The organism is Bacillus sp. CR71 (genome assembly GCF_003429245.1).
GTDB classification, from domain to species: Bacteria; Bacillota; Bacilli; order Bacillales; family Bacillaceae_G; genus Bacillus_A; species Bacillus_A thuringiensis_S.
Genome location: NZ_CP031748.1, coordinates 382,945 through 440,615, shown reverse-complemented (window position 1 = coordinate 440,615; position 57,671 = coordinate 382,945). Strand labels below are relative to the sequence as shown.

Genomic DNA, 57,671 nt, shown 5'->3' with positions numbered 1-57,671 from the left:
ACGTTTACCTTCAAAATCTTTCGGTGACGTCATATTATCTTTCTTAAGCGATGCAAACGCTGAAGTGTTATGCTGAATAATCGCTCCTACAGATACAACAGGAATTCCTTCCACACGAGCTAATGTTACATTTTCTTGTGCGCTTATTGCGAAGTCTGCTTTTCCTGATGCTATCATTTGCTCTGCTGTTACATTGTCACCCGGTTGAATAATTTCTACATCTAATCCTTGCTTTTTGTAATAATCTTTCGTTTGTGCTACATATAAGCCAGTATGATTCGTATTTGGAAACCAATCTAATACTACTTTTACTTTTTGATCTTTACTTGCACTTTCTTCTTTCTTCGCCGGATTACATCCAGCCACACCTACCGCTAATAAGGCAGCTAACATAACTTTCAAACCTTTTTTCATTTTCTGCCGTCCTTTCTATATATCCATGGTGCTGTTATTCTTGCCATAAACTCTACGATAAAATACAGGCACAATGTCACCATAACGATGATTGCTGCAACACCAAATACTCGAGCAGTCAAAAATGATTTTGTAGCCCTCGTAAGCATAACGCCTAATCCTTCACTTGCACCGAGCCATTCTCCGATAATTGCCCCCATTACGCTATATGTAACTGCAATTTTTAAGCCTGAGAAAAAGTATGGAAGCACTGCTGGAAATTTTACTTTCTGGTAAACTTGCCATTTCGTCGCCTTCATTGTTTGTAACAGCTTCAACATGTTTTTATCTACTGTTTGAAAACCTTCTAAAATACTAAGCGCAATTGGGAAGAAACAAACGAGTATTACGACCATTACTTTCGGCAACATCCCATATCCAAACCAAATAATAAATAGTGGTGCAAGTACAACAATTGGAATTGTTTGCGAAATAACGAGCAATGGATTTATTAAAATACGAAATAACGGTATAACGTCCATAATAATTGCGATGCTCGTCCCCAATAAAATTGCAAAGAATAGTCCAATTATAACTTCCTGCAGTGTTTGCATCGTATTTGGTAATAGTAAATCTTTCATCCCAATTAATTCTTGAACAATGGCAGAAGGCTTTGGTAAAATCCACGGTTCGATTTTAAATAATGAAACAGATCCTTCCCATATCGCAATGAGAAGGATAAGCCAAATAGTTGTAATAAGTTTAGATTGCTTCTGGTTTTGCATATTCATCACGGTACTTCCAAACCTTTTCATCTATCGTTACACCAGTGCTTGGACGATAATGGATTTTAATAGAAGTAATCACTTCTTCTGCTCCAGCATCGACGCAAGCTTGTTGTGCACGTTTAACGACATCAAGAAGTACATCTAATTCTCCTTCCAAAGTTGTTTCCATTGCCCCTACTTCATAACGAACTCCCGATTGTTGCACAACTTCAATTGCTTTATCGACAACAGAATATACATCTTTCGTTTTCGCTTGTGGTACTACTGAAAATGACATTGTAACTTGTTGTGACATAATAAAATCCCCCTTATAAAATTAAATTTCAAAAATAAGAAAAGGCTTTCCTACTGCGTAGGAAAGCCTTGTATGCAAGTTATTATAGAATAACATATGCTACATCACTTTAAGTAACTCCCTACGCTGGCATTATCCAGATCAGGTTGAGGGTCGATGTTTACTTACATCCTCTCAGCCAATTGGCTCCCCGGTCCTTAATTCGTTTTCATTGTAGCATGATTTATTTTATTGAACAAACAAAAGCATGCATAATCATTTCATTATTTTTGGAAAATAACCAACTTTTTCACCATGAGCTAATAACTGCTGTATAAATTCTTTATTAATTGCTGGTACTTTCAATTCTTTTTTCTTAATCCATTCATTCGTTCTACGCGTACCCATTACAATTTCAGATTGCTGCGCTCCATCTCCTGCAACTTGAGAAGCAATTAACTCTGCTATTACTTCATTTCCCTTTGCTAATTCAAGTCCGGCATTTTCATATTCTGAAAGTGTAACCAGTTCAAGATTGTATCCACACTCTCCAATTAGCTGTATAAATTGTTCAAACTCAATTTGATGTGGATGACAGATGTGCAATGTTTCTCCATCTATTTGTGAATCTTGTACATACGTTACAATTGATTTACTAGCAAAATCAATTGGTGTGAAATCAACTTTCCACTTCACATTTGGTGCTTTTCCAATTAATAGCATTGTTTTAATAAGACGATAAAATGCGTTTCCTTCAATATTTTGTTGGAACGAACCTGTTTCTGAATGACATGCTAAATTACCTGCACGATAAATATTTCCACGCAAACCATTTTTCATTGCTTCACGAACAATGTTTTCCGCTTGTAGTTTACTATTTGAATATACATTCTCTAAGTCTACACTGTAATTAAAATCACCAGTTTTCATGTATGTATCCCATTGATCTACTGCTAATTCTAACGGGATACCAATCGTAGAAATAAAATGGAATGTAGCATCTTTTTCCACTAATGCTAGCATACGGCTAGTTCCTTGGACATTTATATTTTCAAATTGTTTTACATCTCCAAAATGTCTTACATCTGCACCGCAATGAATTATCGTATCCATCTTAGAACTGATGAACATAAATTCTTCTTCGCTCATCCCAAGATACTCTTCTCCCAGATCACCAGCTACGGCCTGTATACGCTGTAACCATTCTTCACATATATCATTAAAGTAAGCTGTTAATGTATCTATAATTCTTTGCTGCACATCTTTGGTTGGTCTTACTAAACAATAAATAGTAGCAGATGTATCTCTCAGCAATTCATATAATATGTGTGATCCTAAATAACCAGTAGCTCCTGTTAAAAAGACATTTGAAATCTGGGTTTCTTCCAAAACGTTTGCATACGTAATAGTATCCGGTTCGTGAATCACTTTATATTCACGAAATACTTCTTCTTTCTCTACTTTTACTTCTCGCTCAATTCGAGCTAATCCATATATCGTTCTTTCTTTAAAGAAATCTTGAATTGTTAAATGTGAGAAATCTTCTTTTAACAATGTTAAGACTCGTAATACTTTCAATGAATGTCCACCAATTGTAAAGAAATCATCATGCACTCCAACTTTTGAAATTCCTAATACTTCCGCCCAAGCGCGCGCTATTTGTTTTTCTGCTTTATTAGAAGGTGCAACATATTCTTGTAGACGAACCGGTTCATACTTTTCTTCTAACTGAGCTAACTTCTTAACATCAATCTTTTTATTAGGTGTAAGTGGTAATTCATTAATATAAATTAGTTTAGATGGCACCATATAATCTGGTAATTGCTCTTGTAACTGATAAACTAATTCTGGTATTTCTTTTTTATTTAAAGTTGTATAGAACGCGATTAAATATTGGCTACCTTCCTTACTCTTCTTAGCAAAAACAGCATTTTCTTTTATATTATGATTTTGAGAAATTTTACTTTGGATTTCTCCTAGTTCAATACGATGTCCTCTAATTTTTACTTGATCATCTTTCCGATGTAAAAACTCTATATTTCCATCCTCTAGCAACTTAACAATATCACCTGTTTTATATATATTAACTATAGGATTAAAAGGGTTCGGAATAAAAGCTTCAATTGTTTTATTAGGTTTATTAAAATACCCTTTTGCTAATCCTACTGAATCTATATATAATTCACCAGGTACACCAATTGGACAAAGATTCATATTCTCATCCAAAATCATAACTTGATAATTAGAACATGGTTTACCAATGGGAATACTCGCAACATCCTCATTTAACTGACTAGGTATTTTATAAGTTGTCGTCACTACTGTACATTCTGTCGGTCCGTATACATTATGAATTTCAACATTTGTACCTATTCTTTCTCTCCACAATTTAATAACCTCTACAGGCAACATTTCACCGCCAATCGCAATTCTTTTTAGGGAAGCTAGCTTATATATATCTTCTTCTGCTAAATAAGTTGCTACTTGTCGAACAAAAATTGTTGCTAATGCCAAGATCGAAGTTGCTTTCACTTTATAGATTGCATGTGCAAATGCTTCTACAGACAATCGCTCTTCCTCTAATAATACATACAAGTTTCCTCCACAGAATAAAGAAGCAAATGACTCCCATACAGAAGCATCGAAACTAAAGGAAGGAAATTGGGCAAATACATCCTCTTCTGTCAATTCATATTGCTTTTGCATCCAAATGTACAGATTAACAACGCCTCTATGTGCTAACATCGTTCCCTTTGGATTCCCTGTTGAACCAGATGTATAAATCATATAAGCTACATCATCACAATGAATAGACAACTTTACATCTATATCTTCACAAGTTTCACTATCATACATTGAAACTGTTTGAACCCCATCACATGTTATAGGCGTCTCTTTCATCAATATAACTTTCGCTTGGCTATCTTGAATAATGTACTGTATTCTACTTTCCGGATAATCTGGATCAATCGGAACATACGCTGCACCAGCTTTTAATATAGCTACCATACTTACTACTGTGTCTATGCTACGTTTCATAAATATTCCAACATAGTCTCCTAATTGGACGCCGTTTTTAATTAACATATGAGCTATTTGATTACTTTTTTTATTTAGCTCCTCATAAGTTAAAGTACCTTCCCTTGAAGATAAAGCTATACGATTTGGAAATTGAGTAACAGTATTATAGAACATATCGACGATACTTTTCTCAGGATATACTGCTGTCGTATCATTCACTTGACTATAAAGTGCCATCTCGGCCTCTGTAATAACATTAAAATCATTTATATAATTATTATTATTTTGTAATGTATTGATTAAAACACCTTTTATTTGTTGTGCATAACGAGTAATCGTTGTCTCTTTCCAATTAACACTATTAAATATTATTTCTACGCTTTGCATATTTTTACTGAATACAAATTGTAATGTATTCGTGTCTTGTAGCTCATAATATGTTTCACCAATAATAATAGGTGACATTTCATATAATGTATTACCGTTTTGAAACTCTTCTATTTCTTCCTCATTCATTTCTTTAATTTGTTCCAGTTGCTCTTCAATCTGTAAATTCAAACTTTCATAGGAGAGAAAATTAGAAATTTCAATAGTAATCGGAAATAAACTTCCTCTTACATGATAAAGCACGACAATATGTTTTTCTTTAGAAATATGATATAACCACGTTGCAGTCGCTCCTATTAAATCTACAATGTGAGTCAAATTTGGAAATAGTTCAGTTTTTCTTTTTACCCCAAATTCTGTTCCTTGAACATCTTTAGGTATTTTAATACTTCCTTCTACTTTTCCTAAAAATTCTTTTACCATCTCATTATAAGAAATTGCTAATTTCATATTTATGTAAATTCCTCTCTCAAATATAATAAAGGTGTGAAAATTCACACCTTTTTCATCCCTTATTAACGGGCAAATTAGTTCAATTCATAATCAAAGGGGGATCCCCCTTCGATTAGAATTGATCTTTCTTCTTATTCACTTTTAAACTCACCAATTAGCTCTTGTAATTCCTGAGAAAGCCAACTTAAAGAAGTCGCTAATTCTGCAATATCTTGTACTGATATTTCTTGCTCTTTCATGCTTTCTTCAACATTACTACTGCTGTTGGCATAAGTATTTGCAATATGTGATAATTCATTTACGACTTGAACAATATTCTGGCTATTTTGTAAAATGTCACTCGAATTACCAGAGACAGCTTTTACTTGATCTGTAACAGATTGCGCTGATTTTGAAATTTTTTCAAAGAAATCTCCACTACTTTGAACAAGTGAAATTCCAGTTTCTACTTCTTTTGAACCTTTTTGCATTGAAACTACAGCATCTTCTGTCTCAGCTTGTGTTTCACCAATTAATTTCGCTATATCTTTTGCAGACGCTTCAGTTTGTTCTGCTAATTTTCGTACTTCATCAGCAACAACTGCAAACCCTCTTCCAGCTGCTCCAGCACGTGAAGCCTCAATAGAAGCATTTAAAGCTAATAAATTTGTTTGATTTGAAATACCTGTAATTACAGTTACGATATCACTAATTTCTTTTGACCTTGTTTCTAACGAATAAATGATGGAAGATAAATCCTGTACTGCATTTTGGATTAAACTCATTTGATTAATAATTTGTCCAATCACTTCATTACCTTCAATTGAATGTTGCTCCATACCTTCAGAAGCAACCGCAACTTGTTTTGCAGCCCCAGTTATCTCTTCTACCTTATCTTCCATTCCATGTACAATTCCTAAACATTGTTGTACTGAAGTTTTTTGAGACTGTGCCCCTACTCTTAAACCTTCAATAGAACTTGCAATCTCTTGAACTGCCATACTGTTTTCCTCTGTACTCGCCGACAATTCTTGTGAAGAAGAAGAAACTTGCTCAGCAGTTTGCCTTACTTTATCTATAATCCCTTTAAATTTTTCAATCGTGTTATTGAAATAAACATTAATAATTCCAATATCATCTGGTCTTTCTTTTAATTTAATACTTAAATCACCTTCACCAATTTTACGTAATCCTTCTCGTAAATCTTTTAATGGAGCTAGCGAGTGACGCACGATAAAGAATTGAGTAATAGTCGCAATTGCTAATGAAATAATGATAAAGAGTAAGCCCTGTATCATAAACTTCTCTTTTGTAATAGGAACAATGGAAGCATCTAAGTCAGCCGCAATAATTGCAACAATATTGTTTTCTCCATCTGTAATTGGTTCTAATATTGTCACCCACGAACCTATTTCATCTTCATATACTTCTGTCATTTGGGCCTTTTTCGTATCAATGACCTTATCGTACGCCTTCATCCAATGAGCGGGTTGTTCATAATAATCTCCCGGCTTTATAGGGAATGCATTTGTTAACTCTGTAGTCAAACCAACGAGTTGTAATTCCCGCTTTTCATTCGGCTTTGCTCCTGTAACATACGTTTGTCCAACACTTTTCAATTCTTTTGACACTTCATCTAATTTCTCTGTTAACTTTTCTTTTTTCACTTTTTCGGCTGTAGGATCTTTCGCCATGTCTCTAACTAATTCTACATCCAATTTTTTCAACACTATTTCTCCTGTTTCAATAGACTGTCTTTCAAATAAAGACATCATACTATTTTGAAACATGTTGAAACTTAACGCACCCATACTTCCAACAAGTGTCAAAATAACTAATACGGTTAATAAGACGTTCTTTTGAAGGAACGATAACTTATGCCAATATTTTTTCATTAATATCCACCTTCCTTAATGATTCTAAACAAAAAAACAAAATATATGAATATTTTGTTTAAAGATGTTTCTCAATATGTTCGAGAATAAAAAAAAGCCAATGTAAAAGCATTGGCCAAGACCAACCCTATCCGTCCGGTAACTGGCTAGCATAGCCTTTCGACCTTAGCTCCTGTAGTTTTGCGTCCTCATGTTTCCATCAGTTTGCCTTTCTCGCTGAACGAGTTGAACGATATGGGAGTTCTATGAGAATCATATATTCTCTATCAAAGGTTACAACATATAAATCAAAATGTCTACTTATTTAGAGATATAAATACAAATTTTTAACGAATTGCTTTTTCGAAATAATTTCAAAAAGTACGTGAATGTTACTTTTTTTGTGTTATATAATAAAAAATGTATAAATAACAAGGATTTCTTCGGGTATTTATTTAATTTTCATTCAAATTAAACTATTCGAATATATCTTAACTAATGAATTTCGGAGGTAGTTTATCATGTTTTGGCTACAATTTCTTACCTTGTTACTCTGTATTTTTATTGGTGCACGCCTAGGCGGAGTTGGTTTAGGAGTAATGGGTGGAGTTGGTATGGCAATACTCGTTTTTGTCTTCCACTTACAACCAACCGCGCCTCCTATCGATGTAATGCTTATGATTTTGGCAGTAATTACAGCCGCTGGTGCTTTGCAAGCTGCTGGAGGAATGGACTATCTTGTTCATCTAGCTGAAAAAGCATTGCGAAAAAATCCAAAGCGTATTACTTTTTTTGCTCCAATTGTTACTTATTTATTCACACTATGTGCAGGTACTGGTCACGTTGCCTATTCTGTACTTCCTGTTATTGCAGAAGTCTCTCGTGAATCAGGGATTAGACCGGAACGCCCAATGTCGATTGCCGTAATCGCTTCTCAGCAAGCAATTACAGCTAGTCCAATTTCAGCTGCCACAGTTGCTCTTTTAGCAATGTTAGCTGACTATAAAATCACTTTATTAGATATTTTAAAAGTGAGTATTCCTTCTACTTTCATTGCTTGTATGTTAGCAGCATTCGTTGCTAGTAAGATGGGAAAAGAATTAAATGAAGACCCTGAATACTTGAAACGATTAAAAGAAGGAATGATTCCTAAGCTTGAAGAGAAAAAAGAATTTGTAGGTATAAAGGGCGCTAAATTATCAGTTATCCTTTTCCTAGTAGGAACCTTCCTTGTTGTACTTCTTGGTTCATTTGAAACACTTCGCCCAGGATGGATAGTTGATGGAAAGTTAGCTCGTCTTTCCATGCCGAACACAATTGAGATGGTTATGTTAACTATCGCGGCTCTTATTATTATTTTCTGTAAACCAAATGTAGAAAGCATTGTGTCTGGTAACGTCTTTAAAGCAGGAGCAACAGCAGTTGTTGCTATTTTCGGTATCGCTTGGATGGGAGATACTTTCTTTAATGGAAACTTAAATATGATTCAAGGATCTATTCAGCATTTAGTAACAAGTGCACCTTGGCTATTTGCCATCGCACTATTCATTCTATCTATTTTACTGTACAGCCAAGCAGCAACAGTACGTGCCTTAATGCCACTTGGACTATCCCTTGGTATTCCACCAGCGCTACTGATTGCGATGTTCCCTGCAGTAAATGGATATTTCTTCATTCCGAACTATGGAACAATCGTTGCTGCCATTAACTTTGACCGTACTGGTACAACAGGTATCGGTAAATACGTATTAAATCATAGCTTTATGATTCCAGGCTTAATTGCAACATTTACTTCTATCGGCATTGGAATGCTTTTAATTTCTATTATGTTTTAAAGAAAAAGCACAAACCCTTATTTAAAAAGGTTTGTGCTTTTTTAATCAAATGTTTGTTTAAATTTTTTGGGCAGTCTACTTCTCGATGTAGCACTTAAAATACTACATGTCCTTTTCTACAAACTTCTCTTTACTTCTTCAGCTAATTTTCTCGTACTTTCATACGCAGATTCAGCTAAACTAATTGCTGAAATAACTGAAACACCGTCCGCACCCGCTTCTATAACTGCCGCTGTATTTTCAATTGTAATCCCACCAATACCAACGATTGGCACTGTAATTCCTTGTTCTCTAAAATAAGCTAATCCTTTCGTTCCTTGAACCGCTTTCGTATCTTTTTTCGTACTCGTTGGAAAAATAGGTCCAACGCCTAAATAATCTGCTCCATTTTCGATTGCAAAGCGTGCTTCTTCAATTGTATGAGCAGATACGCCGATAATTTTATCTCCCATTTTTTCACGAACAGATGTAATCCCTTCATCATCTTGTCCTACATGAACACCATCTGCATCTAATTCAATGGCTAATTCTACATCATCATTTACAATGAAAGGAACACTATATTCCTTACAAAGCGTCTGCAATTCTTTTGCAAAGCGCACTCTATCTCCTCCGATTAAAGAACCTTCCCCCTTCTCGCGAAACTGAAAAAGTGTCACTCCACCATCTAACGCTTCTTTCAATACAGCTAAAGGATCCTTCGTGCAGTTATTACTTCCCATAATAAAATACACTTGCAATAACTTAGACATTTTCTTTGTTTCAATGCGCATCGTATGTTTCATCCCCCTTACTCTAACTCCTCAATCTTCCCATACTTCTCAATATCAGCTGAAGTTGTATTCGCTAATTGATTTAAAAATTCAATTTGGAAACTACCTGGCCCTTTTTCTACTGTTTTAACAGCTGCCAGTTCCGCAGCTACACCATAAAACGTTAATGCGGCTACTACTGCTTTTACATAATCTTTTTCTACTGCTACAAATGCTCCTATTACCGAAGTTAGTAAACACCCTGTTCCCGTAACCTTTGTTAAAATAGGATGACCATTTCGAATAAGAACAGTTCGCTCTCCATCTGTAACAACATCTTCTTTTCCAGTAATGACAGCAACTGTATTTAGTTCATCTGCTGCCTGCCTTGCAATACTTACAACATTGCCATTTCCAGTACCAGCGTCTACCCCTTTAATTTCCCATTTCTCATTAATAACGTTTGCTATTTCAGCCGCATTGCCGCGGATAATTGCTAAATCTATTTCGGCTGGAATATGTCTCGCAACTTCTGTTCGATACGAAGTTGCTCCTGCACCAACTGGATCAAATAGTACTGGCACATTGTTCACATTTGCTGATTTACCAGCAAGTAACATCGCTTCTACTTCCTCAGGACGAAGTGTTCCCATATTTAATACTAACGCTCCAGCAATGCTAGCCATTTCTGCTACTTCTTCTTTTGCATACGCCATTACAGGCGATGCCCCAAGTGCCAACAAACCGTTAGCAGTAAAATTTGTTACAACAACATTTGTAATATTATGAACGAGCGGATTAGATTCTCTCACCAAATCCACTACTTTACTAATTTCTTTCATATTCATCCTTTTCATCTCCTAACTATAATGATGGGAGATACACAAAAAGGCACTTCGCGCGTACGCAAAGTGCCTGAACATGTGCTTTTACACTCTCCCTACGCTGGCATTATCCAACAGGTTCAAATGGTCAATGACGGACTAGTAGCCATACTCTCAGTTTGTATCCACAAACTCCCATGTGTTTCTTATTCATCTACTTCAAAGTCTACTCTTATTCTAGTAAAATAACAAGTTCTTTACTTTTCTATATAAAGTGAAACTTTAATCAGTGAGGATTTTGTTCATTCCACTAAAAACAGCTCAAATATGAAGCGAAACTGAATCTCAAGAAGATGTATGCTATATTTAACTTATGGAAATTTGAAAGGATGTTTTTAATATGTCAAAAAGCGTTGTAATCGCTGAAAAGCCTTCCGTTGCACGAGATATTGCTCGTGTACTGAAGTGTGATAAAAAAGGAAACGGCTATCTTGAGGGTAGTAAATATATTGTAACTTGGGCTTTAGGTCATCTCGTTACATTAGCAGATCCAGAAAGCTATGATGTGAAATATAAACAGTGGAATTTAGAAGATTTACCGATGCTACCAGAGCGTTTGAAATTAACGGTTATTAAACAAACTGGTAAACAGTTTAATGCTGTAAAGAGTCAGCTACTTAGAAAAGATGTAAATGAAATTATTGTAGCAACAGACGCTGGACGTGAAGGGGAATTAGTCGCACGCTGGATCATCGATAAAGTTAAGCTAAACAAACCAATCAAACGTTTATGGATTTCTTCTGTAACCGATAAAGCAATTAAAGATGGTTTTGCAAATTTAAAACCAGGTAAAGCCTATGACAATTTATACGCTTCAGCAGTTGCACGTTCAGAAGCTGACTGGTATATCGGTCTTAATGCAACTCGCGCTTTAACGACTCGCTTTAATGCTCAGTTAAATTGCGGTCGTGTACAAACGCCTACTGTCGCTATGATTGCTAGTCGTGAAGATGAAATCAAGAACTTCAAAGCACAAACTTACTACGGCATCGAAGCTCAAACGATGGAGAAACTCAAACTTACTTGGCAAGATGCAAATGGCAATAGCCGTAGTTTTAATAAAGAAAAAATTGATGGTATTGTAAAAGGTTTAGATAAACAACATGCTACTGTTGTGGAAATTGATAAAAAACAGAAGAAGTCATTCTCTCCTGGTCTTTACGATTTAACTGAATTACAACGTGATGCAAATAAAAAGTTCGGTTACTCTGCGAAAGAAACATTAAACATTATGCAGAAGTTATATGAACAACATAAAGTGCTAACGTACCCTCGTACAGATTCACGCTACATTTCATCTGATATCGTTGAAACACTTCCAGAACGTTTAAAAGCATGTGGCGTTGGAGAGTACCGTCCTTTAGCACATAAAGTATTACAAAAGCCTATCAAGGCTAATAAATCATTTGTTGATGATAGTAAAGTAAGCGATCATCATGCGATTATTCCAACAGAAGGATACGTTAACTTCTCAGCATTCACAGATAAAGAACGTAAAATTTATGATTTAGTTGTAAAACGTTTCTTAGCTGTTTTATTCCCAGCATTCGAATACGAGCAACTAACATTACATACTAAAGTTGGTAGTGAAACGTTCATTGCACGCGGAAAAACAATTTTACATGCTGGGTGGAAGGAAGTATACGAAAATCGATTTGAAGACGATGATGTAACTGATGACGTAAAAGAGCAGCTTCTACCCCACATCGAAAAGGGCGATACATTAACTGTAAAGTTAATTATGCAAACATCAGGTCAAACGAAAGCACCTGCACGCTTTAATGAAGCAACTTTACTTTCAGCAATGGAGAATCCTACAAAATATATGGATACGCAAAATAAACAACTTGCTGATACGTTAAAATCGACTGGTGGATTAGGTACTGTAGCGACACGTGCAGATATTATCGACAAACTTTTCAACTCTTTCTTAATTGAAAAACGTGGTAAAGATATTCACATTACATCAAAAGGTCGTCAATTACTTGATTTAGTACCAGAAGAGTTAAAATCCCCTACACTAACTGGTGAATGGGAACAAAAACTTGAGGCTATCGCAAAAGGTAAGCTGAAAAAAGAAGTATTCATTTCTGAAATGAAGAACTATACGAAAGAAATTGTTTCTGAAATTAAATCGAGTGATAAAAAATATAAACATGACAACATTTCAACGAAGTCTTGTCCAGACTGCGGTAAACCAATGCTAGAAGTAAACGGCAAAAAGGGAAAAATGCTCGTATGCCAAGATCGTGAATGTGGTCATCGTAAAAATGTATCCCGTACAACAAACGCTCGCTGTCCGCAATGTAAGAAGAAACTAGAATTACGTGGTGAAGGTGCAGGTCAAATCTTTGCATGTAAATGTGGCTATCGCGAGAAATTATCAACATTCCAAGAGCGACGTAAAAAAGAATCTGGAAACAAAGCTGATAAACGTGACGTTCAAAAATATATGAAACAACAGAAAAAAGAAGAAGAACCATTAAACAACCCGTTCGCAGACGCATTAAAAAAACTAAAGTTCGATTAAACAAAAAGGTTCCTACCGCTCTCGGTAGGAACCTTTTCTTAATGAATGATTTTACTTCCTTTTGCATTCTCAACAAATTTTTCACTTGATTTGTTAATTGGTGTTTTCAGTAATAACGCAGCAACAATCATAACTACTACGAAAACACTTAACACAAGTAAATCTCGTGTTACGATATCCCAAAGCATTCCGCCAACTGTTTCACGAATTGCACTAATTGCATACGTGAACGGTAAGAACGGATAAATTGCTTGGAAGAACGCTGGTGTCATTTGAATTGGGAATGTTCCGCCCGATCCTGCTACTTGCAGTACAAGTAAAATGATCGCCATCGATTTCCCAACGTTTCCGAAAATAGAAACGAGTGAGTATACGATACAAACGAAGACTCCACCAATAAATAAACTAAATAACACAAACCAGAACTTATCGACTACGTACGTACCGAGTAAGAATATATCTCCCATCGATACGATAAACGCTTGTGAAAGACCTATCGTTAAGAATGTTAATAAACGTCCGAAGTAAATTTCATGGCTCTTATAATTCGCGCCCTCTTCGTGTACTTCTACTGTTAATAATGAAACCATTAATAATGCGCCTACCCATAATGCAAGCACTGTATAGAATGGTGACATTGCTGAACCGTAGTTCGGCATCGCAAATAATTTATTCTCTTTTAAATTTACCGGATTCGCAAAGTAATCACTTTGCTTCTCAACATCATTTTTCAATAAGCGTATGATGTCTTTTAAATCCTCTTCAGATTCAAAATCACGAATTTTATCTGCTAATTCTTTAATCTTTTTCTCAGTAGCTGGCATTTCAGCTTTAATGTCTGCTAATTTCTTTTTACCATCTACTAAACCTTTTGATGAATCTTCTAGTAATTTTTTAACATCTGGAAGCTTTTTGTCTGCCTCTTTTAAAATTTGAGATGTGTTTTTAGACATCTCTTTTGTGCGAGCAATTGCTGCATTGAAATTTGGAGTGATTTCTGAGTCATATTTAGCTAAAATGTCACCAATTTGGCCCGAAACACTTTTAGACACTTGATTAATACTTTCAATAACATCTGCTGCTGGTTTTTGACCTTTATTAATAGCGTCAATTCCTTTATCAGTTAAATCCATTCCTTTTTGCAAACCATCTTTTGCTTTATTTAACTTAGAAATTGTACCATTAAGGTTTTTATCACTATTCACATCAGCTAACACTTTATTTGTACTTTCCAGAACTGGAATCATGTCATTAACTAAATTCCAACTTGCTTTGAACTGCCCATTTAATTCATTTAAGGCTACTTTTGTAGAATCTAAGCCGTTAACACCTTTATTACTTAAATCTTCTTTTGCCTTTTCAAGACTGGTTTTTAGTTTTGCATAATCCGCTACAGCCTGATCATAGTTCTCTCTACCATTGTTTAATATCTCATTAGCCTTATTTATATCTTGATTTAAATTGCCTCTAAGCTGCTGAGCATCTTCTTTTACATTGTCAGCCTTATTTTTCAATTGCTCAGCTGTGCTTACTGCTTTTTCAAAATCTGCTACAAACGTCGCATTATAATCTGCTTCTGCTTGATTTACCAAGTTATTTATTGCATCTAACTTTTTATTAGCAGCATCTCTGACATCTTGTTTCACTTCTTGCCCTGTACCAATAATATTAGCGATATCTTTAACGCCGCCATTTGCATTTTCTATAGCTGATTTAAGATTCGTTAATTTATCTATTCGTTTTTGGAAGAAGTCTTTTCCAGAATCAGTTGGTGCAAATTCCTTAAATTTAGTAAAGACATCAATTAAATATGAAACACTATCTGCACGACCTTGAAGATTTTCAGAAACCTTATTAAGGTCTTGCTTTGCTTTTTCTGGATCAAAATTACCATTTTGCAATCCGTTTATAACGCCTTGTGCATAAGTTGTTCCGACACGTATTGAACTAAAAACATTATTTACAGTTTGATTAATATTTTTAGCAATATTTTTATATCCCTCGCCATTCACTTGCGGTAACTCTGGAAGTGTTGGTATTTGCGGGATGGTTATATTCGGTAAGTCTGGGAACTTGGATGGATCTGGAAGTGCCAGATTGAAATCCAATGATGGATTCTTTAAGAAATCCGTAATTGCCGCGGCACCATCTAAACCTTTTTGCATTACCATTAAATTATTCTTAATAGTTCCTGGAGCACGTTGCAATGTTTCATCATTTCTCGCAAAGAATTTATCTAAATTCCCTAACGCTTCTTGCCCATCATTCATAACACTCTCTACAACCGGCAACTCTTTTTGCGCCACTTTCACAATATCTTCTGCTCGAGTCGCATCATCTAACGCCTTATCCATGAGTGTATTCATTTCTGGGAACTGCGCTTCTAACTTAAATACAAGATCTTTTACTTTTTCGATACTTGGTAAGTTTGTTTCTAAATCGATTCCAAGGTCATTGAAAATTTTAAAAATCTCACCGTTTGCTGTTTTTACAAAGTTTTTACTAATTTCTTCTGTAATACCTGATGCACCTTTTGCTGTAATCTTCGGTGCAATCGCGTTTACTTTTTCATTCACATAATAATCCAGTTCTGGTTTTTTCGGATTTTCATCCAGAACAGTTGCAATTTTTTCAGAGAAGTCTTTTGGAATCGTAATACTTGCATAATAATCCCCACGCTCAACTCCGTAAATTGCTTGTTTTTCATCTACAAATTTCCAGCCAAGATTTTTGTTTTTCTTAAGGGAGTCTACAATCTCTTTCCCGATATTAATGTCTTTCCCTCTTAAATTAGAACCTGCATCTTGGTTAGAAACTGCAATGGGAACCTCTTTTGTATTTCCATACGGATCCCAAGAAGCTTTAATGTTAAACCATGCATATAACGATGGTAAAATCATTAATCCTAAAACAATAACAATTGCAGCCCAATGTTTGGCTACATTCCGTAAATCTGTCTTATAAATACGCCAAATCTGTTTCATAGAAGTTATCACCTAATTATATATTTTTCCTTCTTTAGAAAATGATACATACATTTTGCAATTATATCACTTTCTACATCGTGTATTAACCAAAAACGTACTATTTTTTCCCATTAACTTTCACTTACTTCATTATATAACGAAGTGAGTGAAAGTATGAATACAAAATGACCAAATCGGTTTTACATTCAATAATAACAAATATATATGAAATGTCATAAAAAATACAAGTATTTTCTCTTGGAAATACTTGTATTCCTAAAAAAAATCCTCACAGCTTTTATTCTCTGTGAGGATTTCTTCTATTATATATCCAATTGAACCTCTACACCGAAATGATCTGAAATTACATTTCTTTTTGTACCATTAAAAATAACTTTTGAAGAATGAACCTTTTTACTTTGGTTACACAATATTAGATCGATTCGCAAACTATGTTTATTTTCATCCCAACCAGCAATCTCGCCTTGGACAGTCGTTCCTTCATCCTTCTCTATTGCTAATTCATATGTGTCATACAACCCTTTTTGCATCATATACTCATAACCTTCGCCTTTCAATCGAGCATTGTTATTAAAATCTCCCATTAAGAAGGCGAGCTTATTGCTATCTACACGCTCCATCAAACGATCGACTTGACCTTTGAATGACTCTTCTTCATCATTCCACCAACCGAGATGGCAAGAGTAAAACGTTACATCCTTACCATTATAAGCAAGTGTTGTACTTACAATTTTACGCGTTTTCCAATACGTTGTATCCTCGTTTTCTGAAATAAAGAACGTATCTTCTTTTATAATATTATGCTTCGTTATAATCGCTAATCCTTCTTCATACACGTCATAACCAATATGAGAGAAATCCCAAGTAATATTGTAATCTTTTACATGTAGCGCTTTTAACTCTTCTAATAGTAAAAGTCCAAAATTATCTTCTTTCTTGTTACCGCATACATTTTCAGCTTGTATGGACTGACTTACTTCTTGCAATGCGATGACATCGTACTCTTCTTCTTGAATTACTTTAGCAAGGTATTGTATCTTTTCTATTTGATTCTCTTCTTGCCAAGAATGACAGTTTAAAGTTAGCAATTTCATATTATTACGCACCTAACATATCTTGAATGTCTGACTTTAATACGTCAGCTTTCGGACCATATACCGCTTGTACACCTTTATCTTTTACAATAAGCCCTAAAGCACCATTTTGTTTCCACTGTGCTTCTGGTGCAACAACATCTAAGTCTTTTACTGTTACACGTAAGCGTGTCATACAAGCATCTACGTCAGCAATATTTTCTTTTCCACCTAATAAATCGATAACTTTTGTTGCTAATGAACCGTCTTGTACATTTCCTGTTCCTTCTGATGCCTCATCTTCATTATCAATATAGTTACCTGCACGCCCTGGTGTTGGTAAATTGAATTTTTTAATTAAGAAATTAAATAGTGTAAAGTTAAGACCGAAGAACACTAATGAAACAATAACAAAGTTGATTAAGTCTCTTGTTAAACCTGCATTAACCATCATTGGTGTACGAGTAATTAACTCAATAAATCCAAATGCATGAACACGTAAGTTAATTAAATCAGCTAGCGCGAATGCAAGTCCTGTTGTAATAGCATATACAACATATAATACTGGAGCAATAAACATGAACATGAATTCAATTGGTTCTGTTACACCTGTTAAGAATACTGCTAATGCTGCTGATAAAAACATTGGTTTATATTTTGCACGCTTTTCTTTATCAACGTTACGGAACATCGCAAATGCAATCCCCATTAACGCTGCTGTTGAGCCGATAACTTGTCCAGCTTTGAAACGAGCTGGTACAACGTTATTTAATAAATCGTTATATGCCTTCGTATCTCCATTTGCTAATAAATTATTTAAATCTGTAATCCATGCAAGCCATAATGGATCTTGTCCTGCTACAACTTGTCCAACTTTTGAACCAGTTAGCATCGTATATGTTCCGCCTAGCTCTGTATAGTTCATCGGAATCGTTAACATATGGTGTAAACCAAATGGTAATAATAAACGCTCTAACGTTCCATATACAAACGGTGCAACAACTGGTGCACTATCTTTTGAAGCTGCAATCCAGCGACCAAATTCATTTAACCCACTTTGGATGAATGGCCATAGAAGTGATAATACAATCGCAGTAACTGTAGACCAAAGAATTACAACGAATGGCACAAATCGTTTTCCATTAAAGAATGCTAATGCCTGTGGCAGTTTATTATAGTTATAATATTTGTTATATAGATTAGCTCCTAAGAAACCTGTGATAATCCCCACGAAAACTCCCATGTTTAATGCTGGTGCACCAAGTACAGAAGTAAAATAATCTTTTACAAGTAAATCTCCTGCTATTACTGAAGAAACTGTCGCTTTTGAATCCGCTAACATTTGAGCGTTTACGCCAAATATAGCTCCTGTAATTCGGTTTGTTAAGACGAATGCTAATAGTGCTGCAAATGCACCGCCTGCACGATCCTTCGCCCAAGATCCCCCAATTGCTACTGCGAATAAAATGTGTAGATTTGTAATGATTGCCCAACCGATGTCTTCCATTACGCGAGCAATTGTATGAACTGCGTTAACATCCCCAGCAGACATCCCAATTAACTTACCGATGGAAATCATTAAACCGGCTGCTGGCATTACAGCTACAACAACTAATAACGCTTTCCCGAACTTTTGCCAAAAATCAAAAGACGTAATTTTCATCTGTTCTTCCTCCCCTTTATTTATAACAACATAATGATTTAAATTATAATTTCTGTTCCCTTTATGAAAACGATTCCTTATATTACTTTATTTTTATCTTTACGCAACCGTTTTCATAAATCTATTTTAATAAAAGCGTTTTCACTTTGCAATAGAAATTTATTTTTTTTCATAAAAAAAGATGCTCAAAGAGCATCCTTTTTTATTATGAAATGCGATAAACCCTTGTTTCATAAGGTTTTAAAGCAATTGTTGTTACTTCTTCATGTTCCGCAACTTCATAGTTATTTAAAAGCAAACGTTTGCGTTCTAGTGCAAATGAACCCTCATTATACACAGCTTCCTCTTTTGAGATATTACTAATTACAATGACTTTTTCATCCTGTAACGTACGTGTATATGCATAAATTTGTGGATCGTCTTCTAAAAGTAAATCGTACGTACCATAGTTCAGTACATCGTGCTCTTTTTTCAGGGCAATCATTTTCTTATAGAAATTGAAAATAGACTTTTCTTCATTTTTTTGCTTTTCAACATTAATTTCTTTGTAATTTGGATTCATGCTAAACCAAGGTGTACTTGTTGTGAAACCAGCATTCATCTCATCATTCCACTGCATAGGTGTACGTGAATTATCGCGGCAAGAAGCCCATATAATCTCCATCATATCTTGATGTGGTACGCCCTCTGCAATTTTCTCGCGATATAAATTTTTAATTGCTACATCATCGTAATCTTCAATATTTGGTAACTGAACATTTGTCATACCAATTTCTTGGCCTTGATAAATAAACGGTGTACCGTGCATAAAGAAATACATCGCCCCTAGAGCTGTTGCACTTTCACGCCAATATTGTTTGTCATCTCCCCATGTTGAAACGATACGTGGTTTATCGTGATTCTCAATATATAAAGCGTTCCATCCTTTATTTTCTAATCCTTTTTGCCATTTCGTTAATACTTTTTTCAATCCTACAACATCAAGGTCTTTCTTCTTCTCTGCATCCCATAAACTTAAATGTTCAAACTGGAATACCATATTGAACTTACCTTGCTCTTCTCCAACCCAAAGCTCAGCATCTTCAATCTTAACGCCATTTGCTTCACCAACAGTCATAATATCGTACTTAGAGAATGTATTTTCTTTTAGCTCTTCTAATAAAGGTTGAATACCTTTCACATTCATATGTTTATCAAAAGATGGCACATATTTTAACTCTTTTGGATTTGGCATATCCTTAAAGCCTTCTTCTTTTTTAATATGACTGATTGCATCAACGCGGAAACCATCAATACCTTTATCAAGCCACCAATTAACCGTATCATATAGTACTTCGCGAACTTCTTTATTCTCCCAGTTCAAATCTGGTTGTTTACGTGAGAATAGATGTAAATAATATTGTTCTGTTTCTTCATCATATTCCCATGCCGAACCATTAAAAATACTTTCCCAGTTGTTTGGCTCCGCACCATCTTTACCATCATGCCAAATATACCAATCACGCTTCGGATTATCTTTAGATGAACGTGATTCAATAAACCATGGATGTTCATCACTCGTATGATTAATAACTAAATCAATAATAAGCTTCATATCACGCTTATGAACTTCATCTAGTAAAGCATCAAAGTCTGCCATTGTACCAAACTCATCCATAATATCTTGATAATCACTAATATCATAACCATTATCATCATTAGGCGACTTATACATTGGACAAATCCAAATTACATCTATACCTAAGTCTTTTAAATAATCCAGTTTTGCAATAATACCTTGTAAATCTCCAATACCATCACCATTTGAATCCATAAAGCTTCGTGGATAAATTTGATAAGCAACTGCTTCTTTCCACCATGTCTTATTCATAGTCCTTCTCTCCTTTTGCATCCCATCAGAATTTTTATGCAAACGTTTTCGTAACACTATCATAACAAAATATGAACAGTTTGCAACTGTTTTCATTGAACTCTATGTAGATTCTTTATTCTTATGCTTTATTTATTTCTCACAAAGGTAAATCTCATTCTCCACCTCTCCTTGTCCACGCGTATTACAGACATTTTTCATATATTAATAAAAAGCTCTGATTATTTTGGAAAGGAGTAAGAAATTGAAGCAAACAAAATTAACAGGTCGTATCGTTGTTCCCACAGATCCTGACTACAATGTAGCCCGAATGAATTTAAATTTAAGTATTCCAAAACTCCCTTGTATTATTGTTTTTTGTCAAAATAACAAGGATATCTGTAACGCCTTAAAATGGGCACGTGAACGTCATATACCATTTCGGTTAAGAAGTGGACGTCATAGCTATGAAAATTTTTCTCTTTTAAATAGAGGACTTATTATTGATGTGAGTGAAATGCATCGCATTACTGTTAATACAGAGAAATTAACAGCAACAATTGAGGCTGGTGCAAATCTTGGCACTGTTTATAAAGAACTTTGGAATTACGGTGTTACAATTCCTGCTGGTACAAGTGCAAGCGTTGGAATTGTTGGATTAGCACTTGGCGGTGGTATTGGTATGCTTTCACGCTTATTTGGATTAACATGTGATCAATTAATGGAAGTGGAAATGGTACAAGCGTGTGGAAAATTTGGTGCAAAACCCATTCGTGCAAATGAACAAGAAAACTCTAACCTTTTTTGGGCATGCCGTGGTGGCGGTGGTGGAAACTTCGGAATTATCACTTCCTTAACTTTTCGAGTCCACCCCGTAAAAAATGTATCAATTTTCTCAATTACATGGGAATGGGAAGACTTTATTGCTGCATTTCAAGCGTGGCAAAACTGGGCACCTTATATAGATGAACGTCTCACTTCATCGATCGAATTATTCGCCAAGCAACGAAATAAAATCGAAGCACAAGGCGAGTTTGTCGGTTCTCCCTCTGAACTCCATTCCCTATTATCCCCTCTTCTTGAAACTGGCAGCCCCTCTCTCTTTATAGAAGAAGTTCCTTATATAAAGGCTGTCGAATTTTTTAATGGCGGTAACATCCCTGAAAATTTCAAGCGCTCTGGTTCCTATGTCTATAAACCTATTCCCCTTAAAGGCATTCAACTCATGCAATACTTTCTTTCTCATGCCCCAAATAAAGATGCTAGTATTTGGCATCAATCGCTCATAGGTGCTGTTGAAAATATTTCGCCGAATGAAACGGCTTATTTTCATCGTAAAGCAATTATTGCCCAAGAATACATTACCTCTTGGAAATGCGATGATGAAGAAAATCGAAATATACGCTGGGTTAAAGATTTACGAGAAAGCTTAGATCCTTATACACTAGGTGACTATGTGAACTGGCCCGATATCGACATTAAAAATTGGCAAACTAGTTATTATGGCTCTAACTTTCACAGATTGCGTAAAGTAAAAACTATGTATGATCCTTGTGATGTTTTTCATTTCCAACAAAGTATTCCTCCTTTTCATACGTGAAAAAGAGGATAACATAAAAAAATCATCCAATATACCGTTACCTCACAGTATGTTGGATGATTCAAGTTGATTTTCTATATCGTTTCAAATTCTTGCTCCTACTCATAAACTTTTACTTACAGATTAATTGTATTTCGTATCATTTTCATGCAATGAATGTAATTTAATATTTGGTACTTTATCTTTTTCCATACCTCTATTATAAGAAACAGGAACTTGAAATTCGAATTGCTTTGTCTCATGTTTTTGTAAATAGACTGGTTTCGGTACTGGATAGCTTTTTGAATTCTCGTTTGCATTATCATATAAAACAACTTTTAATGCTTGTGAATGATTACGATAATTTTTTAAAGTAACAATGCACTTCGGTTGGATATTATCTCCATTTTTCTCCATTCTACACTGGCTATCTTCTTTTTTATATTCTATTGCTTCTACCCCTGTTTTTCCTGCATAGTACCATGTTTTATTCAATGTCTGGAGGATTGTATTTAAAATAAACGGCATCATTACAATAAAAATACTAATGCCTACTACTTTTATCTTATTCATTTTTCTAAATGTACTAGACTCCTTTTTTCCTAGCCATTTTAAAAATAATATAAATGCAATTACATGTAGTATGAAAGAAACAATCAATATATTTGAGACTTTATAATCCATATAAACATACGTATGTATCGGAACCTTATAGACATTGAATAGTTTTTCCCCAATTAATTCATTATCATTTGGAATTTTTAATAATAACAAAACCCCTATACTGTAACAAATAGCTACTAATCGATCATACTCAATACGAATCATTCTTTCTCCCCTTCACTTTGTTTTTTATTATCGATTTTAGCTATTATTACCATACTATACAATCTTTTTATAGAGGATAACGTAAAAAAGTTCCTTATAAATATATAAAGAACCTTATTAATATACATTATGAATTAAAAAATCAATATACAATTTTCACATTGAGATTTCTTCAAAATATGTTGGATTGTGTATTGTAATTTTTTTATCTAAAATTGTAACAATGCTATCATTTTTTAATTGTTTTAATACGCTGCTAACTGTCTCTCGAGATGTTCCAGATATTTTGGATATTTCAATTGTTGTAAGTGGACATGAAATTACAATCTTTTCCCCACTCTGTTCTCCTAAATCCTGCATTAAATAATTTAACGTTTGGATAACACGATCTTGTGCATTAGGAATTGTAATATTTTGCACTCGATTTTCATTCAATTTTAATATAGATGATAATTGCTGAACAACGTACATCAATTGCGTTCTGCTGGATTTTACCATATCTTCAAAGATTACCGTTGGAATATAATATACCTCCACATCCGTCATTGCTTCTGCTGTATAGTTATATCCTCTGTCTGTAAACATACCACCATAAGGAAAAATAGAATACCGCTTTACATAGTCATCGTATAATAAGTTCCCATTTTGATTAACCCGCTCTAACTTTACAAAACCATCTAACATGAAGTAAATTCTTTCCCTTGAATCCCCTTCTAAAAATAAAAATTGACCTTTTTTATAAGTTCGCCAATAAACAAACTCTGTTAAGCCTTTCAATTTTTTTTCTGTTAAATGAGCAAATAATTCGAACTGCTTTAAGTCTTTCACTACGTTCCGTCTATTCATAAAATTCCCTCTCTCTTGCTGTATGTTGGAGCGAAAAATCAAGAAAGCGTATTCAATTTGAATTTTATCATAATTAACTTATATATTCAGATTTCATCATGAAAACTTTATGAACAATGAGTACAAAAAATATTAATAAATAAAAAGAATGAAGTTATTAACCTCATTCTTTTTTTTACTACTAAGTAGCGTACATAATAATTTAAACATACATGCATACATTCTGTTTTGAAATAATAGTACCAGCTTTTTCTTCTAGTGCTTCATATACTTTTTCTAAAGACGTAATAATTGTTTTTCTTTTTGGATTTGTATTAACAAAATTAATAGCAGCTTCAATTTTTGGAAGCATGCTTCCCGCAGTAAATTGTTGTTCTTCAATATATTCTTCTAATTGATTCACTGTGACATGCTCTAATTTTTTTTGATTCGATTGATTATAATTTACATACACATGATCAACTGCAGTTAAAATAACGAGCGTATCGGCATCTACTAATTCTGCTAATTTCTGCGCAGCGAAATCTTTATCGATAACCGCTTCAGTTCCTTTTAACCCTTCTTCGGAATCAATTACTGGAATTCCACCCCCGCCAACAGCTATCACTATGTTTCCATCTTCCACCAAAGAATTAATCACTTTATGTTCATGAATACTTACAGGCTTCGGTGATGGAACAACACGTCTCCATCCTCTACCAGCATCTTCTTTAAACACTGCTTTTGTTTCATCCATTAATCTTCTGGCCTCTTCTTCTGTATAAAAAGGACCAATTGGTTTAGTTGGATTTTTAAATGCCTCATCTTTTTTGTCCACAACAACGCGCGTTATAACCGTTGCTACATCTTTTTGTATATTCCGTTTTTTTAATGCCTTTTCAATCGCATTTTCCATCCAATATCCAATCATCCCTTGGCTCATTGCCCCACAAGTATCTAATGGCATTGCAGGTGTCTTTTCCGTTTCTGCAGCTTTTTGCTGTAATAAAATATTCCCCACTTGTGGGCCATTTCCATGCGCAATTACTATATCCACATCATTTTCCATTATTTTCACAAGTTGTTCCGCCGTTTTTTCCAACGCTTCTTGCTGCGCTCCCGCAGTAGCTTCTCCAGACTGTATCGCATTTCCCCCTAGTGCAACTACAATTTTTCTTCGTGCCATATTTCAGCCCTCCAGTTCATTTCGCTTTCACAGCGCTTTATAAAGTAATACTGCCTGTAATTAATCCATAAATCGCAAAGAATGCTAAAGCACCAATTGCTACGGATGATGCTAATTCCACTCGAGTAAATATTTGCTTCGAACTCTTTTGCTTTTGAACATTGTAAAAAATAAAAATACCTGGCGCATATAAAGTCATTGTTAATAATAAATACTCTAAACCAGCTGCATAAACTAACCACACACCATAAATACTTGCTATCAAACCAATTATTATATTTTTATTTCGATCTACTTCTTCAGATTTTAAGCTATGCTTCAGTTGATAAAATGCTGAAAAAGCATATGGAATTAAAATGGCTGAAGATGCTAAAGAGAATGCAAAGTTATACGCCTGATCAGAAACGACGAATGTTAACAAGAATATTTGAATTAAACCATTTGTTATCCATAATGAATTTACTGGAGCCTTATTTTTATTTTCTTTTGCGAACCATTTTGGAAATACTCCATCTTTAGCCGCTAAATATGGAATTTCAGAAGCGAGCAAAGTCCAACCTAACCAAGCACCTAATACAGAGATGACCAAACCTAAATTTATAAAGATAGCACCCCATTTTCCAACAACACTTTCAAATAAATAAGCCATAGCTGGATTTTTCAAACCAGCAATATCTGCTTGCTGCATAAGTCCAATAGACAATAATGTGATTAAAATGTAAATGATGAGTGTACCAATTAAGCCAATAACCGTTGCTTTCCCTACATCACTTCTATTTTTTGCTCGACTGGATAAAACAACCGCCCCTTCTACCCCAATAAATACCCATAGAGTTACAAGCATTGTACTTTTAACTTGGCTGCCAACTGCTCCCCATGAAAAAGAACCAGTTTGCCCCCAAAATCCATCTAAGAATGTATCAATATGAAACGCGAAGATTCCTATGACAATAAATACAAATACAGGTACTAATTTTGCGATTGTAGTTACTAAATTCACAAGTGCTGCTGATTGAACTCCACGTAAAATTAACATGTGAACACACCACAATAATACGCTTGCACCAATAATGGATTCTACATTTTGACCGCCTTCAAAGATCGGGAAGAAATATCCTAATGAAGAAAATAATAATGTACCGTAAGCTACATTCCCAAGCCAAGCAGATAGCCAGTATCCCCACGCACTATTAAATCCCATAAAATTACCAAATCCTGCTTTTGCATAGCTAAAAATACCACCATCTAAATCTGGCCGTTTTACAGTTAGATTTTGAAAAGATAATCCAAGTGCAATCATCCCAATTCCTGTTATAACCCAGCCAATAATAATGGCTCCAGCACCAGCACCTTTTGCCATATCACTCGCTAAATTAAAGGCTCCACCGCCAATCATAGACCCAACTACAAGAGCCGTTAGTGTAAACAACCCTAATTTCTTATCTTCACCCATTCCACTCACCTCTCTTTAATTGCAATAACAATACAAAAGCAATAGTGAATGATAGTGTCTAAAGGAGGAGAAAGAAGAAAGGAAGACTCCCTTTCTTCTTTACTCCATGTTTCCTAAAGTAGCTGCCATAACCGCTTTAATTGTATGCATTCTATTTTCAGCTTGATCAAATACTTTTGAATGTTTACTGCGGAATACTTCGTCAGTTACCTCCATTTCTTTCAACCCATATTTCTCGTAAACTTCTTCGCCATACATCGTTTCAACATCATGAAATGCAGGTAAACAATGTAAGAAAATCACGTTTTCATTCCCTGTTTCTTTAATCATTTTCATATTTACTTGATAAGGTCTCAATAACTCGACACGTTCAGCAAATTTTTCTTCTTCCCCCATAGACACCCATACATCTGTATAAATTACATCTGCATTCGCAACAGCTTCTTCCACATTACTTGTTATCATTACCTGTTCATTATATTTTTTTGCTAAATCAATTACTTCTTGTGCAGGCCATAAAGATTCTGGTGTGCAAATACGTACATCCATTCCAACGATTGCTCCACCAACTAGTAAGCTATTAGCAACATTATTTCGTCCATCTCCAACGTAAACGAGCTTCACATTTTTCAACTTCCCTACATGTTCTCTAATTGTTAATAAATCTGCTAGTGTTTGTGTTGGATGCCACATGTCTGTTAATCCATTCCAAACTGGCACACCAGAATTTTGTGCTAAAGATTCTACAGTCTCATGATTAAATCCACGAAACTCAATTCCGTCAAACATACGCCCTAACACTTTTGCTGTATCCTCTACGGATTCTTTTTTCCCAAGCTGAATATCACCTTTCCCTAAATATTCAGGATTCGCCCCTAAATCTGTACTTGCTACTGTAAATGCACAGCGCGTACGAGTGGAGGTTTTTTCAAATAAGAGCGCTACATTCTTATCTTCTAAATAATGATGCGGGATACCATTTTTCTTTTTCTCTTTTAATTCTGCTGCCAAATCTAGAAAATATAACAATTCTTCTTGTGTAAAATCTTTTTCTGCTAGAAAGCTTCTTCCTTTTAAATTTGGTCTAGTCATTAACATACTTCATCCCTACTTTCTCCGTTATTTATACTAAATATCTTTACGAACAATTGGCATACTCATGCAACGTGGACCCCCACGACCACGAGATAATTCCGAACTTAGCACTTCAATTACTTCTATACCGTGCTCCCGTAATAACGTATTGGATACATAGTTGCGATCATATGTAACAACTACACCTGGTGCGATTGCTAATGTGTTCGAGCCATCATTCCATTGTTCACGAGCAGAAGCAATTACATCTCCTCCTCCACATGGAATAAGAACTAATTCACTTAAGCCTAATACCTCTTTTAATGCTTCCATTAAAGAAGTACGATGTGTAATTTTAAGAGTTTCCTCATCTGATCCTTTTTCTAAAATATAAATATTCATATTCCCTTTTGGCCCTTGAATGGCTGGATGAATTGTAAACTTGTCATAATCAACCATTGTAAATACTGTATCTAAATGCATAAATGCTCGGCATTTTGGAATTTCTATTGCTAACACTTTCTTAATTTTATTTTGTCGGCTAAAGAGATTTTTAGCTAAACGTTCAATTGCTTTAGCTGAAGTACGAGCAGACACTCCAATCGCAATTGTTTCTTCATTTAAAATTAGCTCGTCGCCACCTTCAATTGGAAATTTATAATCACGATCTAACCAGATTGGTACATTATGTTTTGCAAATCTTGGGTGATATTTAATGATGTACTCCATGAATAATGATTCACGTCTACGCGCTGGTTCTCTCATCTTATTTATCGTTAAGCCATCGCCCACGCTAGCTGCTGGATCACGAGTAAAATATAAATTAGGCATTGGATCTAAGTAAAACGGATAATGATCTTCCATTAATTCATATAAATGTGTCTTCTTACTTGTTTCAATTTCGTTTTTCCGTACACCGCCCATAATTTTTTGAATTAATTCTTCATTTGAAAAGGAAAGTAAATATTCTTTTAAAGTTTGATGTGCAACATTTACGTCAGCCTGTCCTTCTTTTAAAATACGATCAACAAATTCTTCTCGAAGTTTTTTATCTACTAACGCCTCAGCGGCTAGTTTTTCTAAATAAAGAACTTCAACACCCCGATTGCGTAACGTTTGTGCAAAATAATCATGCTCTTTTTGAATAATTGGTAAGTATGGAATATCATCAAATAATAATTGCTGCAAATAATCTGGCGTCAAGTTTTCCACTTCTTTACCCGGTCGTTTTAATAAAACCGTTTGTAATTCCCCAATTTCTGAAGTAACATGTATCGGATGTTTCATTTGTTGTACCTCCTTTTAAATATGTTTGATGTCTTACAAGTACATAATAAATGCTCTGCACTTTCATCTTTGTGAAAGCATCCACATTATCATTGTGAAATATTAAACAAGTTATTTTTTTAAAATCATACGAATTTGTATTTTTATAACAAACTCTCTCGCTTTTTCAATAAAAAACACATATATTACGCATATATGTTGAATATTCAACTTCCGTATTTAAACAAAAATCCTGTTTTTAATTTTATTAAAAACAGGATTTTTACATCTAAATAATTAAATTTAATCTTTCTTCTATAATCTCCCTATCTGATTTCGACTGTGAAATTATAAGGCATGTATCATTTCCACATATACATCCTATTTTTTCTTTCCAATCTAACTCATCAAATAAAACACCAATAACATGTGCATTACCAGGTAATGTTTTAATAACCATTAATTGATCTACACAATCAATTTTCACAACAACTTCTCGTAATTTTTTCTTTAACTTTATATCAGTTTGTAAATGCTCTTCTGAGAAAACTTTATATATCATTAATCCTTCTTGAGAAGGTACCTTCGTTAAGTTTAACTCACGAATATCGCGAGAAACCGTAGCTTGTGTTACTAATACATCTTTTTTTGCTAACAATTCTACTAATCTTTCTTGCTTATCTATTTCATACTCCTTTACAAATTGTTTAATTAACCGTTGTCTTTTTTCTTTTTTCATAAAAGACACCCCTTTTAATATTATAGCTCGCTATAATTTTCATCCGAAAGGGAGAGAAAAGAATGTTGCGGAAACGTTCATAGTTTAACTGTAAATATTAAATCAAACTAAATAAAAAAGAGAAGAACAGCATTCTGTTCTTCCTTTTACATTGAAAATCGTTCAATTGTTTGTTTCAAATCAGTTGCTTGCTTCTCTAAATCTTTTAATAATTGATCGATTACTATCATATTTTTAGACTGTTGTAGCGTCACACGCGCCACTTCTTGCGAACCAGCTGACGTTTCTTCAGCAATTGCTGCTACAGCTTTTGTTTGTGCTCCTGTTTGATGAATGTGGCTCACTTGTTCATTCATATAACTACTAATTTGCTGAGTTGCATCGGCTACTTCCATAACACTTGATGACATTTCTTTTAAAATTAATTCCGTAGCTTCCCCACGTTTCGCCTCTTCTTTAGCTATTTTCACTTGTTCTGTCATTTTCATTGCAACTTGTTGTACTTCATCTTGCATATTCCGTAATAACTGAGATATGTTTCTTGCAGAATGATCACTTTCATCAGCAAGTTTACGTACTTCTTCCGCAACAACCGCAAAACCTCTTCCATGCTCTCCTGCGCGAGCTGCCTCAATAGAAGCATTTAGTGCTAATAAATTCGTTTGGCTAGCAATCGCACTCACAACAGACACAATATGTTCTACTTGTTTCATTCGTTCTTCTAACTTCTGTACATTTTGCATTGAATCTTCATTTTCTTTTGCCAATGTTTGAATACCTTGAATTAAAGACGTAAAGACACGAGTACTATGCCCTAAAGCTTGAACCATTTCTGAAGACAACGTATCAGACTGCTTCGCTTTTTCTTCTACTTCACTTGCAATAGACGTCGTTGTATCAACAGCAGAAACAATTGCTTGAATTGATGCTGCTGATTGCTCAGCGCCTGAAGAAATCTCTGCAAGAGTCTCAGATACACCTTGCGCTTGTCTCGTTGCTTCTCCTGTTTGTTTTCTAATCTGCTGTACTTGATTGTTTGTATAAGAAAATGTTGTATCAATATTTTTTACCATGCCCCTTAAGTTTCCTAACATCATATTAAATGCAACACTTAAAGATTTAATTTCATCATCTGTCTTCGGTAATGGAACATCTTCACGAATATCACCCTCAGCTGCTTTTCTTGCCGCTTCCTCTAACTTGCGAAGTGGTTTAATTAAAAATACGGCTGCTCCATATGCTAAAATTCCAGACCATACTACCCCTAATAACATAACGATAATATTATATACAGTTTGACTTACATAACTTTGAAAATAATCGTATATCACGTAAATAAAAAATATACTTGTTGAATATGTAATAAAAGCTAAAACTGTAGTGAATAGCATAAGTTGTGTACGTAATCCAAAAGAAAATGTTTTTCTTTCTTTTTCCATCTTCCCTTTCCCCCTTTTTATAAGCAATATAAATACTACCTATATATTATTATCCATATTTTCATTATAGAAGGATATAGAGATTTTAAAAATCATTATTTCTTTGAATATCAAATTGCACGAAAAAAATAAAGGATTCTGACAATTTATGACTAATAACAGAAATACGGGGCAACATTTGTAAAATATATTTTTAACTGGGGGTTTTGTATGATTCAAGTTCGAAATCTAGTAAAATCATTCGGTTCACTTGATGTGTTAAAAGGAATTGATTTAGAAGTAAAAGAAAAAGAAGTTGTTGTTTTAATTGGTGCCAGTGGTTCTGGTAAAAGTACATTACTTCGCTGTCTTAACTTTTTAGAAATGTACGATGAAGGCGAAATTCACTTACAAGGTGAGCGAATTGATCCAAAGCATTCAAATTTAAATAAAGTCCGTGAAAATGTCGGTATGGTTTTTCAGCACTTTAACCTCTTTCCTCATATGACCTCACTAGAAAACATCATAGAAGCACCTATTCATGTAAAAAAATTAGAGAAAGCAAATGCACAGGATATTGGAAATCAACTTCTCCAAAAAGTCGGCCTTCAAGATAAAGCGGATGTAACTCCTCATCTTCTTTCAGGTGGTCAAAAACAGCGCATTGCCATTGCACGAGCTCTTGCAATGAGCCCTAAGATTATGCTATTTGATGAGCCTACCTCAGCTTTAGACCCTGAACTTGTTGGAGAAGTATTGCAAGTTATGAAAGAACTTGCTGAAGAAGGGATGACAATGGTTATTGTTACTCATGAAATGAATTTCGCAAAAGATGTAGCTGATCGCGTCATCTTTATGGACGATGGAAAGATTGTAGAAGATGCTCCGCCAGCACAATTCTTTTCAGCTCCATCACATGAACGAGCAAAACAATTTTTACGTAACGTTTTATAATGTAACTTCTGTTTCAAACGAAAAGGAATACATTCATACGGTGCACAACTAATCATCCAAATAAAATATTTCAATAACATACTGAAAAACATCCGTATGATCAATATATAGGAGGGGTTTTATGAAAAGAAAACTATTAACCATTGTTGCGAGCATTACACTATGTACATCCTTCATACTAGGAGCTTGTAGCAAAGAAAGTTCTACTACTTCATCAAATGGTGAAAAAGAATTTCGCTATGCGATGAGTGGATTATACAAACCTTTTAACTATAAAGAAAATGACGGCAAACTTGTCGGTTTTGATGTAGAAATCGGTGAAGCTCTTGCTAAAAAGATGAACATGAAGGCTACGCCAGTTACAAACCCATGGGAAACGCTAATTCAAGGTCTTCAAGCGAAGAAATATGATGTAATACTGGGTAGTATGGCAATTACAGAGGAGCGCTTAAAAGCTGTTAGTTTCTCAAATCCGTACTATCGCTCTGGCGCCCAAATTTTTGTAGCTAAAAAGAATACCGCTATCTCTTCTCCAGAAGATTTAAAAGGTAAGAAAATTGGTGTTGTAAAAGCTAGTACCTTTAAAAATCTTGTTGCAAAATATACAGATCAAATCACAGAATATGACAGTGATATTACTGCTCTTATGGATTTAGAGCCTGGGCGTGTTGACGCAGTAATTACGGATCAAATGGTTGGTCTACGTATGATAAAAGAAGGAAAATCGAATATAAAAGAAGCCGGAAAACCATTAAATCTTGATGAAATGGGAATTGCTATTCGCAAAGATAATAAAGAAATGGTTGAGAAAGTAAATAAAGCGTTAGATGAAATCATTAAAGATGGTACGTATGATAAGATCAGTAAAAAATGGTTCGGACGTAATATTCTTGGTGAAGAGGAAAAAACGAAGTAAGTAAGTTAGCCATTCAAAAGATTCATAAACAGTGCCCCACTGATTAAGTGTTCATTTTATGTGGGGCATTTCATTCTCTACTAAAATCTATACAATATGAGGTGAAACGCATGTTTGAAATTTTTATCTCTTCCTATCCCACACTCTTAAAAGCTACTATTGTCACATTACAATTAACATTAACTTCCCTAGTACTCGGTTCATTAATTGGATTATTATTCGCTTTCTTTCGAATCTCTAACAATAAAGTTTTAAATAGTATCGCTCATGTCTACATTGCTATTATTCGTGGTACACCTTTAATTGTTCAAATTGCCATTCTCTATTTTGGAATTACATCTGTTGTTGTTTTCACCCCTTTTTGGGCAGGAGCAATCGCTTTAGCAATTCATAACGGTGCATATATTACGGAAATTTTCCGTGGATCTATTCAATCCGTTGACCGAGGACAATTAGAAGCAGCTCGCTCTTTAGGCATGCCTTATCCTTTAGCTATGCGACGAATTATATTACCACAAGCATTTCGTCTGTCTCTTCCTCCTCTAGGAAACCAATTTATTATCGGATTAAAAGATTCTTCACTTGTTGCTTATGTAGGAATGTCCGAATTATGGGGATCGGGTTTATCAATTGCAGCAGGTAACTTCCAACAATTAGATACTTACATAATCGTTGGTGCATACTATCTCGTACTTGTTCTTCTATTTACTTATTTTGTTAATCTTTTAGAAAAACGATTACAACGAAAAGAAACTAACTCCTTCCAAGTCAATAAAAAGAACAAAAAGGAAGTTTCTTTATAAGAAAAAGCAAGCCTGAGATGGCTTGCTTTTTCACTGCAAAAATATATTAATTTTTACTGATTTATTTTTTTAATACTCTCTTTTTCTTCTATATGTTCCTCACGATATGAAATATTATGAGGGTCTAAGCCATTTCCTAAAGAACCGTAGAAATGCTCTCTATGCGGATCAACTAATTCACTTCCGTGATAATACACACGTGGTGTATTCCAAAGTGCTGCCAATGCTTTTGTCATCGGCATTTCGTGATAACGTTCCGGCCACATTTCTTTAATCTTCTCTTTTACTAACGGATAGTATTTAGAGCTCATAGCAGGGAACAGATGATGTTCTGTATGATATGAGAAATTGAAATGCAAAACGTCTACCCAGCGCGGCACTGTTACTGATAAGCAGTTTGCTAACGGATCATTTACTGGAACAATTGGATTTAAGCGGTGATTTGTTGCGATATATGCCATTACAATAAAGTTAGCAATTAACAACGGAATGACATATGCAAATAACCATTTTCCAGGTCCCATAATAAACAATAAACTAATCCAAACTGTCCAAGGCAAAAGAAGTTGAAGCCATACAGATTTTTGATTGGATGACTTGAACTCTTTTATAAAATGAAAGAACATTCGAGTCGAATGCAATGTAAATTGAATTGTTAGTGACAGAAAACTAAAGAATGAACGTACATGTAGAGGCATACGATATACCCAACTCAAAAACTTACTCTTCTTAAGTTTCTCAAGTGTCGGCCATGCATCCGGATCATTCTCTTCATGCTGTGTATGAACATGATGCGTTGCATTATGCCACTTTCTCCAAAGCTTTGGCCCTGTTGATAATGGCATAAATGCAATCGCTCCTAAGAAGTCACGAAGCCATGCCTTTCTTACAACAGTTCCATGTAAAATTTCATGCCCTAAAAATCCTAGTGAAGCAAAACATAATCCAAGAACAATCGCAATTCCTAGATTCGCCCACACATTCAATTCAAATACACCAATCGATATTAATCCCGACAATGCCACAAGCAAATAAGCCAATCCACCAAATAAACGAGTAGGCACTGGTTTAAATGCTTTTTTCGGCAAATGTGGTGATACACGTGCTGCATACCACCCAAATGTATGAAGCTCCTTCATCCTTTTGCCCCTTTCTTATGCCGCGCCTTGCGCAACTTACATATATCAATTCTTGCTTCCAGATTGATTTTACTAAATGATCCAAAAAGCATGTATTATAAGGAAAATATACTCACTCTATCGTCACTTATTTTTCGCTTTTATTATCAATGAAAAACATTTCTCTTTTTACTCTCTATCAACCTTTCCACATGATGAATCATAACAATAGAATTTCTATATTGTCAACAACTTTTATGACCTAGTAATAAAAGTTGGTTATATTTTTATAATCATACTTTATTTCACTAAAGAAAATGTATATATTACATAAGGATTTATCCACTATCTATAGACATTTTCTTAAACGCCATAGACCCTATCTCATTCAATAAATCTCTATGTAATCAACAAACAGAATCACTTGAATTTAGTTTTATATAAATCCTACTTCTTCATAATGCCCCACCTAATTAATTATATCAAAATAATTTATAACCTCTTTTAATAAAAATAGACTTCTTCTAAAACAACACACATGAATTTCATATAATATGGAAATATTAAAAGGAAAATTGTTCTAAAATCAGGAGGTTTCAGCAATGACAAGTGATACATTTCCACAACTGCCGCTATCTTATTGGATTGAATCTACTCAGTTTCCTACTTTCCCTCGTTTATCCGAAAATATAAAGGCGAAAGTTGCTATTATCGGTGCTGGTATTACAGGTATTACTACTGCCTATTTACTTGCAAAAGAAGGCATCGATGTTGTTTTAATTGATTCTGGTCGTATTTTAAACGGGACGACTGGGCATACAACAGCGAAAGTAACAGCACAACATGATCTTATTTATGATGAATTAATAAATCACTTCGGTGTAGAAAAGGCCGGGCTTTACTATGAATCAAATAATCAGGCTCTACAATTCATAAACGAAACTGTTCAAACATATAAAATCGACTGTAATTTCTCAAATGAAGATTCATATTTATATACAACTACTGATAACGGATTAAGAAATTTATCGAAAGAATATGAAGCTTATCAAAAATTAAATATACCTTGTGATTATGTTCAATCTCTATCGATTCCTATTCCAGTACAATCTGCACTTGTCATGAAAAATCAAGCACAATTCCATCCCCTTCTTTATTTAAAAACACTTTTAGAAAAGTTTGTGGAGATGGGTGGAAAGGTCTACGAACAAACAACAGCTATGGATGTGGAAAAGGGAGATTATCCACAAATAATTACAAAAGAGGGCCATCATATCACTTGTGAATATGTTGTCTCTTGTTCACATTTTCCTTTTTATGATGCGAATAGCTTTTTCTTTACGCGAATGTACGCAGAACGCTCCTACGCTCTTGCAATAAAAGCCAAAACAGATTATCCAGGTGGCATGTATTTAAGTATTGATGATCCAAAGCGCTCCTTACGCTATATAACAAACAATGGAGAGAAATTAATTTTAATTGGCGGAGAAAGTCATAAAACAGGACAAGGAATAAATACGATGCTTCATTATGAAGCACTCTATTCTTTTGCTGAAGCAACTTTTGGAATAGACGAGGTTCCTTATAGATGGTCAGCACAAGATTTAATCACTCTAGATAAGCTTCCTTATATCGGACATATTAACGAAAGAAATCCAAATATATTTGTTGCAACTGGATATCGCAAATGGGGAATGACAACTGGAACTGCTGCCGCTCAGCTACTGAAGGACTCCATCCTAAAAGTCCACAGTCCCTATAAAGAACTGTATGCACCATCACGCTTCCATGCAAATCCAGATATAAAAACGTTCCTCTCCCAGAACATTGATGTTGCGAAACATTTAATTGAAGGAAAGATCGAAACCGCATTACGTAAGCCAGAAGATCTCGAAGTTGGTGAAGGATCTGTCGTACATGTTAACGGTAAACGAGCAGGTGCTTATAAGGACAAAGAAGGAAAATTACATATCGTCGATACAACTTGTACACATCTCGGCTGTGAAGTTGAATGGAATAATGGTGATTGTACCTGGGATTGTCCTTGCCATGGTTCTCGTTTTTCAATTGAAGGAGACGTTCTTGAAGGTCCAGCAGATCAACCGTTAAAACGAGTTGATAATGAGTGAACAAATAAAGAAGTTCAACATAATTACTGTTGAACTTCTTTATTTGTTATAAAACCTTTTCAGATAAATTTCAACACAGGGAGGAAAATATTAACATTAAATGAAATAATATATTCATCTACAAATTAAAAAGGGGGGGAATATTATGCAACCTTCAGCTCCACCTCATCTAGAATCTACAGAAACTATCTTTTCAAGCTCTATTACAAAACTTGTTGTTTTTATTTGTTGGCTAGCCATTTTAGCTGATGGATATGATTTAGGTATTTACGGTGCCGTTCTACCAAAGCTCCTAGAAGACAAAAGCTGGGCGCTATCACCATCGCACGCTGGCACAATTGCAAGCTATGCTTTATTTGGGATGTTTATTGGGGCTATTCTAGTTGGAACGATTACAGATCTAATTGGACGTAAATGGACGCTTATATGCTGTTTAGCACTTTTTTCTATCACAATGGGTTTAGCGGCTATCGCTCCTTCTCCTGAGTTATTTGGATTATCTCGATTTATAGGAGGAATCGGATTAGGCGGTGTTATCCCAACAGCTTCAGCACTTACTGTTGAATATTCACCCAAAAAAAGGCAATCTTTTATTTAGGCTCTTATGTTTACTGGCTATCCTTTAGGTATCGTGTTAGGTGCTATTTTGTCTATATTTATGTTAGAAGATTTCGGATGGAGAATTATGTTTGGTATCGGAATGATTCCACTACTCCTCATTCCTTTCATTATTCGCTATTTACCTGAGTCCATTCAATTTTTATTATCACGTAATCGCCAAGAAGAAGTGAACCAAATTCTTAATCGTTTTCCAATTGAATTTCATGTGAAAAATAAAACTCATCAAGCTCCATCTACTATACAAAAGAAAAATGGATTTACTACGTTATTCTCAAAAGAATACATAAAAGCAACGCTACTTTTTTGGATCACTTATATAATGGGAATGTTTTTAATATACGGTTTAAACACTTGGTTACCACAGATGATGCGCCAGGCAGGATATCCTCTTGGGTCTAGTCTGTCATTTCTACTTATGCTAAATATTACCGCAGCTATCGGCGCATTATTCGCTGGAGCAATTGCTGATCGTATAGGAGCAAAAATTGTTATTAGCATCTCTTATCTTATGGCAGCTATATGTATCGGACTATTAACAATCAAACCATCTGTTACAATCATTTATCTTTTAATTGGCCTTGCTGGTATTGGATCAGTCGGTATTACTCAAATATTAAATGCATATGTAACACAATACTTCCCATCACATATCCGAGCTACCTCCTTAGGCTGGGGACTGGGGCTTGGCCGAGTTGGTGCAATTGCTGGCCCAATTCTTGTCGGTATTATTATGACAATGCAATATGACTTAGCATGGAATTTTTACTTATTCTCCTTTGCAGGTCTTATCGCAGCTATATCTGTTTTCTTCATTCCTACAAAATAAAAAGGGCACAAACTTACTTGTGCTCTTTTTCATATGCTTCAAACAACATATCTCGAAACAATGTATTTAAACTCTCAATATCGATTCCTGATCCCTTTTCAATTCCTTTTACATATTCCTGATAGTAATGAATTTGTTCTTCTAAAAATTGATTTAGCACCTTAATTTTCAATCCAACATCTAATTCAGTACCTGCTTTTTTCTTTATTAACAACTTTTCAATTTCATCTAATACGCTACGTTCTAATGATAATTCTGTAATCAATCGGTCAAATTCTACAGGAGGTAAAGTCGTTTTCTCTTCTAGCCACTTACAAGCTAAAATGGGACGTAATACATAAAAGTGCTTTTTCAGCTTTACATTCTCACCTTGCAAAAATTCACGATAATTTTTCGACGCCATATGTAAATAATGATATATCGTTGCTTTTGGATCAAAATTCTTCTCACTCATCTGTTGAAGTAGTTCTGGAAAATTAGAGTTTTTCGAATAAAAAATTGGTGATCGAATCCACTCAAGTAAAGCAGGATTCGACTTCGCGAATAGTTGCAATGCCTTTTTAATATCCCAACCACTTATATCTAAATCATCGCTAATTGGATATTCAATTACATCTCGTTTATCATGAATTGATAAATACCATTCTACTGGATGTATATAAATAAACCTAACATCATAATCGCTATCTTTCGATGGAAACCCCCAAGCACGACTCCCTGATTCCACCGCAAATAAAATTTTCACATCATTCTCTTTTTCAATTCTTTCTAACTCCAACTCGATTTTCTCTCTCATTTCATAACAACTCCATTTTTTGATTATTTCCTTGGAAATTCGACAATACACTATTAATTTTACTACATACTAAAAAAACTGTCAGAAATTACTGACAGCCTAATGAAACGTCTATTGTTGCTTTTCAATTACAGTAGCAGCAATTCGTTCAAACTCTTTTTGAATCTCCTCTTTATATGCATCTACTATTGAAAAATCCATAGCAGCAATATAAATTCGTTCTAATTTATCACGAACCGATTTTGCTTTCGCTAAGAAAGACATCGCCTCATTCATTTTTGCTTTATATTGAATGGAGACATCACGAATTTCCTTCGCATATTTCTCATCCGTCCCTGGCGTAACAATAAGGGCATACATATCAATAATTTCATCACCCTCGCGACTTGGAAAATATTCATGTGGTGCGGTGCTATCAAAAATTGCAAATCCTAATTCTCTTACGATAACCATATCAAGACTATTCGGGTCAAATCCGCAATGATATACTTCAACTTCAAACCCTTTTTCCTCAGCTGCCTTAGCTAACTTTTTGAGCATCGTTGATTTTCCAGAGCCTGGGCGCCCTTTTATAAAATAACGATGTGGTAACCCTTCTGTTAAATTAGGAACAAAATCAACTGCTCCTTTCGGTGTAGCAGCTCCTAAAAAACGATGTTTTACAAGCGATTGTCTCCCGCTTTTATCTGCAAATAATTTCTGGATTAGCTGATTGGTTAGTTCATTTGCTTTATTAAAATCTATATTATCAATATATATCTTCTCCCACTCATCATGTATAACCAATGCCTCTTTAAAACGTGCGTAAGCAGACTGAAAAGCTTTGCTTGCTTCTGAAACAAATCTTTCAATTTCTAACTTCTGCTTTCTTAGTTTATCTGAGTCCCAAGCAATTCCTAAATTTATATACTCTTCAACAACTCCTGGCATTTTTGGCTCAATAACATGCGGCGATGTCCCATCAACAATTCCTACTTTTAATTTTGGGATAATTACACCATCAACCGATTTATTATCAGAAGAACAATGTAACAATTCAATATCATATCCTTTTTCAATCCATTCACGACCTATTGCCTTTATTAAAGAAGATTTTCCCGTTCCTGGGCCACCCTTTAAGATAAATAATCTGTCTAATCCTTTTAAATTCTCTTCGTATAAATTGTGAAATCCCCTAGCTGTATTACCACCAGCATAATAATTTAATACATTTCCTGTCACTGCACTCACTCCTTCGCAGCATTCTATTTACATAACCTACAATATGCGAGCAGCTTTATTTGGGTGAATACCTATTTTGTATTGCACGAAAAAAGGAAATGAATTACAATTTAACTATCGGAAAATTCCGTTTTCAAAAAAACTGAATACTTCTTTATCAAGAGAGGCAGAGGGACCGGCCCTTTGAAGCCCAGCAACCTCAGTTTATACAAACTGAATAGGTGCTAATTCCTGCAAAATGCATTGCATTTTGGAAGATAAAACTCAACTAGCATGTAAAGCTCACCTTTCTTGATATTGAAGGGTGAGCTTTTTATTATTTGAAAAATATATATTGGAGGTATGTAAAATGAAAGTAATTGATTTATCGCAAACATTTGAAAATAATATGTCTCAATTTCCTGGAACACCTAAAATACAACTAGAAGCTGTTACAAGTGTTGAAGAATCAGGCTATCAAGTTACAGATTTTCATTCTGTCGTTCATGTTGGCACGCATTGTGATGCTCCTGCGCATTTTATTTCAGGCGCAACGACCATCGATCAATTACCGCTGGATCAATTTGTAGGTGAAGCTGTTCTTATAGATGTAACACATATTCAAGAGCGAAAATTACCTAAGGCAGTATTGCATAATACTGACATAAAAGAAGGTGATATTGTTATTTTTCATTCTAATCTATCCACCAAATGGAATACAGAAGCTTATGAGAAAGAAGCATTTTATCTTTCTGAAGAATTAGCTGAAGAATTAGTTCAATTAAAAGTAAAATCTATCGGTTTAGATTTCATTTCTCCTGATGAAGTCACAACAGAAACATCACCGATTCATCACATATTACTAGGAAATAATATTTACTTAATTGAAAACTTAACAAATCTAGATGCTATCGAAACAAAACGTTTCTTTTTCTCAGCCGCACCTTTAAAAATTAAAAATAGTGACGGTGCTTTCGCAAGAGCATTTGCTGTTATATTTTAAACACAACCTATAAAGTGAACCTTTAATCAGTGGGGGTTTTGTTCATCCCACACCTAACTTCTTTGCTTCCGCTGAATTTTGAGGTGGGGGTCTTACTGCCCGGCAAATAGCGGGATTAAAAAAAGCAAAGGCCACTACTGGTCTTTGCTTCTATATTTTCTATTTAAATTAAGAAAGAATTGTTCCACACGGGGACGCACCCAAGCTAAACAATCTATCTCTTTCTTCTTTGTGCAAGCTATCTCTTCTCCATCTACCATTTCAACAAGTTCTAGTTCTAACAGTTGCCTCGTGAATGCTAACATATTCACTTCTTCAGATGGATACTCTTCTTTTAATTTCTCCTCAATTTCTCCCAATAAAAAACCGTCACGCATCATTGCCAATGCATCAATCCAAAGTGGCGGCATTTCATATTTTTCTCCTGTAATTGTATCTTTTACAATATAATTCTTTTGCTCTTTTCGAAATTGAATCGTGTGTAAACATACAGTCGAATTTAATGTTAATTCCATCATACCACCTCTTTCATAATATCTGCATAGAAAAAAGGATGCGCGTGCACCCCTTCTTATCTTTTCATAACACTACTGAACCGTTACATGAGTAATCAATCTCATGTCGATATTTTCCTCCATTATAAACGAAGTATTTTATAAAAAAAACCCTTCTTGAAACATTTTATAAAATGTTTATATTTACACAACAAGAACACTTTTCTGAAAAATCTTTTCTCCCAATACATTAAACGGTCGGCAGAAAAATTTCTACTTTCGTTCCTACTCCTAGACTACTTTGGATTGTGATACTCCCTTGATGTTCCTTAATAATTTTATATGTAATCATTAATCCAAGTCCTGTACCAGTCTCCTTTGTTGTGTAAAATGCCTTGCCGATTTTTTCCAACTTTTCATTCTCTATACCAAATCCTTGGTCTTCAACAGAAATACACAAATGTCCTTGCGTTTTTTGATATGCACGGATATGAATTTCTCCGCCCTCTGGCATTGATTCTATTCCATTTTTAATGATATTTAATAACACTTGTTTTAATTGCTTATCATCACCGTTTATAGCCGGTAAATTCCCATCTACTTGTAAATGACATTTAACTCTATATTGCATTGCATAACTTTCCATTAGATGCACAACATATAGAAGGATGTCTCGTATATTACACCTTTCATAATTTGTTGGCTTTGGTTTTCCTAACAACATCAATTCACTAACAAATCCATTAACCCTTTCAATTTCTTGTAACATAATGTCGTAGCTCATCGTATCAGCTGGATTTCTTTCTTTTTGCATTTGCGTAAACCCTTTTAACGCTGTTAACGGATTTCGAATTTCATGGGCAATTGTTGTAGACATAGTTCCAATCACAGCTAAATTTTCCGTCTCTTTCATATTGTTCATCATTTCAACCACTGTTCTTACATAAGATTGAAATCGTTTTAATAAAGAATGTGAAATAATGAAATAGAATACACATAAAACAAGTGGAATTACCACTTTTAAATCTTGTAATAGCAATGTGAAAAATACGTACTTTCCAATTACACTAAAGGAAACTAAATAAAAGTATTTTCTATTCACGAAAACTGGGGCAAATAAAATTAATAACATTTCTACCATACTACCATGTTCAAAAGGTCTATCCGTTCGCAAATAAATCATTAAATTATTAACAAGATTGATAAACATGTACCCAAATAAAAATAAATATTTTACAGAATATACATACCCTCTTTTTTGAAGGTATATAGAAATAGGAAATATTGCTATTACAAATATAGGCACACCTATCCCAAGACTACCTTCTGGCCAACCTACCGCTGTTCCACTAATATTCATAGCAGGATACACAAAATAATATATAGCGTCATATAAAAAGAATATAATATAGAATAATAATATAAATACCTTTAAGGCTCTTCTTTCTTCATAAATCAAGCTCTTGTATTTGTTCATATAAAAACTCCCCTTGATCGATACAAAAAACTTTCATTGTTATCTCCTTAAAGTATAAGTATGAAATTGCTTTCAGGGCAATATTTAACCTTATAATACTAAAAGGAAGGAGATCTCTCCTTCCTTTTGGTAACAAATTACACCCATCTTACCCTGTCATGTAACAATCCATCAGTAAAATTATTATGCCCCATTACAAAATCCTTCATATATAAATTTAAATACTCACCGTACTTACTTTCTGTATTTAATAACAACTCCTCGACGTAATAAGCACCTTGTTCAAATCGATCTAAAAGTAAACTGGACAAGCCCGCATAAATCCCGCACCCTACCTGAAAATACGTTGCATTCGTTTTATATTTACGAAAAACTTGGCTACTATTCATCACATTATACATATATGTCTCACTATTTTCATAAACGAGTAACACACCGACCAAGTCCTCTCCAGCAACCTCTTCTTCCGCTGGATTAAACACTTTACGATTCCAGTTCCATAAATCTTCTACTTGGTCTAAATTCTGTCTAATTATATTTGTTGTATACTCATTAATTCGGTAAAGAAAACCAACTTCCATATTAAAGTTTTTCCCTAAAATTAATACTTCCTCATGTGGCATTAAACAACCATAGAATTCTTTTTCTCCCAACTTCACTTTATACTCTGAAGCATATACATCTTCATAAAAGTAAAGAGGACGATGTTGACTCATATACATCGGATAACTCCAGATTGCTTCATCTAAAAATCGCTCTACTGCCCATGAAGCATAAAGTGTATGTGGCTTTATAAGCGCTATATCATTCAAAAACGACGTGTCATGTTCTACAATATAACATGCTCTTGGCCTTTCATTTGGTCGTTCCTTCATAAGTTCAACAACCATCCATTGAACAACACCTGGATTCATACCTGAACCTATAATCGCTTTTGTATTTGTAAATTTCTCTTTCTCCTTCTCAAACCTTGTATATCTTTCCGTAAGCTGAAAGCCGATTAAGCTATCGTCCTGATCTACGGCCTCATTTTCCAAGGCTGAATTAATATAACAAATTCCTAGTTCATTACAGCAGCTTAATACTCTAATTGTATCTGCTCCTGAAACATCAATCACAACACTCGTTCTTTTTTCTTTTAAATGTTGTTTAAATTCCACTACATTTTGAAGGTTTATTTCATATAAATATAAGCGACCTTTCAAATTCGAAAACAACTCATCATAATAAGTCCTATCTTTTTGTTTTATATCCACCAAATGAAATTTGGCATTCTTTAATACTTCATAAATTGGATCTTTTTCATTTGCTATCGCTTGATTTAAAATTGCTAAAACTGCTTTTGCTGCTCCACCAGCACTACCAAGCAATGTAATTGATAACGAATTCGGAAACTGCTCCACAAACAAAACCCCTTTAATAAATTAGTTGAGCAGCTCCTCCTCAAAAAATAAATTGAATACATAAAAAGATAGCTCGTACATATTTCTTTATAAAGTAGTGCAAAATTATTTTTAAAAGATCACACTATAATATATTTATATTCAATTCATTTTTCCCCTCATATCCAAATTAAACTAAATAAATAGGCTCGACCTTTTCTTCTGCATATAAAAGAAAAAGCCAGCCCTTCCAACTAATCTACGGACAATGGACGGATTTTACATGTTGAATATTCACATACATTTTTGCATCACGTGCTTTTGATATTTCAATATGACCTTCATCAATTTTCGCCATTTTTCCAATTTTATTGGACTCCTCACCTAAATCGAACACCATAATTTTCCCTGTCATTTTAATAAGCTGTTCTTCAAACGTTCTAGCTAACGTAATATTTAACGGATTTACGGGGAGTTCATTTTTATTGAGGGCATACGGTACTTGGTTTTCTTTATACGGAATTAACCATTTTAAATGCTTTAAAGATATATATACCGTTTTATAAACCGGACTATAAAAAACAATATAATCGTTCATCACACTTGTAACATAACCATGTATTGGAGCATTTCCTGCTACATAAACTTCTGTAAAAATACCTTTAGAAGTACTTAATACTTTTCTCAAAGAAATTGAAGGGGATTCCCTCTTAATTACAGAATCAACATCTGGTTTTGATATTTCTTCGTCATATGGTCTTAAAAATTTATAGTATTGTACATGATATAAAGATATATATACGTAATCTTGTCCATTGTAAAGAACAACGATATCATTTCCTACATCAATTAATACACCTTTAAATCTTTTTTCACCGATTAATTTAACATATATATTTTCTCCAATACTTTTATTCAACTCATTCATCTATATCCTCCTTCCTATGAATATCAGCTTTCCTATCTTCCGTTTCAAAAAAAATAATCAGGGCAATGTTTTGTCTTAATAGTAAGTAATTCCTTTTCATACTATCGAAATAAGAAATTGTTCTTCTCTTTCCCTCATAATGCCCCTCTTATTTATTAAACATTATTCATCTTCATTCTTTTTACATTTCACTACTTGACTCACACTCTTAATATGATAATTAATGATATAAATGACTTCATCGCAGTTTACTAGTGTAATACATTCTTCATGCACTTCACTTAATAATCCTTCCACACATTCTGGACCGCCACGATTAATCTTTACCCACTTATACTTCAAGTCACGTAATACATCGACAAAAGTATCATCATCAGAGTAGAAACATGAAACATAGGAATCGCCACATTTACTTTCTTTCACTTTCTTAGCTAGACTCTTCACATGTTTCAATTGGTAATATACTAATTCACCAAGAGGAAGTTGTAATGTAAGGTAATCTCTCCCTAACGATACAAGTACCCCCACTCGACTCTCTGGTCCACGAAGATTTACTTTTACAGTCTCACCGACTAAGCATTTAATTTGCTCACAGCATAATATACTTTCCAAATTTGTATCCTCCTTTCTTATTATCTTCCTCTACTTGACTGTCTTTGTGCGCGAGCTCGACCTGAATTATCGCTACTACTTTCCTTACTATTACTATCTTCGCTCTCATCGCTCTCTCCGCATGCTAATGCATTATAGTTAACACTTTTAATATGCTTTATTGCAATTAATATAACTTCTTCTTTTACAATTAATGTAACGAAGTCACAAGAAACATCTTGTAAAATGCCTTCCACTTTCTCTGGACCACCGCGATTAATTTTCACCCAACAATATTTGAAGCTTAGAAGTAGTGCTTCAAAGTCGTCTGCACATTCGCAATCTTCCCAATCACAATCACTTGATCCACAGTCTTTTGCATTTTTCGTAATACTTTTCAGATGGCTAAGTTGATAGTAATAAAGCTCACCTTTTTCATTCTTCAATACGAAGTAGTCCGGACATACTGATATTATTGTTCCTTTTTGAGATTCTGGACCACCCCTGTTTACTCTCACAAAAGATCCAATTAAGTCTTTCAGAAAATCACAATGAAATAAACTCACGAGAAAACCCCTTCCATTAATTTATAAGCTTTTGCACTGATAGTATATGTATCTGTACAGGTTACGTTCTCTATGTTTGTCCTAGCTAGAAAAAAATATGCTTTTAACATGGTAGACTACTACCTATCAAAAATATAAGAAATTCTGCGTGCCCATTAGGATTTTGATACATTTAAACAAAAATCCCGTATGAAGATACATTTCTGCATATCTTCATACGGGATTTCCCAAAGTTTAGTCTTCGTCTTTAACATCCATATCTTCTGGAATTGGTTCATTTAATATTTCTTCCACTAACTGCTTATATTTCTCCATTTGTTCTAAATGTGTATTGAATTGTTCTTTATTTACTAAATATTGCTCTCCATCGAATAGCGCACGAATTTTCTTTTGCTGAATTAACTCTTCAATATACGATTTCGGTAAATTCAAATACTCCGCAGTCTCTTCTACTGTTATATACAATGCGTTCATTCCTTTATTATTTTTTCATCTATACTGTATCTTACTTTACTTTATTTTTGTAAACAAATAAAAAAGATTTTGTAAATGCAGTTCAAAAAGCAGGTAGATGCATTCCATATATTGTATAGTATTATATAGTAAGAATTTTTTAAATATAGAATGGTATTACCCATTTACACAAAGGAGAGTTAACATATGGCTACTCGTCACATCATTACAATGTTAGAAAAAACACTACAAGTTGAAACAGAAAACACAATTTCTCATTTGAATGTATCTTTATCTGATCGTTTTCTTTCTCAAAGCACAGCAATACATGAAAACAATTGTTATCATACAATTGGTGAATGGTACAAAAATCATTTCTTATTCCAACAAGATGATTTCCTTTGGGCTAAATATGCTTTCTATGACGCATATTGTGAAGCCATCAAAAAACAAGGCCATCTTACAAAACGCGTCCGTCAAATATTAGAATCATTGGCTCGAAAACATGGAAAACAATATATTGCTTCTATACTAAATATGCCATTTCCTAATGAACGCGCTAAAGGGACAGCGTAATTTAGCCATGTTCTGCGTAAGCAAAACATAGCTAAATTGTTTTCTAGGATGCTTTACCAATAAAATGTTCATATCATATGAACTGATGAAACCGGTGTCATTATAATGATTGAAAATATAGTAAACAGGAAAACCCCCACGTACATCTCTCATCCATTTGAATAGAGAAGTATGTGGGGGTATACTTGTTCCTTATTATTTCATCATCTGTTTAATCAGTTCTCGATTTCTCTTCTTAAATACTTCATTATGAGAAGAAACCATTCCGTACTCACTTGCATCTGGTTGGATAAATTGCTTTGCTTTATTCACAGCATTTCCAGCATCTTGGAATGCACCTGCAATTAAGTGTAGTTTCCCTTCGTGCTTTAAAATATCTCCAGCAGCATATAATCCATCTACTGAAGACTCACTATTTGCATTACCTGCAATATAATAATTATCTATAATCGCAACGTCTAACTCACTATTTTCTAATAATGTAATGTCACGTTCATATCCATGATTAATAATAACTTCATCAATAGGTAAATGAGAAACCTCACCTGTTTCATGATTTGTCAATTCTACATATTCGATCGCTTCATGATTATCACCAGCAATGAGTTTTGTAATCGATGTATTAAAGAAACACTCCGCCGAGCTGTTCAGCAGTTGTTTTACTTGTGCTTCATGACCAGATAATTCTTCTTTTCTATATGTTACATACACTTTTTTCGCAATTGGTTCTAATTCATTTGCCCAATCAACCGCAGAATTTCCTCCGCCGGAAATAATGACCGTCTTACCTTTGAAACGCTTTAAAGATTTCACTGTATAATTTAAATTAGATACTTCAAATCGCTCAGCACCTTCAATTGATAGCTTTTGAGGTTTCAATATACCACTTCCAGTTGCGACGATAACTGTTTTTGAAAAATGTTCTTCGCCATTGCTTGCTTTTAACGTAAAAGTGCCATCTTCGTTACGAATAATCGATTCTACTTTTGTATTTAATACCACTTCTGGCTTAAATGTTAGCCCTTGCTGTACAAGTTGTTCAATTAATTTATCACCTGTAACTGGCAGCAGCCCTCCTACATCCCAAATCATCTTCTCTGGATAAACATGTATTTTTCCACCTAACTGTGGTTGAAATTCTATTATTTTCGTTTTCATCTCTCTGAGTCCACTATAAAAAGCTGAATAAAGCCCTGCAGGTCCTCCGCCTATCACAGTTACATCAAACAATTCTTCTTGATTCATTCGTGTCACTCCTCAGCTACTAGTCATTGATTATCATTCTCAATAAAATATAACCTGTTTCCGCAAAATTTACAATCAAAATTACTATTGACAATACACCTATATAAAATTATATTATTTAAAGAATCAATAGTGATAATCATTATCAATTTGTTAATAATTAGCAAATTGAGATTACATCTTCTTTCATTAATATGGTTAATACTATATTATAAAATCTCATATTCAAGATTTTTAATAAATTATTTTGCATTACCACTACTCTTTCAAAAAGATTACAGTTAAACAAATTATTGTATACACATATCATCTATGTTAAAGGAGAAAGACGATGAAAAAGTTATTTATTTCACTAACAGTTCTTTTCGTTCTTGTTATGAGTGCTTGTAGCAATGGCTCTACAGACAAAAAGAACGATGCAAAAGGTAGTAAATCAGAAACAATTACATACCAATCTGAAAATGGTAAAGTAGAAGTTCCTGCAAATCCAAAACGCGTTGTTGTATTATCATCATTCGCTGGTAACGTAATGTCATTAGATGTAAATCTTGTTGGGGTAGATTCATGGTCTAAACAAAACCCACGTTTTGATAGCAAACTTAAAGATGTTGCTGAAGTATCAGATGAAAATGTTGAAAAAATCGCTGAACTAAATCCAGATTTAATCATCGGTTTATCAAATATTAAAAATGTCGATAAGTTAAAGAAAATCGCTCCTACTGTAACATACACTTACGGAAAAGTTGATTACTTAACACAGCATTTAGAAATTGGTAAGTTATTAAACAAAGAAAAAGAAGCAAAAACTTGGGTTGATGACTTCAAGAAACGTGCACAAGAAGCTGGTAAAGAAATTAAAGCAAAAATCGGTGAAGATGCAACAGTTTCTGTTGTAGAAAACTTCAACAAACAGCTTTATGTATACGGCGAGAACTGGGGCCGCGGAACAGAAATCCTGTACCAAGAAATGAAATTAAAAATGCCTGAAAAAGTAAAAGAAAAAGCATTAAAAGAAGGTTACTACGCATTATCTACTGAGGTATTACCGGAATTTGCTGGTGATTACTTAATCGTAAGTAAAAATAAAGAGACTGATAACTCATTCCAAGAGACAGAATCATATAAAAACATCCCAGCAGTAAAAAATAATCGCGTATATGAAGCAAACATGATGGAATTCTATTTCAATGATCCACTTACATTAGATTTCCAACTAGACTTCTTCAAGAAGAACTTTCTTGGTAAATAATACAAACATGAGGAATTCTTAATTTAAGAATTCCTCTTCCTTTATTCTATGAACAGAAAAGATGTGAAACGAATGACAAAAGATCATGAAAATCCACGTTCTATAGCTTTTACATACAAACTAATTTTAAGCTTAATTGCATTCTTTCTTATTTTTATGGTTGCAATGGTATTAGGTGCTGCAGATACTTCGATAAAAGATGTATGGTTAGCACTCACTTCCTCCGCTAAAGGAGACAAAATATCTATTATTCGAGAAATACGTTTACCACGTGAAGTTGCTGCTATTTTTGTAGGAGCTGGATTAGCCGTTTCTGGAGCGATTATGCAAGGATTAACACGAAATCCACTTGCAGATCCTGGTTTATTAGGGCTATCTGGTGGAGCAAATGCTGCGCTTGCACTGACACTTGCTTTCAATCCTTCCATCAGCTATCTTTACTTAACATTAGCTTGCTTTATCGGTGCGGCAATTGGCGCAATCATGGTATTTGGAATTGGTATGGTGAAAAAAGGCGGCCTTTCTCCTCTTCGAATTGTATTAGCGGGCGCTGCAGTTTCCGCATTTCTACTCGCAATTTCAGAAGGAATCGGCATTTATTTTAAAATTTCACAAGATGTATCACTTTGGACTGCTGGGGGCGTAATTGGAACAACTTGGAGCCAATTAAAAATTATTATTCCAGTCATTTCAATTAGTATCTTTATCGCTATCTTACTAGCAAAAAAATTAACAGTTCTTAGTTTCAGTGAGGAAGTGGCTATTGGACTTGGTCAAAAAATTATTGTTATTAAAACTATTTTATTTATCATTATTATCTTACTTGCAGGTGCATCTGTAGCGCTTGTTGGAAATATGGCATTTATCGGTTTAATGGTACCTCACATGGTACGCCCAATTGTCGGTCCAGATTACCGATTTGTTATACCGATGTCAGCAATTGCTGGAGCTTCCTTTATGCTACTTGCAGATACAATCGGACGTACTATTAACGCTCCGTACGAAACACCAGTTGCGGCAATTGTCGCGATTGTAGGGTTACCATTCTTCCTATTCATTGTACGTAAAGGAGGAAAAACATTCTCATGATGCAATCTATTCTAAGAAAACAACGTCTTATTATACTCGCTTTACTAATACTGACCATCACCACCATTGTAGTTGGAATGGGACTTGGTTCAGCATCTTTATCTTATGATCGACTACTCCCAACATTAATGGGACAAGGGACTTTTAAAGAGGAGTTTGTTTTATACTCTTTAAGACTACCTAGAATTGTGATTACATTATTAGCTGGTATGGCTCTCGCTTTATCAGGGGCTATATTCCAAGGAATTACTCGAAATGATTTAGCTGAACCTGGTATTCTCGGGATCAACTCTGGGGCCGGTGTTGCTGTTGCTATTTTCTTTTTATACTTTCCAATAGATGTAGGTTCATTTCTTTACTTACTACCAGTCGTTGGATTTATCGGGGCTTTTCTGACAGCTGTTCTAATTTACGTATTTTCATATAGTAAATCAACTGGGCTTCAGCCAATCCGACTAACATTAACCGGTATTGGTTTTTCATTTGCACTATCTGGAATGATGATTGTCCTTATTTCATCCGCTGATCGTATGAAAGTGGACTTTATCGCCAAGTGGATTGCCGGAAACATTTGGGGAGATGACTGGGTCTTCGTTTTAGCAATGCTCCCATGGTTAATCGTATTAATTCCGTTCGTTTTCTATAAAGCAAATCGATTAAACATTCTAGCATTAAACGAGCCAGTCGCAATCGGTGTTGGAATTGAAATTGAAAAAGAACGCAGATACTTATTAGTTGCAGCCGTTGCGCTTGCAGCTGCAGCTGTTTCCGTAACAGGAGGAATTAGCTTTATCGGACTAATGGCTCCTCATATCGCGAAATCTTTAGTAGGTCCAAGACATCAAATTTTCATGCCTATTGCCGTTTTAATCGGCGGATGGCTATTGCTATTAGCAGATACAATTGGCCGAAACATCGTTGAACCTAACGGCATCCCAGCAGGTATTGTCGTTGCTTTAATTGGGGCTCCTTACTTTATGTATTTGTTGCTTAAGAAAGCGTAAAAAACACCCTCAAGATCTTTTCTTGAGGGTGTTTTTGTTTCATTCTACTGCTGCCCATACCCTTCAAACTTCTTCGCCAAATTCTCCATCTCATCTTCTGGCAAAAGCTTCGGTTCTCCGACGCTTTTCGTTTGATAATAAATTTGAGCACAAAACTCAATCTCTTCTGCAACAGTAAACGCCATTTTTATATTATTTGCACCAGCAATTAAACCGTGATTTGCAAGTAGCACAGCACGACGATCAATCATGCCTTCAAAAGCAGCATCCGCTAATTGCTTCGTACCAAATGTTTCATACGGTGCACAGCGAACATTCGGGCCTGCGAAAGCAATTAAATATGAAACAGCAGGAAGCTCCCATCCTAATGACGCAATCGTCTTTGCGTAAGGAGAATGTGTATGCACAAGCGCATTTATATCTTCACGATTTCTATAATAAATAAGATGCATATCTAGTTCGCTTGATGGCTTTCTCTCTCCCTCTACCACTTCACCATCTAAGTTTAATATAACTACATCTTCAGGTTTTGTTTCATAATACTCTAAACCACTTGGACTAATCGCAACAAGACCTTGTTCGCGATTGAAAATACTAATATTACCCCCAGTCCCCTTTGTTAAACCACTAGAGATCATTTTCTTTCCATACGCTACAATTTCTTCTCTTTCTTTTTGTAATAACATATACATCCCCCTAAGTATGAAGCTTATGATGACTGACTTTTATATTTATCTATTTATTGAAATAGCTTTTTTAAATTCTCCGTAAACGGTGCCTTTACAATCCCTTTTTCTGTAATAATCGCTGTTACATTTTCATATGGAGTAACATCAAATGCTGGATTATATACTTTACTTTCTTTCGGAGCTGAATATTGTCCGAAACGATTAATCACTTCAGAAGCATCCCTTTCTTCAATCGGAATTTCTTTTCCTGTCGGTGTTTTTAAGTCGATTGTTGGTGTTGGCGCTGCTACATAAAACGGAATGTTGTAGTATTTAGCTAAAATAGATACGCCTAATGTGCCAATTTTATTTGCTACATCACCGTTTGCTGCCACGCGGTCACATCCAACGATTACAGCATCGATTTTTCCTTGTGACATGACCATAGCTGCCATATTATCCGTAATGACAGTAACATCAATTCCCGCTCGCTGTAGTTCTAATGCTGTTAACGTTGAACCTTGTAACCTAGGACGAGTTTCATCTGAATAGATTTTTAAGTCCCATCCTTTTTCTTTCGCTAAGTACATTGGTGCTGTCGCAGTACCATACTTAGTCGTCGCTAACGCACCAGCATTGCAATGTGTTAATACTCCCATTTCATCATGGAATAATGTTAATGCATGCTCTCCAATTTGACGATTAATTTCTTCATCTTCTCTATGAATCTCTTTTGCCTCTTCTAGTAATCTGTCTTTCAACTGGACGATTGATAAGTGCGCGTTCTCTGTCGCTACCGCTTCCATTCTTTCAAGTGCCCAGAATAAGTTTACTGCCGTTGGCCTTGATGTTGCCAAATATGCACATACCTTTTTGACTTCCTCTATAAAGTCTTCCATCTTACTTTGAATAACTTCCTTTGTTCCTAAATACACACCGTACGCTGCCGAAACACCAATTGCTGGTGCTCCTCGTACTTTCATTACTTGAATGGCATCCCACACACTTTCAGCTGTCTTGAAAGATTCATAGACAACCTCATTCGGTAATAATGTTTGATCTAATAAAACTAAAGCATCATCTTTCCACTGAATGGGTATTAATTGCTCTTCCATCATATTCTCCCCTTACTTCGCGTAGTGCATTGACTGTTCTTTTAACGTTTCTACAAAACGTGTACCCGTTCTATATTGATTCGCTCGTAAAATAAAACTCTTCGCTACTTGAAGACAAATTCGCTCCGCTCTAGCACGTGCTTCCTCATTCTCAATACAAGTAATATCTTTTACTTTCGCTAATCCAACAATACGGCGAATTAATTCCAGACCTGTCACTGCAGCCGTATCCTCTAATACAGATTGTAAATATACTTCGCTAAAGCCTTCTTCCTTCGCCATAATCTCGGTCACATGAATATCCCAAGCATCTAAAAACTTCTTCTTAAATAAATCAATTACCTCTACCATCGTAGTTTGTAACCAATCCATATACGTATCTTTCTCCGCTCCAGGTGGCATCGTTGCATCTGCATTCACCCAAGCAAACATTAAATTCGCCATTACATTCCCAACGTCATATCCCATAGGTCCATAAAAAGCAAACTCAGGATCAATAACCTTTGTAGAATCATCTCTTACAAAAACAGAACCAGTATGTAAATCACCATGAAGTAATGCCTGTGCATTCGTCATAAAAGAAAATTTACGTTTCGCTACTTCCATACGAAGCTCTTTATCACTATAAATATGTTCCCTAATCCATCCCTCATTTAACGGAAATAACTCATTACGCTTATTATGATTGGTAAATGGTTCTGAATATACGAGGTCCTCTGTAATCTCACATAATTCAGGATTTATATAATTCTTCACAAGTTCCTTCTTCTCTTTATGATTCATTACAACATCCGATGTTAATAAAAGTGTATTTACCATAAAAGTAGTTAAATCATCCGCAAGCCTCGGAAATATTTGATGATTTATAAGTGCTGTACGTAATATTGTGTGATCCGATAAATCTTCCATTACGCAACAATTCATCACACTATCAAATAAATACACCTTAGGAACAAGTCCGGGTGCTAACTCATCCTCTAACTGCAAAACATCTGATTCTATACGAATACGGTTTGTCGACAACTTAAACTCATCTGAAATGCGAGCTGTATCCCCAGCTTGCTTTACGATGACTGACATGTTCTCTTTTTCATCCCAAACGCGGAACACATAATTTAAATTGCCATCACCTATTTCTTTACACTGTAACTCCTTTGCATGTTCAAACTTAGACAATTTCTCTTTCACATATGCAATCACATCTTTAGCTTCCATTAAAAAATACTTCGTGAACTTAGACATGGTTTCCCCTCCACACTAATTGTAAGCGTTTTCTAAAAGCTATAAAAAATAATAGGTTGAATTTTTTCATCCTATAAATATGTATTCTTCTTTTTGAAAGATATATCTAGGTTTTATTATATCTTGTTAGCACTTTGAGTCAATGTTTCTAACTATCATCTTAATATACTTCCTAATTATATATTTGAGATGACAAAAATTGTTCAAAAAATTTCCGATTCATTTTATTTTATTTATCACAAAATTCTTTGTAAAATAGAAGTAAGCAGTTCCTTTTCAAAACCACAACTTCTAAGAAATATTTCCTTCCTAAAAAATTAAACTTACACACTATCTCTAACATACACACTAAACTTTTCAAACACTCATCTAAAATTTATAGACTTAAAATTACCTTTCTATTCCCTGATAGCCTTAATTGAGAATAAATATTAATTAAATTGGAATAAAGTTGGTTTATTCGCTTGACAAAATAACCAATTCTATATGATAATTAATATCGAATTAGAATTATTATAGTTAATTAAAAAATATATTTTATGAGCACACTATTTTTTGATGCTCAAACCAACATTTAGGAGGAATTTTAACATGTTATTAATCGGCACAGAAGTAAAACCGTTTAAAGCTAATGCTTACCATAATGGAGAATTTATCCAAGTTACTGACGAAAGTTTAAAAGGAAAATGGAGTGTAGTTTGTTTCTACCCAGCTGACTTCACATTCGTTTGCCCAACTGAACTTGAAGACTTACAAAACCAATATGCAACTCTAAAAGACTTAGGCGTTGAAGTATACTCTGTATCTACAGACACTCACTTCACTCACAAAGCATGGCATGATAGCTCAGAAACTATCGGCAAAATCGAGTACATCATGATCGGTGACCCAACTCGAACAATCACTACAAACTTCAACGTTTTAATGGAAGAAGAAGGTCTTGCTGCTCGTGGTACATTCATCATCGATCCAGACGGCGTTATCCAATCTATGGAAATCAATGCTGACGGTATCGGCCGTGACGCAAGCATTCTTGTTAACAAAATTAAAGCTGCTCAATACGTACGTAACAACCCAGGTGAAGTTTGCCCAGCTAAATGGCAAGAGGGTTCTGCAACACTTAAACCAAGCCTTGACCTTGTAGGCAAAATCTAAGGAGTTCGATCAAAATGATACTAGATGCAGATATAAAAACACAACTATCCCAATACCTTCAGTTAATGGAGAACGATATTTTACTTAAAGTAAGCGCAGGAGACGATAACGTATCTAAAGATATGTTAGCTCTAGTAGACGAATTAGCTACTATGTCATCTAAGATTACAGTAGAAAAAGTTGAATTAGAGAGAACACCAAGCTTTACCGTAAACCGCCCTGGTGAAGACACTGGTGTCGTATTCGCTGGTATTCCATTAGGACACGAATTTACATCATTAGTGTTAGCTTTACTACAAGTAAGTGGACGCGCTCCAAAAGTTGAACAGAAATTAATCGATCAAATTAAAAACATTCAAGGCGAATATCATTTTGAATCTTATATCAGCCTAAGTTGTCATAACTGTCCTGATGTTGTACAAGCTCTTAACGTAATGAGCGTTCTTAACTCTAGTATTACACATACTATGATTGATGGCGCTGCATTCAAAGAGGAAGTAGAAAGCAAAGACATCATGGCAGTACCAACTGTTTACCTAAACGGCGAATCTTTCGGAAGCGGTCGTATGACACTTGAAGAAATTTTAGCTAAAATGGGTAACGGTCCAGATGCATCAGAGCTTTCTGATAAAGATCCATACGATGTTCTTGTTGTTGGTGGCGGCCCTGCTGGTGCAAGTGCAGCAATTTACGCAGCACGTAAAGGCATCCGCACTGGTATCGTTGCTGAGCGCTTCGGTGGTCAAGTAATGGATACTATGGGCATTGAGAACTTCATCAGCGTAAAAAAGACTGAAGGTCCTAAGCTAGTAGCAAGTCTTGAAGAGCACGTAAAAGAATACGATATCGATGTAATGAATCTACAACGTGCGAAACGTTTAGAGAAAAAAGAACTTATTGAAGTGGAACTTGAAAACGGCGCTATTCTGAAAAGTAAGAGCGTAATCGTTTCAACAGGTGC

At 34.7% G+C, this 57,671-nt stretch carries 47 protein-coding genes, 1 pseudogene and 4 riboswitches (2 of these 52 only partly in view); of the genes and pseudogenes, 15 read left to right on the top strand and 33 right to left on the bottom strand.

Translation table 11 applies throughout. The features are described 5' to 3' along the window. The 5 genes from DOS87_RS02295 to DOS87_RS02275 form a co-directional block, all read right to left on the bottom strand. A protein-coding gene (locus DOS87_RS02295) for an ABC transporter substrate-binding protein (protein WP_000715556.1) crosses the window boundary here: on the bottom strand, positions 1 to 414 show its beginning. Its footprint begins 585 nt before the window's first position; the window shows 414 of its 999 coding nt (coding positions 1-414); its start codon is at positions 412 to 414; the stop codon falls past the left edge of the window. Continuing rightward, positions 411 to 1,184: an ABC transporter permease gene (locus tag DOS87_RS02290; RefSeq protein WP_001057166.1), complete on the bottom strand. Its 774-nt coding sequence runs from the start codon at positions 1,182 to 1,184 to the stop codon at positions 411 to 413. Before DOS87_RS02290 ends, DOS87_RS02295 begins: the two co-directional genes overlap by 4 nt. Continuing rightward, on the bottom strand, positions 1,156 to 1,476 hold the full coding sequence (locus tag DOS87_RS02285; RefSeq protein ID WP_000082906.1) for an MTH1187 family thiamine-binding protein: 321 nt from the start codon (positions 1,474 to 1,476) through the stop codon (positions 1,156 to 1,158). Before DOS87_RS02285 ends, DOS87_RS02290 begins: the two co-directional genes overlap by 29 nt. Before the next feature lie 101 nt (positions 1,477 to 1,577). Then, a riboswitch (TPP riboswitch) is annotated at positions 1,578 to 1,679 on the bottom strand. 52 nt (positions 1,680 to 1,731) lie between these two features. Next, positions 1,732 to 5,313 (bottom strand): non-ribosomal peptide synthetase family protein, encoded by a 3,582-nt coding sequence (locus DOS87_RS02280; RefSeq protein WP_098578071.1) that lies wholly within the window; start codon positions 5,311 to 5,313, stop codon positions 1,732 to 1,734. 134 nt (positions 5,314 to 5,447) lie between these two features. Beyond that, on the bottom strand, positions 5,448 to 7,190 hold the full coding sequence (locus DOS87_RS02275) for a methyl-accepting chemotaxis protein (protein WP_000761081.1): 1,743 nt from the start codon (positions 7,188 to 7,190) through the stop codon (positions 5,448 to 5,450). 134 nt (positions 7,191 to 7,324) lie between these two features. Beyond that, a riboswitch (cyclic di-GMP riboswitch) is annotated at positions 7,325 to 7,409 on the bottom strand. Positions 7,410 to 7,690: 281 nt separating this feature from the next. On the opposite strand from DOS87_RS02275, the gene DOS87_RS02270 reads away from it, so the two are divergent. Continuing rightward, positions 7,691 to 9,004: an anaerobic C4-dicarboxylate transporter family protein gene (locus DOS87_RS02270; RefSeq protein ID WP_000498703.1), complete on the top strand. Its 1,314-nt coding sequence runs from the start codon at positions 7,691 to 7,693 to the stop codon at positions 9,002 to 9,004. A 116-nt stretch (positions 9,005 to 9,120) separates the two neighbouring features. Here the strand turns inward: DOS87_RS02270 and thiE are convergent, their stop codons facing one another. Then, positions 9,121 to 9,789: a thiamine phosphate synthase gene (gene thiE / locus DOS87_RS02265; RefSeq protein WP_043311671.1), complete on the bottom strand. Its 669-nt coding sequence runs from the start codon at positions 9,787 to 9,789 to the stop codon at positions 9,121 to 9,123. A gap of 5 nt (positions 9,790 to 9,794) precedes the next feature. After that, on the bottom strand, positions 9,795 to 10,604 hold the full coding sequence (gene thiM, locus DOS87_RS02260) for a hydroxyethylthiazole kinase (protein WP_001056107.1): 810 nt from the start codon (positions 10,602 to 10,604) through the stop codon (positions 9,795 to 9,797). Positions 10,605 to 10,676: 72 nt separating this feature from the next. Next, positions 10,677 to 10,789: riboswitch (TPP riboswitch) on the bottom strand. A gap of 191 nt (positions 10,790 to 10,980) precedes the next feature. Between thiM and topB the strand changes: the two genes are divergently transcribed. After that, complete coding sequence (topB, locus tag DOS87_RS02255; RefSeq protein ID WP_000047318.1) at positions 10,981 to 13,170, top strand: DNA topoisomerase III; 2,190 nt, start codon at positions 10,981 to 10,983, stop codon at positions 13,168 to 13,170. 38 nt (positions 13,171 to 13,208) lie between these two features. Here topB and DOS87_RS02250 read toward each other — a convergent pair whose 3' ends face one another. The 4 genes from DOS87_RS02250 to DOS87_RS02235 form a co-directional block, all read right to left on the bottom strand. Next, the gene (locus tag DOS87_RS02250) at positions 13,209 to 16,154 is read right to left on the bottom strand and encodes a YhgE/Pip domain-containing protein (RefSeq protein ID WP_000810077.1); all 2,946 of its coding nucleotides are present in this window, start codon (positions 16,152 to 16,154) and stop codon (positions 13,209 to 13,211) included. Between the two features lie 305 nt (positions 16,155 to 16,459). Further along, complete coding sequence (locus DOS87_RS02245) at positions 16,460 to 17,251, bottom strand: endonuclease/exonuclease/phosphatase family protein (RefSeq protein ID WP_098578072.1); 792 nt, start codon at positions 17,249 to 17,251, stop codon at positions 16,460 to 16,462. 4 nt (positions 17,252 to 17,255) lie between these two features. Further along, positions 17,256 to 18,893: a PTS transporter subunit IIBC gene (locus tag DOS87_RS02240; RefSeq protein WP_000705569.1), complete on the bottom strand. Its 1,638-nt coding sequence runs from the start codon at positions 18,891 to 18,893 to the stop codon at positions 17,256 to 17,258. 205 nt (positions 18,894 to 19,098) lie between these two features. Then, complete coding sequence (locus DOS87_RS02235) at positions 19,099 to 20,763, bottom strand: glycoside hydrolase family 13 protein (RefSeq protein ID WP_001044700.1); 1,665 nt, start codon at positions 20,761 to 20,763, stop codon at positions 19,099 to 19,101. A gap of 244 nt (positions 20,764 to 21,007) precedes the next feature. Between DOS87_RS02235 and DOS87_RS02230 the strand changes: the two genes are divergently transcribed. After that, complete coding sequence (locus DOS87_RS02230; protein WP_000814907.1) at positions 21,008 to 22,342, top strand: FAD-binding oxidoreductase; 1,335 nt, start codon at positions 21,008 to 21,010, stop codon at positions 22,340 to 22,342. A gap of 123 nt (positions 22,343 to 22,465) precedes the next feature. Here the strand turns inward: DOS87_RS02230 and DOS87_RS02225 are convergent, their stop codons facing one another. From DOS87_RS02225 to DOS87_RS02190, 8 genes are all read right to left on the bottom strand, one after another. Next, the gene (locus tag DOS87_RS02225) at positions 22,466 to 23,149 is read right to left on the bottom strand and encodes a hypothetical protein (RefSeq protein WP_000619191.1); all 684 of its coding nucleotides are present in this window, start codon (positions 23,147 to 23,149) and stop codon (positions 22,466 to 22,468) included. A gap of 156 nt (positions 23,150 to 23,305) precedes the next feature. Beyond that, on the bottom strand, positions 23,306 to 23,995 hold the full coding sequence (locus DOS87_RS02220) for a Crp/Fnr family transcriptional regulator (protein WP_001081906.1): 690 nt from the start codon (positions 23,993 to 23,995) through the stop codon (positions 23,306 to 23,308). Positions 23,996 to 24,197: 202 nt separating this feature from the next. Then, positions 24,198 to 25,160 (bottom strand): carbamate kinase, encoded by a 963-nt coding sequence (gene arcC, locus DOS87_RS02215; RefSeq protein WP_098578563.1) that lies wholly within the window; start codon positions 25,158 to 25,160, stop codon positions 24,198 to 24,200. Between the two features lie 37 nt (positions 25,161 to 25,197). After that, positions 25,198 to 26,613, bottom strand: coding sequence for an arginine-ornithine antiporter (gene arcD, locus DOS87_RS02210; protein ID WP_098578562.1), 1,416 nt, complete (start codon positions 26,611 to 26,613; stop codon positions 25,198 to 25,200). A 99-nt stretch (positions 26,614 to 26,712) separates the two neighbouring features. Continuing rightward, the gene (gene argF, locus DOS87_RS02205) at positions 26,713 to 27,711 is read right to left on the bottom strand and encodes an ornithine carbamoyltransferase (RefSeq protein ID WP_000930286.1); all 999 of its coding nucleotides are present in this window, start codon (positions 27,709 to 27,711) and stop codon (positions 26,713 to 26,715) included. A 30-nt stretch (positions 27,712 to 27,741) separates the two neighbouring features. Continuing rightward, complete coding sequence (gene arcA, locus DOS87_RS02200) at positions 27,742 to 28,974, bottom strand: arginine deiminase (protein ID WP_000682331.1); 1,233 nt, start codon at positions 28,972 to 28,974, stop codon at positions 27,742 to 27,744. Positions 28,975 to 29,242: 268 nt separating this feature from the next. Then, on the bottom strand, positions 29,243 to 29,692 hold the full coding sequence (argR, locus tag DOS87_RS02195; protein ID WP_000711826.1) for an arginine repressor: 450 nt from the start codon (positions 29,690 to 29,692) through the stop codon (positions 29,243 to 29,245). A gap of 146 nt (positions 29,693 to 29,838) precedes the next feature. Beyond that, positions 29,839 to 31,131, bottom strand: coding sequence for a methyl-accepting chemotaxis protein (locus DOS87_RS02190; RefSeq protein ID WP_000410235.1), 1,293 nt, complete (start codon positions 31,129 to 31,131; stop codon positions 29,839 to 29,841). 210 nt (positions 31,132 to 31,341) lie between these two features. On the opposite strand from DOS87_RS02190, the gene DOS87_RS02185 reads away from it, so the two are divergent. The 3 genes from DOS87_RS02185 to DOS87_RS02175 all read left to right on the top strand — a co-directional run bounded on the left by DOS87_RS02185 (position 31,342) and on the right by DOS87_RS02175 (position 33,783). Then, positions 31,342 to 32,064, top strand: a complete 723-nt coding sequence (locus DOS87_RS02185) for an amino acid ABC transporter ATP-binding protein (RefSeq protein ID WP_000616926.1) — start codon at positions 31,342 to 31,344, stop codon at positions 32,062 to 32,064. Between the two features lie 121 nt (positions 32,065 to 32,185). Next, complete coding sequence (locus DOS87_RS02180; protein WP_000823756.1) at positions 32,186 to 32,980, top strand: ABC transporter substrate-binding protein; 795 nt, start codon at positions 32,186 to 32,188, stop codon at positions 32,978 to 32,980. 47 nt (positions 32,981 to 33,027) lie between these two features. Continuing rightward, the gene (locus tag DOS87_RS02175; RefSeq protein ID WP_003255986.1) at positions 33,028 to 33,783 is read left to right on the top strand and encodes an amino acid ABC transporter permease; all 756 of its coding nucleotides are present in this window, start codon (positions 33,028 to 33,030) and stop codon (positions 33,781 to 33,783) included. A 53-nt stretch (positions 33,784 to 33,836) separates the two neighbouring features. Here DOS87_RS02175 and DOS87_RS02170 read toward each other — a convergent pair whose 3' ends face one another. Beyond that, positions 33,837 to 34,922 (bottom strand): Delta(10) desaturase DesB, encoded by a 1,086-nt coding sequence (locus DOS87_RS02170; protein WP_000661228.1) that lies wholly within the window; start codon positions 34,920 to 34,922, stop codon positions 33,837 to 33,839. A 581-nt stretch (positions 34,923 to 35,503) separates the two neighbouring features. Between DOS87_RS02170 and DOS87_RS02165 the strand changes: the two genes are divergently transcribed. Together DOS87_RS02165 and DOS87_RS02160 are read left to right on the top strand one after the other, a co-directional pair. Then, positions 35,504 to 37,030: an FAD-dependent oxidoreductase gene (locus DOS87_RS02165; RefSeq protein WP_000199973.1), complete on the top strand. Its 1,527-nt coding sequence runs from the start codon at positions 35,504 to 35,506 to the stop codon at positions 37,028 to 37,030. A 145-nt stretch (positions 37,031 to 37,175) separates the two neighbouring features. Beyond that, a pseudogene (locus DOS87_RS02160) lies at positions 37,176 to 38,477 on the top strand (MFS transporter). A gap of 13 nt (positions 38,478 to 38,490) precedes the next feature. On the opposite strand, the gene DOS87_RS02155 reads toward DOS87_RS02160, so the two are convergent. After that, entirely contained in the window at positions 38,491 to 39,273 is a 783-nt protein-coding gene (locus DOS87_RS02155) for a nucleotidyltransferase domain-containing protein (protein WP_208730200.1), read from the bottom strand. Positions 39,274 to 39,384: 111 nt separating this feature from the next. After that, complete coding sequence (locus DOS87_RS02150; protein WP_000147466.1) at positions 39,385 to 40,494, bottom strand: PRK06851 family protein; 1,110 nt, start codon at positions 40,492 to 40,494, stop codon at positions 39,385 to 39,387. 151 nt (positions 40,495 to 40,645) lie between these two features. Next, a riboswitch (SAM riboswitch) is annotated at positions 40,646 to 40,758 on the top strand. An 85-nt stretch (positions 40,759 to 40,843) separates the two neighbouring features. Between DOS87_RS02150 and DOS87_RS02145 the strand changes: the two genes are divergently transcribed. Next, entirely contained in the window at positions 40,844 to 41,476 is a 633-nt protein-coding gene (locus DOS87_RS02145) for a cyclase family protein (RefSeq protein WP_000862976.1), read from the top strand. A gap of 134 nt (positions 41,477 to 41,610) precedes the next feature. On the opposite strand, the gene DOS87_RS02140 is transcribed toward DOS87_RS02145, so the two are convergent. The 7 genes from DOS87_RS02140 to DOS87_RS02110 all read right to left on the bottom strand — a co-directional run bounded on the left by DOS87_RS02140 (position 41,611) and on the right by DOS87_RS02110 (position 47,388). Further along, positions 41,611 to 41,991 (bottom strand): hypothetical protein, encoded by a 381-nt coding sequence (locus tag DOS87_RS02140; RefSeq protein ID WP_000424116.1) that lies wholly within the window; start codon positions 41,989 to 41,991, stop codon positions 41,611 to 41,613. 229 nt (positions 41,992 to 42,220) lie between these two features. After that, entirely contained in the window at positions 42,221 to 43,447 is a 1,227-nt protein-coding gene (locus DOS87_RS02135) for an ATP-binding protein (protein WP_001046097.1), read from the bottom strand. A gap of 137 nt (positions 43,448 to 43,584) precedes the next feature. Beyond that, on the bottom strand, positions 43,585 to 44,850 hold the full coding sequence (locus DOS87_RS02130; protein ID WP_000434723.1) for a hypothetical protein: 1,266 nt from the start codon (positions 44,848 to 44,850) through the stop codon (positions 43,585 to 43,587). Positions 44,851 to 45,088: 238 nt separating this feature from the next. Next, positions 45,089 to 45,757, bottom strand: coding sequence for an LSm family protein (locus tag DOS87_RS02125; RefSeq protein ID WP_001004281.1), 669 nt, complete (start codon positions 45,755 to 45,757; stop codon positions 45,089 to 45,091). 162 nt (positions 45,758 to 45,919) lie between these two features. Then, positions 45,920 to 46,369 (bottom strand): hypothetical protein, encoded by a 450-nt coding sequence (locus DOS87_RS02120; protein ID WP_000443834.1) that lies wholly within the window; start codon positions 46,367 to 46,369, stop codon positions 45,920 to 45,922. 20 nt (positions 46,370 to 46,389) lie between these two features. Next, complete coding sequence (locus DOS87_RS02115) at positions 46,390 to 46,914, bottom strand: hypothetical protein (RefSeq protein ID WP_000051518.1); 525 nt, start codon at positions 46,912 to 46,914, stop codon at positions 46,390 to 46,392. A 234-nt stretch (positions 46,915 to 47,148) separates the two neighbouring features. Continuing rightward, positions 47,149 to 47,388 (bottom strand): helix-turn-helix domain-containing protein, encoded by a 240-nt coding sequence (locus DOS87_RS02110; RefSeq protein WP_001998970.1) that lies wholly within the window; start codon positions 47,386 to 47,388, stop codon positions 47,149 to 47,151. A 186-nt stretch (positions 47,389 to 47,574) separates the two neighbouring features. Here DOS87_RS02110 and DOS87_RS02105 point away from each other — a divergent pair, with 186 nt between their 5' ends. Next, positions 47,575 to 47,943 carry a hypothetical protein gene (locus DOS87_RS02105; RefSeq protein ID WP_000235474.1) on the top strand — a complete coding sequence of 123 codons (369 nt, stop codon included), beginning with the start codon at positions 47,575 to 47,577 and terminating at the stop codon, positions 47,941 to 47,943. 195 nt (positions 47,944 to 48,138) lie between these two features. On the opposite strand, the gene DOS87_RS02100 is transcribed toward DOS87_RS02105, so the two are convergent. Further along, the gene (locus tag DOS87_RS02100) at positions 48,139 to 49,188 is read right to left on the bottom strand and encodes an NAD(P)/FAD-dependent oxidoreductase (RefSeq protein WP_001070938.1); all 1,050 of its coding nucleotides are present in this window, start codon (positions 49,186 to 49,188) and stop codon (positions 48,139 to 48,141) included. A 331-nt stretch (positions 49,189 to 49,519) separates the two neighbouring features. On the opposite strand from DOS87_RS02100, the gene DOS87_RS02095 reads away from it, so the two are divergent. From DOS87_RS02095 to DOS87_RS02085, 3 genes are read left to right on the top strand one after another with little or no spacing between them, the layout of a single operon-like run. Continuing rightward, on the top strand, positions 49,520 to 50,437 hold the full coding sequence (locus DOS87_RS02095) for an iron-hydroxamate ABC transporter substrate-binding protein (RefSeq protein ID WP_000732570.1): 918 nt from the start codon (positions 49,520 to 49,522) through the stop codon (positions 50,435 to 50,437). 48 nt (positions 50,438 to 50,485) lie between these two features. Beyond that, on the top strand, positions 50,486 to 51,526 hold the full coding sequence (locus DOS87_RS02090) for a FecCD family ABC transporter permease (protein WP_002153558.1): 1,041 nt from the start codon (positions 50,486 to 50,488) through the stop codon (positions 51,524 to 51,526). Further along, the gene (locus DOS87_RS02085; protein ID WP_000983742.1) at positions 51,523 to 52,530 is read left to right on the top strand and encodes a FecCD family ABC transporter permease; all 1,008 of its coding nucleotides are present in this window, start codon (positions 51,523 to 51,525) and stop codon (positions 52,528 to 52,530) included. Before DOS87_RS02090 ends, DOS87_RS02085 begins: the two co-directional genes overlap by 4 nt. Before the next feature lie 44 nt (positions 52,531 to 52,574). Here the strand turns inward: DOS87_RS02085 and DOS87_RS02080 are convergent, their stop codons facing one another. From DOS87_RS02080 to mtnK, 3 genes are read right to left on the bottom strand one after another with little or no spacing between them, the layout of a single operon-like run. Beyond that, on the bottom strand, positions 52,575 to 53,216 hold the full coding sequence (locus tag DOS87_RS02080; RefSeq protein ID WP_000926560.1) for an L-fuculose-phosphate aldolase: 642 nt from the start codon (positions 53,214 to 53,216) through the stop codon (positions 52,575 to 52,577). A 53-nt stretch (positions 53,217 to 53,269) separates the two neighbouring features. Then, entirely contained in the window at positions 53,270 to 54,313 is a 1,044-nt protein-coding gene (gene mtnA / locus DOS87_RS02075) for an S-methyl-5-thioribose-1-phosphate isomerase (protein WP_000392488.1), read from the bottom strand. A gap of 12 nt (positions 54,314 to 54,325) precedes the next feature. Further along, positions 54,326 to 55,555 (bottom strand): S-methyl-5-thioribose kinase, encoded by a 1,230-nt coding sequence (gene mtnK / locus DOS87_RS02070; RefSeq protein ID WP_000033215.1) that lies wholly within the window; start codon positions 55,553 to 55,555, stop codon positions 54,326 to 54,328. A 591-nt stretch (positions 55,556 to 56,146) separates the two neighbouring features. Here mtnK and ahpC point away from each other — a divergent pair. Both ahpC and ahpF read left to right on the top strand, forming a co-directional pair. Continuing rightward, the gene (gene ahpC / locus DOS87_RS02065) at positions 56,147 to 56,710 is read left to right on the top strand and encodes an alkyl hydroperoxide reductase subunit C (protein WP_000924420.1); all 564 of its coding nucleotides are present in this window, start codon (positions 56,147 to 56,149) and stop codon (positions 56,708 to 56,710) included. Between the two features lie 14 nt (positions 56,711 to 56,724). After that, positions 56,725 to 57,671: the 5' portion of an alkyl hydroperoxide reductase subunit F gene (ahpF, locus tag DOS87_RS02060; RefSeq protein ID WP_098578498.1), read on the top strand. Its footprint extends 580 nt past the window's final position; the window shows 947 of its 1,527 coding nt (coding positions 1-947); it begins with the start codon at positions 56,725 to 56,727; its stop codon lies beyond the right edge, outside the window.

Excerpts from the sequence above, each read along its gene's own strand:
- DOS87_RS02250 (WP_000810077.1), bottom strand. The coding sequence starts at position 16,154 with ATGAAACAGATTTGGCGTATTTATAAGACAGATTTACGGAATGTAGCC.
- DOS87_RS02100 (WP_001070938.1), bottom strand. The coding sequence starts at position 49,188 with ATGAATCAAGAAGAATTGTTTGATGTAACTGTGATAGGCGGAGGACCT.
- DOS87_RS02125 (WP_001004281.1), bottom strand. The coding sequence starts at position 45,757 with ATGAATGAGTTGAATAAAAGTATTGGAGAAAATATATATGTTAAATTA.
- DOS87_RS02105 (WP_000235474.1), top strand. The coding sequence starts at position 47,575 with ATGGCTACTCGTCACATCATTACAATGTTAGAAAAAACACTACAAGTT.
- DOS87_RS02220 (WP_001081906.1), bottom strand. The coding sequence starts at position 23,995 with ATGAATAGACGGAACGTAGTGAAAGACTTAAAGCAGTTCGAATTATTT.
- arcD (WP_098578562.1), bottom strand. The coding sequence starts at position 26,613 with ATGGGTGAAGATAAGAAATTAGGGTTGTTTACACTAACGGCTCTTGTA.
- argR (WP_000711826.1), bottom strand. The coding sequence starts at position 29,692 with ATGAAAAAAGAAAAAAGACAACGGTTAATTAAACAATTTGTAAAGGAG.
- DOS87_RS02285 (WP_000082906.1), bottom strand. The coding sequence starts at position 1,476 with ATGTCACAACAAGTTACAATGTCATTTTCAGTAGTACCACAAGCGAAA.
- argF (WP_000930286.1), bottom strand. The coding sequence starts at position 27,711 with ATGTTAATGACTAGACCAAATTTAAAAGGAAGAAGCTTTCTAGCAGAA.
- arcC (WP_098578563.1), bottom strand. The coding sequence starts at position 25,160 with ATGGCACGAAGAAAAATTGTAGTTGCACTAGGGGGAAATGCGATACAG.
- ahpC (WP_000924420.1), top strand. The coding sequence starts at position 56,147 with ATGTTATTAATCGGCACAGAAGTAAAACCGTTTAAAGCTAATGCTTAC.
- DOS87_RS02140 (WP_000424116.1), bottom strand. The coding sequence starts at position 41,991 with ATGGAATTAACATTAAATTCGACTGTATGTTTACACACGATTCAATTT.
- DOS87_RS02240 (WP_000705569.1), bottom strand. The coding sequence starts at position 18,893 with ATGAAAATTACGTCTTTTGATTTTTGGCAAAAGTTCGGGAAAGCGTTA.
- mtnK (WP_000033215.1), bottom strand. The coding sequence starts at position 55,555 with ATGTCTAAGTTCACGAAGTATTTTTTAATGGAAGCTAAAGATGTGATT.
- DOS87_RS02270 (WP_000498703.1), top strand. The coding sequence starts at position 7,691 with ATGTTTTGGCTACAATTTCTTACCTTGTTACTCTGTATTTTTATTGGT.
- DOS87_RS02080 (WP_000926560.1), bottom strand. The coding sequence starts at position 53,216 with ATGTTATTACAAAAAGAAAGAGAAGAAATTGTAGCGTATGGAAAGAAA.
- DOS87_RS02280 (WP_098578071.1), bottom strand. The coding sequence starts at position 5,313 with ATGAAATTAGCAATTTCTTATAATGAGATGGTAAAAGAATTTTTAGGA.
- DOS87_RS02170 (WP_000661228.1), bottom strand. The coding sequence starts at position 34,922 with ATGAAGGAGCTTCATACATTTGGGTGGTATGCAGCACGTGTATCACCA.
- DOS87_RS02145 (WP_000862976.1), top strand. The coding sequence starts at position 40,844 with ATGAAAGTAATTGATTTATCGCAAACATTTGAAAATAATATGTCTCAA.
- DOS87_RS02190 (WP_000410235.1), bottom strand. The coding sequence starts at position 31,131 with ATGGAAAAAGAAAGAAAAACATTTTCTTTTGGATTACGTACACAACTT.
- DOS87_RS02235 (WP_001044700.1), bottom strand. The coding sequence starts at position 20,763 with ATGAATAAGACATGGTGGAAAGAAGCAGTTGCTTATCAAATTTATCCA.
- DOS87_RS02090 (WP_002153558.1), top strand. The coding sequence starts at position 50,486 with ATGAACAGAAAAGATGTGAAACGAATGACAAAAGATCATGAAAATCCA.
- DOS87_RS02290 (WP_001057166.1), bottom strand. The coding sequence starts at position 1,184 with ATGAATATGCAAAACCAGAAGCAATCTAAACTTATTACAACTATTTGG.
- topB (WP_000047318.1), top strand. The coding sequence starts at position 10,981 with ATGTCAAAAAGCGTTGTAATCGCTGAAAAGCCTTCCGTTGCACGAGAT.
- DOS87_RS02095 (WP_000732570.1), top strand. The coding sequence starts at position 49,520 with ATGAAAAAGTTATTTATTTCACTAACAGTTCTTTTCGTTCTTGTTATG.
- DOS87_RS02135 (WP_001046097.1), bottom strand. The coding sequence starts at position 43,447 with ATGAACAAATACAAGAGCTTGATTTATGAAGAAAGAAGAGCCTTAAAG.
- DOS87_RS02275 (WP_000761081.1), bottom strand. The coding sequence starts at position 7,190 with ATGAAAAAATATTGGCATAAGTTATCGTTCCTTCAAAAGAACGTCTTA.
- thiM (WP_001056107.1), bottom strand. The coding sequence starts at position 10,604 with ATGAATATGAAAGAAATTAGTAAAGTAGTGGATTTGGTGAGAGAATCT.
- DOS87_RS02185 (WP_000616926.1), top strand. The coding sequence starts at position 31,342 with ATGATTCAAGTTCGAAATCTAGTAAAATCATTCGGTTCACTTGATGTG.
- DOS87_RS02225 (WP_000619191.1), bottom strand. The coding sequence starts at position 23,149 with ATGATTCGTATTGAGTATGATCGATTAGTAGCTATTTGTTACAGTATA.
- arcA (WP_000682331.1), bottom strand. The coding sequence starts at position 28,974 with ATGAAACATCCGATACATGTTACTTCAGAAATTGGGGAATTACAAACG.
- thiE (WP_043311671.1), bottom strand. The coding sequence starts at position 9,789 with ATGAAACATACGATGCGCATTGAAACAAAGAAAATGTCTAAGTTATTG.
- DOS87_RS02155 (WP_208730200.1), bottom strand. The coding sequence starts at position 39,273 with ATGAGAGAGAAAATCGAGTTGGAGTTAGAAAGAATTGAAAAAGAGAAT.
- DOS87_RS02165 (WP_000199973.1), top strand. The coding sequence starts at position 35,504 with ATGACAAGTGATACATTTCCACAACTGCCGCTATCTTATTGGATTGAA.
- mtnA (WP_000392488.1), bottom strand. The coding sequence starts at position 54,313 with ATGGAAGAGCAATTAATACCCATTCAGTGGAAAGATGATGCTTTAGTT.
- DOS87_RS02110 (WP_001998970.1), bottom strand. The coding sequence starts at position 47,388 with ATGAACGCATTGTATATAACAGTAGAAGAGACTGCGGAGTATTTGAAT.
- DOS87_RS02085 (WP_000983742.1), top strand. The coding sequence starts at position 51,523 with ATGATGCAATCTATTCTAAGAAAACAACGTCTTATTATACTCGCTTTA.
- DOS87_RS02180 (WP_000823756.1), top strand. The coding sequence starts at position 32,186 with ATGAAAAGAAAACTATTAACCATTGTTGCGAGCATTACACTATGTACA.
- DOS87_RS02245 (WP_098578072.1), bottom strand. The coding sequence starts at position 17,251 with ATGAAATTGCTAACTTTAAACTGTCATTCTTGGCAAGAAGAGAATCAA.